This window comes from Terribacillus jepli, assembly GCF_047228925.1.
GTDB lineage: Bacteria > Bacillota > Bacilli > Bacillales > Amphibacillaceae > Terribacillus.
Map to the genome: position 1 here is coordinate 57,284 of NZ_JBFEGH010000009.1, position 56,881 is coordinate 114,164.

63 protein-coding genes (2 of these 63 cut by a window edge) are annotated in these 56,881 nt (G+C 44.7%); 45 read left to right on the top strand and 18 right to left on the bottom strand.

Going from position 1 to position 56,881, the window contains the following annotated elements; genetic code table 11:
- On the bottom strand, positions 1-47 hold the beginning of the coding sequence (locus AB1K91_RS11370) for an SDR family oxidoreductase (protein ID WP_413089955.1). 823 nt of this gene lie to the left of the window's left edge; the window shows 47 of its 870 coding nt (coding positions 1-47); the start codon lies at positions 45-47; its stop codon lies off the left edge, out of view.
- Between the two features lie 158 nt (positions 48-205).
- On the opposite strand from AB1K91_RS11370, the gene AB1K91_RS11375 reads away from it, so the two are divergent.
- The 10 genes from AB1K91_RS11375 to AB1K91_RS11420 all read left to right on the top strand — a co-directional run bounded on the left by AB1K91_RS11375 (position 206) and on the right by AB1K91_RS11420 (position 8,280).
- Entirely contained in the window at positions 206-361 is a 156-nt protein-coding gene (locus AB1K91_RS11375; protein WP_413089956.1) for a hypothetical protein, read from the top strand.
- 135 nt (positions 362-496) lie between these two features.
- Positions 497-1,321 carry an NAD(+) synthase gene (gene nadE / locus AB1K91_RS11380; RefSeq protein WP_413089957.1) on the top strand — a complete coding sequence of 275 codons (825 nt, stop codon included), beginning with the start codon at positions 497-499 and terminating at the stop codon, positions 1,319-1,321.
- A 108-nt stretch (positions 1,322-1,429) separates the two neighbouring features.
- On the top strand, positions 1,430-1,825 hold the full coding sequence (gene mscL / locus AB1K91_RS11385) for a large conductance mechanosensitive channel protein MscL (RefSeq protein ID WP_413090057.1): 396 nt from the start codon (positions 1,430-1,432) through the stop codon (positions 1,823-1,825).
- A gap of 98 nt (positions 1,826-1,923) precedes the next feature.
- Entirely contained in the window at positions 1,924-3,162 is a 1,239-nt protein-coding gene (locus AB1K91_RS11390; protein WP_413089958.1) for an MDR family MFS transporter, read from the top strand.
- Positions 3,159-3,746: a DNA-3-methyladenine glycosylase gene (locus AB1K91_RS11395; protein ID WP_413089959.1), complete on the top strand. Its 588-nt coding sequence runs from the start codon at positions 3,159-3,161 to the stop codon at positions 3,744-3,746. The genes AB1K91_RS11390 and AB1K91_RS11395 overlap by 4 nt, the downstream gene beginning before the upstream one ends.
- Positions 3,747-3,831: 85 nt before the next feature.
- A complete protein-coding gene (locus AB1K91_RS11400; RefSeq protein ID WP_413089960.1) occupies positions 3,832-4,761 on the top strand; it encodes a manganese-dependent inorganic pyrophosphatase in 930 nt (309 codons plus the stop codon).
- 225 nt (positions 4,762-4,986) lie between these two features.
- Positions 4,987-5,958 carry an aldo/keto reductase gene (locus AB1K91_RS11405; RefSeq protein ID WP_413089961.1) on the top strand — a complete coding sequence of 324 codons (972 nt, stop codon included), beginning with the start codon at positions 4,987-4,989 and terminating at the stop codon, positions 5,956-5,958.
- Between the two features lie 95 nt (positions 5,959-6,053).
- Complete coding sequence (locus AB1K91_RS11410; RefSeq protein WP_413090058.1) at positions 6,054-6,614, top strand: shikimate kinase; 561 nt, start codon at positions 6,054-6,056, stop codon at positions 6,612-6,614.
- A 180-nt stretch (positions 6,615-6,794) separates the two neighbouring features.
- Complete coding sequence (locus tag AB1K91_RS11415; RefSeq protein ID WP_413089962.1) at positions 6,795-7,667, top strand: glycosyltransferase family 8 protein; 873 nt, start codon at positions 6,795-6,797, stop codon at positions 7,665-7,667.
- A gap of 70 nt (positions 7,668-7,737) precedes the next feature.
- The gene (locus AB1K91_RS11420; protein WP_413089963.1) at positions 7,738-8,280 is read left to right on the top strand and encodes a transcription repressor NadR; all 543 of its coding nucleotides are present in this window, start codon (positions 7,738-7,740) and stop codon (positions 8,278-8,280) included.
- On the opposite strand, the gene AB1K91_RS11425 is transcribed toward AB1K91_RS11420, so the two are convergent.
- Genes AB1K91_RS11425 through AB1K91_RS11435 form a run of 3 tightly spaced genes read right to left on the bottom strand, consistent with a single transcriptional unit; the run spans position 8,281 to position 10,263 of the window.
- Positions 8,281-9,123, bottom strand: a complete 843-nt coding sequence (locus AB1K91_RS11425) for an SDR family oxidoreductase (RefSeq protein ID WP_413089964.1) — start codon at positions 9,121-9,123, stop codon at positions 8,281-8,283.
- A gap of 19 nt (positions 9,124-9,142) precedes the next feature.
- Positions 9,143-9,763, bottom strand: a complete 621-nt coding sequence (locus tag AB1K91_RS11430) for a flavin reductase family protein (RefSeq protein WP_413089965.1) — start codon at positions 9,761-9,763, stop codon at positions 9,143-9,145.
- 56 nt (positions 9,764-9,819) lie between these two features.
- Complete coding sequence (locus AB1K91_RS11435; protein WP_413089966.1) at positions 9,820-10,263, bottom strand: YueI family protein; 444 nt, start codon at positions 10,261-10,263, stop codon at positions 9,820-9,822.
- 127 nt (positions 10,264-10,390) lie between these two features.
- Between AB1K91_RS11435 and AB1K91_RS11440 the strand changes: the two genes are divergently transcribed.
- The 3 genes from AB1K91_RS11440 (at position 10,391) to AB1K91_RS11450 (ending at position 13,061) form a co-directional block, all read left to right on the top strand.
- Positions 10,391-11,359 (top strand): LytTR family transcriptional regulator DNA-binding domain-containing protein, encoded by a 969-nt coding sequence (locus AB1K91_RS11440; RefSeq protein WP_413090059.1) that lies wholly within the window; start codon positions 10,391-10,393, stop codon positions 11,357-11,359.
- Positions 11,360-11,514: 155 nt separating this feature from the next.
- Positions 11,515-12,360 (top strand): ABC transporter ATP-binding protein, encoded by an 846-nt coding sequence (locus tag AB1K91_RS11445; RefSeq protein ID WP_413089967.1) that lies wholly within the window; start codon positions 11,515-11,517, stop codon positions 12,358-12,360.
- On the top strand, positions 12,357-13,061 hold the full coding sequence (locus tag AB1K91_RS11450) for an ABC transporter permease (RefSeq protein WP_413089968.1): 705 nt from the start codon (positions 12,357-12,359) through the stop codon (positions 13,059-13,061). Before AB1K91_RS11445 ends, AB1K91_RS11450 begins: the two co-directional genes overlap by 4 nt.
- A 31-nt stretch (positions 13,062-13,092) precedes the next feature.
- Here AB1K91_RS11450 and AB1K91_RS11455 read toward each other — a convergent pair whose 3' ends face one another.
- Complete coding sequence (locus tag AB1K91_RS11455) at positions 13,093-14,433, bottom strand: sugar porter family MFS transporter (RefSeq protein ID WP_413089969.1); 1,341 nt, start codon at positions 14,431-14,433, stop codon at positions 13,093-13,095.
- A gap of 190 nt (positions 14,434-14,623) precedes the next feature.
- Here AB1K91_RS11455 and AB1K91_RS11460 point away from each other — a divergent pair, with 190 nt between their 5' ends.
- The 6 genes from AB1K91_RS11460 to AB1K91_RS11485 all read left to right on the top strand — a co-directional run bounded on the left by AB1K91_RS11460 (position 14,624) and on the right by AB1K91_RS11485 (position 21,664).
- Positions 14,624-15,508 carry a Cof-type HAD-IIB family hydrolase gene (locus AB1K91_RS11460; protein ID WP_413090060.1) on the top strand — a complete coding sequence of 295 codons (885 nt, stop codon included), beginning with the start codon at positions 14,624-14,626 and terminating at the stop codon, positions 15,506-15,508.
- Positions 15,509-15,630: 122 nt separating this feature from the next.
- A complete protein-coding gene (locus AB1K91_RS11465) occupies positions 15,631-17,346 on the top strand; it encodes an ABC transporter ATP-binding protein (protein ID WP_413089970.1) in 1,716 nt (571 codons plus the stop codon).
- 219 nt (positions 17,347-17,565) lie between these two features.
- Positions 17,566-19,005 carry a M20 family metallopeptidase gene (locus tag AB1K91_RS11470; RefSeq protein WP_413089971.1) on the top strand — a complete coding sequence of 480 codons (1,440 nt, stop codon included), beginning with the start codon at positions 17,566-17,568 and terminating at the stop codon, positions 19,003-19,005.
- Between the two features lie 22 nt (positions 19,006-19,027).
- Positions 19,028-20,590 carry an AbgT family transporter gene (locus AB1K91_RS11475; protein WP_413089972.1) on the top strand — a complete coding sequence of 521 codons (1,563 nt, stop codon included), beginning with the start codon at positions 19,028-19,030 and terminating at the stop codon, positions 20,588-20,590.
- 161 nt (positions 20,591-20,751) lie between these two features.
- Entirely contained in the window at positions 20,752-21,351 is a 600-nt protein-coding gene (locus AB1K91_RS11480) for a nitroreductase family protein (RefSeq protein WP_413089973.1), read from the top strand.
- Between the two features lie 166 nt (positions 21,352-21,517).
- Positions 21,518-21,664: a hypothetical protein gene (locus AB1K91_RS11485; RefSeq protein WP_158221569.1), complete on the top strand. Its 147-nt coding sequence runs from the start codon at positions 21,518-21,520 to the stop codon at positions 21,662-21,664.
- 40 nt (positions 21,665-21,704) lie between these two features.
- Here the strand turns inward: AB1K91_RS11485 and AB1K91_RS11490 are convergent, their stop codons facing one another.
- Positions 21,705-22,670 (bottom strand): AEC family transporter, encoded by a 966-nt coding sequence (locus AB1K91_RS11490; RefSeq protein ID WP_413089974.1) that lies wholly within the window; start codon positions 22,668-22,670, stop codon positions 21,705-21,707.
- Between the two features lie 106 nt (positions 22,671-22,776).
- Positions 22,777-24,468, bottom strand: coding sequence for an NAD-dependent malic enzyme (locus AB1K91_RS11495; RefSeq protein WP_413089975.1), 1,692 nt, complete (start codon positions 24,466-24,468; stop codon positions 22,777-22,779).
- 350 nt (positions 24,469-24,818) lie between these two features.
- Between AB1K91_RS11495 and AB1K91_RS11500 the strand changes: the two genes are divergently transcribed.
- Positions 24,819-26,180: an FAD-binding oxidoreductase gene (locus tag AB1K91_RS11500; RefSeq protein ID WP_413089976.1), complete on the top strand. Its 1,362-nt coding sequence runs from the start codon at positions 24,819-24,821 to the stop codon at positions 26,178-26,180.
- Between the two features lie 216 nt (positions 26,181-26,396).
- Here AB1K91_RS11500 and AB1K91_RS11505 read toward each other — a convergent pair whose 3' ends face one another.
- The gene (locus AB1K91_RS11505; protein ID WP_413089977.1) at positions 26,397-26,699 is read right to left on the bottom strand and encodes a hypothetical protein; all 303 of its coding nucleotides are present in this window, start codon (positions 26,697-26,699) and stop codon (positions 26,397-26,399) included.
- A gap of 150 nt (positions 26,700-26,849) precedes the next feature.
- Positions 26,850-27,185 (bottom strand): winged helix-turn-helix transcriptional regulator, encoded by a 336-nt coding sequence (locus AB1K91_RS11510; protein WP_413089978.1) that lies wholly within the window; start codon positions 27,183-27,185, stop codon positions 26,850-26,852.
- Between the two features lie 179 nt (positions 27,186-27,364).
- Between AB1K91_RS11510 and AB1K91_RS11515 the strand changes: the two genes are divergently transcribed.
- Positions 27,365-27,835, top strand: a complete 471-nt coding sequence (locus AB1K91_RS11515; RefSeq protein WP_413089979.1) for a nucleoside deaminase — start codon at positions 27,365-27,367, stop codon at positions 27,833-27,835.
- A 158-nt stretch (positions 27,836-27,993) separates the two neighbouring features.
- On the opposite strand, the gene AB1K91_RS11520 is transcribed toward AB1K91_RS11515, so the two are convergent.
- Positions 27,994-28,134 carry a hypothetical protein gene (locus AB1K91_RS11520; RefSeq protein WP_413089980.1) on the bottom strand — a complete coding sequence of 47 codons (141 nt, stop codon included), beginning with the start codon at positions 28,132-28,134 and terminating at the stop codon, positions 27,994-27,996.
- Positions 28,135-28,232: 98 nt separating this feature from the next.
- Between AB1K91_RS11520 and AB1K91_RS11525 the strand changes: the two genes are divergently transcribed.
- On the top strand, positions 28,233-29,234 hold the full coding sequence (locus tag AB1K91_RS11525; RefSeq protein WP_413089981.1) for an NAD(P)/FAD-dependent oxidoreductase: 1,002 nt from the start codon (positions 28,233-28,235) through the stop codon (positions 29,232-29,234).
- Between the two features lie 9 nt (positions 29,235-29,243).
- On the opposite strand, the gene AB1K91_RS11530 is transcribed toward AB1K91_RS11525, so the two are convergent.
- Positions 29,244-30,092, bottom strand: a complete 849-nt coding sequence (locus AB1K91_RS11530) for a Cof-type HAD-IIB family hydrolase (RefSeq protein ID WP_413089982.1) — start codon at positions 30,090-30,092, stop codon at positions 29,244-29,246.
- 157 nt (positions 30,093-30,249) lie between these two features.
- On the opposite strand from AB1K91_RS11530, the gene AB1K91_RS11535 reads away from it, so the two are divergent.
- From AB1K91_RS11535 to AB1K91_RS11550, 4 genes are read left to right on the top strand one after another with little or no spacing between them, the layout of a single operon-like run.
- A complete protein-coding gene (locus tag AB1K91_RS11535) occupies positions 30,250-31,212 on the top strand; it encodes a glycosyltransferase family 2 protein (RefSeq protein WP_413089983.1) in 963 nt (320 codons plus the stop codon).
- The gene (locus tag AB1K91_RS11540) at positions 31,190-31,594 is read left to right on the top strand and encodes a GtrA family protein (RefSeq protein WP_413089984.1); all 405 of its coding nucleotides are present in this window, start codon (positions 31,190-31,192) and stop codon (positions 31,592-31,594) included. Before AB1K91_RS11535 ends, AB1K91_RS11540 begins: the two co-directional genes overlap by 23 nt.
- Positions 31,584-34,199 carry a YfhO family protein gene (locus tag AB1K91_RS11545; protein WP_413089985.1) on the top strand — a complete coding sequence of 872 codons (2,616 nt, stop codon included), beginning with the start codon at positions 31,584-31,586 and terminating at the stop codon, positions 34,197-34,199. The genes AB1K91_RS11540 and AB1K91_RS11545 overlap by 11 nt, the downstream gene beginning before the upstream one ends.
- Positions 34,183-34,821, top strand: a complete 639-nt coding sequence (locus tag AB1K91_RS11550) for a lysozyme family protein (protein ID WP_413089986.1) — start codon at positions 34,183-34,185, stop codon at positions 34,819-34,821. The genes AB1K91_RS11545 and AB1K91_RS11550 overlap by 17 nt, the downstream gene beginning before the upstream one ends.
- A gap of 13 nt (positions 34,822-34,834) precedes the next feature.
- Here the strand turns inward: AB1K91_RS11550 and AB1K91_RS11555 are convergent, their stop codons facing one another.
- A complete protein-coding gene (locus AB1K91_RS11555; protein WP_413089987.1) occupies positions 34,835-35,701 on the bottom strand; it encodes a MurR/RpiR family transcriptional regulator in 867 nt (288 codons plus the stop codon).
- Positions 35,702-35,724: 23 nt separating this feature from the next.
- Entirely contained in the window at positions 35,725-36,648 is a 924-nt protein-coding gene (gene coaA, locus AB1K91_RS11560) for a type I pantothenate kinase (RefSeq protein WP_413089988.1), read from the bottom strand.
- Positions 36,649-36,837: 189 nt separating this feature from the next.
- Here coaA and treP point away from each other — a divergent pair, with 189 nt between their 5' ends.
- The 3 genes from treP to treR are packed head-to-tail and all read left to right on the top strand — an operon-like array spanning position 36,838 to position 40,686.
- Positions 36,838-38,268 (top strand): PTS system trehalose-specific EIIBC component, encoded by a 1,431-nt coding sequence (gene treP / locus AB1K91_RS11565; RefSeq protein ID WP_413089989.1) that lies wholly within the window; start codon positions 36,838-36,840, stop codon positions 38,266-38,268.
- Positions 38,269-38,286: 18 nt separating this feature from the next.
- Entirely contained in the window at positions 38,287-39,960 is a 1,674-nt protein-coding gene (gene treC / locus AB1K91_RS11570; RefSeq protein ID WP_413089990.1) for an alpha,alpha-phosphotrehalase, read from the top strand.
- A gap of 12 nt (positions 39,961-39,972) precedes the next feature.
- Positions 39,973-40,686, top strand: a complete 714-nt coding sequence (gene treR, locus AB1K91_RS11575) for a trehalose operon repressor (protein WP_413089991.1) — start codon at positions 39,973-39,975, stop codon at positions 40,684-40,686.
- Positions 40,687-40,859: 173 nt separating this feature from the next.
- On the opposite strand, the gene AB1K91_RS11580 is transcribed toward treR, so the two are convergent.
- The gene (locus AB1K91_RS11580) at positions 40,860-41,351 is read right to left on the bottom strand and encodes a GNAT family N-acetyltransferase (RefSeq protein ID WP_413089992.1); all 492 of its coding nucleotides are present in this window, start codon (positions 41,349-41,351) and stop codon (positions 40,860-40,862) included.
- Positions 41,352-41,469: 118 nt separating this feature from the next.
- Between AB1K91_RS11580 and AB1K91_RS11585 the strand changes: the two genes are divergently transcribed.
- From AB1K91_RS11585 to AB1K91_RS11600, 4 genes are all read left to right on the top strand, one after another.
- Positions 41,470-41,703, top strand: coding sequence for a hypothetical protein (locus tag AB1K91_RS11585; RefSeq protein WP_413089993.1), 234 nt, complete (start codon positions 41,470-41,472; stop codon positions 41,701-41,703).
- 115 nt (positions 41,704-41,818) lie between these two features.
- Positions 41,819-42,223 carry a MarR family winged helix-turn-helix transcriptional regulator gene (locus AB1K91_RS11590; protein ID WP_413089994.1) on the top strand — a complete coding sequence of 135 codons (405 nt, stop codon included), beginning with the start codon at positions 41,819-41,821 and terminating at the stop codon, positions 42,221-42,223.
- 18 nt (positions 42,224-42,241) lie between these two features.
- Positions 42,242-43,480, top strand: a complete 1,239-nt coding sequence (locus AB1K91_RS11595) for an MFS transporter (RefSeq protein WP_413089995.1) — start codon at positions 42,242-42,244, stop codon at positions 43,478-43,480.
- Between the two features lie 321 nt (positions 43,481-43,801).
- Entirely contained in the window at positions 43,802-43,993 is a 192-nt protein-coding gene (locus AB1K91_RS11600) for a hypothetical protein (protein WP_413089996.1), read from the top strand.
- A gap of 55 nt (positions 43,994-44,048) precedes the next feature.
- Here the strand turns inward: AB1K91_RS11600 and AB1K91_RS11605 are convergent, their stop codons facing one another.
- The gene (locus AB1K91_RS11605) at positions 44,049-44,471 is read right to left on the bottom strand and encodes a pyridoxamine 5'-phosphate oxidase family protein (RefSeq protein WP_413089997.1); all 423 of its coding nucleotides are present in this window, start codon (positions 44,469-44,471) and stop codon (positions 44,049-44,051) included.
- Positions 44,472-44,589: 118 nt separating this feature from the next.
- Between AB1K91_RS11605 and AB1K91_RS11610 the strand changes: the two genes are divergently transcribed.
- The gene (locus AB1K91_RS11610; RefSeq protein ID WP_413089998.1) at positions 44,590-45,447 is read left to right on the top strand and encodes a dimethylarginine dimethylaminohydrolase family protein; all 858 of its coding nucleotides are present in this window, start codon (positions 44,590-44,592) and stop codon (positions 45,445-45,447) included.
- Between the two features lie 97 nt (positions 45,448-45,544).
- Positions 45,545-46,711 (top strand): iron-containing alcohol dehydrogenase, encoded by a 1,167-nt coding sequence (locus AB1K91_RS11615; protein ID WP_413089999.1) that lies wholly within the window; start codon positions 45,545-45,547, stop codon positions 46,709-46,711.
- Positions 46,712-46,752: 41 nt separating this feature from the next.
- Here the strand turns inward: AB1K91_RS11615 and AB1K91_RS11620 are convergent, their stop codons facing one another.
- Positions 46,753-47,655: an SDR family oxidoreductase gene (locus tag AB1K91_RS11620; protein ID WP_413090000.1), complete on the bottom strand. Its 903-nt coding sequence runs from the start codon at positions 47,653-47,655 to the stop codon at positions 46,753-46,755.
- Between the two features lie 155 nt (positions 47,656-47,810).
- Between AB1K91_RS11620 and AB1K91_RS11625 the strand changes: the two genes are divergently transcribed.
- The 7 genes from AB1K91_RS11625 (at position 47,811) to AB1K91_RS11655 (ending at position 53,309) form a co-directional block, all read left to right on the top strand.
- Positions 47,811-48,920: a glycerol dehydrogenase gene (locus AB1K91_RS11625; RefSeq protein ID WP_413090001.1), complete on the top strand. Its 1,110-nt coding sequence runs from the start codon at positions 47,811-47,813 to the stop codon at positions 48,918-48,920.
- Between the two features lie 123 nt (positions 48,921-49,043).
- Positions 49,044-49,829 carry a hypothetical protein gene (locus AB1K91_RS11630; protein ID WP_413090002.1) on the top strand — a complete coding sequence of 262 codons (786 nt, stop codon included), beginning with the start codon at positions 49,044-49,046 and terminating at the stop codon, positions 49,827-49,829.
- Between the two features lie 3 nt (positions 49,830-49,832).
- Positions 49,833-50,210 (top strand): GntR family transcriptional regulator, encoded by a 378-nt coding sequence (locus tag AB1K91_RS11635; RefSeq protein WP_413090003.1) that lies wholly within the window; start codon positions 49,833-49,835, stop codon positions 50,208-50,210.
- The gene (locus AB1K91_RS11640; RefSeq protein WP_413090004.1) at positions 50,203-50,892 is read left to right on the top strand and encodes an ABC transporter ATP-binding protein; all 690 of its coding nucleotides are present in this window, start codon (positions 50,203-50,205) and stop codon (positions 50,890-50,892) included. Before AB1K91_RS11635 ends, AB1K91_RS11640 begins: the two co-directional genes overlap by 8 nt.
- A 43-nt stretch (positions 50,893-50,935) precedes the next feature.
- A complete protein-coding gene (locus AB1K91_RS11645; protein WP_413090005.1) occupies positions 50,936-51,856 on the top strand; it encodes an ABC transporter ATP-binding protein in 921 nt (306 codons plus the stop codon).
- On the top strand, positions 51,849-52,793 hold the full coding sequence (locus AB1K91_RS11650) for an ABC transporter permease (RefSeq protein ID WP_413090006.1): 945 nt from the start codon (positions 51,849-51,851) through the stop codon (positions 52,791-52,793). Before AB1K91_RS11645 ends, AB1K91_RS11650 begins: the two co-directional genes overlap by 8 nt.
- Before the next feature lie 99 nt (positions 52,794-52,892).
- On the top strand, positions 52,893-53,309 hold the full coding sequence (locus AB1K91_RS11655) for an organic hydroperoxide resistance protein (protein ID WP_413090007.1): 417 nt from the start codon (positions 52,893-52,895) through the stop codon (positions 53,307-53,309).
- A gap of 43 nt (positions 53,310-53,352) precedes the next feature.
- On the opposite strand, the gene yidC is transcribed toward AB1K91_RS11655, so the two are convergent.
- On the bottom strand, positions 53,353-54,135 hold the full coding sequence (yidC, locus tag AB1K91_RS11660) for a membrane protein insertase YidC (protein WP_413090008.1): 783 nt from the start codon (positions 54,133-54,135) through the stop codon (positions 53,353-53,355).
- Positions 54,084-54,464, bottom strand: coding sequence for a hypothetical protein (locus AB1K91_RS11665; RefSeq protein ID WP_413090009.1), 381 nt, complete (start codon positions 54,462-54,464; stop codon positions 54,084-54,086). The genes yidC and AB1K91_RS11665 overlap by 52 nt, the downstream gene beginning before the upstream one ends.
- A 160-nt stretch (positions 54,465-54,624) precedes the next feature.
- Here AB1K91_RS11665 and AB1K91_RS11670 point away from each other — a divergent pair, with 160 nt between their 5' ends.
- From AB1K91_RS11670 to AB1K91_RS11680, 3 genes are all read left to right on the top strand, one after another.
- Positions 54,625-55,131, top strand: coding sequence for a GNAT family N-acetyltransferase (locus AB1K91_RS11670; protein ID WP_413090010.1), 507 nt, complete (start codon positions 54,625-54,627; stop codon positions 55,129-55,131).
- A 151-nt stretch (positions 55,132-55,282) separates the two neighbouring features.
- The gene (locus AB1K91_RS11675) at positions 55,283-56,638 is read left to right on the top strand and encodes a processed acidic surface protein (RefSeq protein WP_413090011.1); all 1,356 of its coding nucleotides are present in this window, start codon (positions 55,283-55,285) and stop codon (positions 56,636-56,638) included.
- A 125-nt stretch (positions 56,639-56,763) separates the two neighbouring features.
- On the top strand, positions 56,764-56,881 hold the 5' portion of the coding sequence (locus AB1K91_RS11680) for an ABC transporter ATP-binding protein (protein ID WP_093727506.1). Its footprint extends 809 nt past the window's final position; only the first 118 of its 927 coding nucleotides appear in the window; its start codon is at positions 56,764-56,766; the stop codon falls past the right edge of the window.

The following is a 56,881-nucleotide window of genomic DNA, read 5'->3' on the forward strand; positions in this document are numbered from 1 at the left end:
TGTTGTCTCCCGGGATTGCCCTCTTTCATGAATTCATATAAATCCATCTTTTCTCTGCCTCCTTCTGTTCCATAAATGAAGTTATTGACAAAAACGGGATGTTCTAAAACGCATGGTGAGTGAATAAGTTCCTTTGAATGGGTTTTTTTCGGCAGGGAATTGAGCTAGAATAGACGAAAGAAGAAATGGAAAGGAGATGTTTGCGATGCGAGCTTATGAAGACTACATTGCAGAGCTTTTCGCTTTTGACGATCCATTCTTTCGTTCAACAGATCTTGATTTTGATATAGATGTCCAGCGTATGGAAAAGACGATGGAGGATATGAAAGCATATCTGAATACGAAGCCCGCGGAGAACTGATTCGCGGGTTTTATTTTTCGGCTTTTATCAGGCGATTGGTTTATACTAGAGAAAGAGAGCATGATACATAAATAGATTACGTTCCAGCTTGAGAGGGAAAAGAGTACTATCATCATTCATCGAGGAGGCAAAATCATGTCCAATCAAACAAGAATCATCAAAGAGCTGCAAGTAAAACCAACAATTGACGCTAAGCAGGAAATCCGCAGCCGAATCGACTTCCTGAAGGAATATTTGCTTAAGACCGGTGCTAAAGGTTTCGTTCTCGGTATCAGCGGAGGGCAGGATTCCACATTGGCAGGACGCCTTGCGCAGCTGGCAATTGAAGAATTGAAAAACGAAGGCAAGGATGTGACCTTTGCTGCAGTGCGCTTGCCATATGGGGAGCAAGCGGATGAAGAAGATGCACAGCTGGCATTGAAATTCATCGATCCGGCCGAGTCTTATGTATACAATATCAAGGAGCCTGTAATCAAAGCTGCTGATGCTTACGAAGATGCTGCAGGCGAAAAGCTTGCTGATTACCATAAAGGCAATATCAAAGCAAGGATGCGTATGATTGCCCAATACGCAATCGGGGGTCAGAAGGGTTTACTTGTCATCGGTACAGACCATGCAGCGGAAGCAATCACTGGCTTCTTCACGAAATACGGAGATGGCGGAGCAGATGTTCTGCCGCTCAGCGGTCTGAACAAACGTCAAGGCAAGCTGCTGCTGATAGAACTCGGTGCCCCGGAACGTTTATATGAGAAATTACCAACTGCCGACTTGCTCGATGAAAAGCCAGGACAAGCAGATGAAGCGGAGCTTGGGTTGAAATACGAGGATATCGATGATTATCTCGAAGGGAAAATCATCGACGAGGATACAGCAAAAATGCTTGAAGATCGTTATTTCAAAACAACACATAAACGTCAGCAGCCAGCATCCATACATGATGACTGGTGGAAAGAACTGTAATGATGAACGAGACTCCATGCGGGGTCTCGTTTTGTTTTAGGATGACCATACTTGAAAAAGATAGATGGATGCGCAAAAATGGTACTAGCCAAAGGAGGGATACATACGATGCTCAAGGAATTCAAAGAGTTTGCGTTACGCGGAAACGTCGTGGACTTGGCTGTAGCCGTAGTGATCGGAGCTGCGTTCAGTGCCATCACGACTTCGCTCGTCAACGATATCATCATGCCGCTTATCGGTATCATCACAGGCGGGCACGATTTTAGCGGGCTTCAGTTCACTGTTGGCAATGCTGTAGTGAAGTATGGTGCATTCATTCAAACTGTGATCAATTTCTTTTTGATTGCTGCAGCGTTGTTCATGGTCGTCAAAGTAATGAATAAGCTGAAGCGTAAGCAGCCGGAGACAGAAGAAATAGTCGAGGAACTGACCGTGGAACAGGAGCTGCTCACGGAAATTCGCGATTTATTGAAAAAAGAAGAGAAATTGAAGGATCAGATATGAGTCTGATCCTTTTTGATTATTTTCTGAGCGGTTCGGGAATGCAAGGAACAGCTCCCTCGTAATCTGCTATAATCTGGATTATGAGGAGATGAGACAGCATGTCAGTTTTACGTTCATTGCATCCTTTTAGCTGGACGATCATCATCGGAACGGTGTTCGGCAGGATGGCCACTAGTATGAGTATTCCTTTTTTAGCAATTTATTTAACGCAGGAGAAGGGAGCGTCTGCTGGATTTACAGGATTGATCATTGCCATCAGTTCTTTGGTCGGCATTCTATCCAGCTTTTACGGCGGGTACTTTTCTGATCGATTCGGCAGAAAGAAAATCATCGCTATCAGTATATTTGGCTGGTGTGGCGTTTTCGTAGGATTTGCACTGGCGGATGCCATCTGGGTATTCTTCGTTATGAATGCGCTGAATGGATTATGCCGTTCATTATTCGAACCTACATCCAAAGCTCTTTTGTCGGATGTGACTGATCAAAAAAATCGATTGCTCGTTTTCAATCTGCGCTATACGGCAATTAATATAGGAGTCGTATTCGGACCGCTCCTAGGTTTGTACTTCGGTTCTGCTTCTTCGACAGCGCCATTCTTGATAGCTGCTTTCGTGTATTTTGTATATGGACTTGTTTTGATCTTTCAATTCTTACGTGTCAAAGTGGAAGAAACAGCTGCCGCCGCAAACAGGATCAGCGTCCGCGAAGCATTTCATGTAACGCGAAAGGATACTTTATTTATGTTCCTGCTGATCGGGGTCACGATCAGTGTGTTCGGGTATTCACACTTCAGTGCCACTTTGCCGCAATTTTTCGCAGCTACGCCTACGATAGAAGATGGGGCTAAAGTTTTCAGCATGATGCTCACGTTGAATGCTCTAACAGTCCTGGTTGTGCAATATCCGATAGTGGCTGTGGCGAAACGGTATTCGCTTGTTTTGTCCTTGATGCTTGGGAACGTACTGATTGCCATCAGTTTGCTGAGTATGGCATTCTTGCATAATATCATCTGGATTGCAGCTGCCGTCATATTGTTCACGATCGGTGAAGTGCTGTTATTCTCGATGTCGGATATGTTCATCGATGAGATTGCCAATCCTGATATGAAGGGGACATATTTTGGGGCAATGGGATTCACAGGTTTTGGAAGTTTGGCAGGTCCGCTGATTGGAGGCATGCTGCTGGATCATTTCGGTGCTTTCCATCCGATTCCGATATTTTCCATCATAGCCCTTCTCGTCATCATCGGTGCCCCATTCTTATTCCAAGTTTGGGTAATGCTAAAAGGGAAGGAGCAAAAACCGAAACCTCTTTTGAAAAAGGAGCATGTTAAATGACAAGTTATCCACCGCTGCCACAGTCATTCTTTGAGCAGCCCACATTGGAGCTGGCTCCAAGTTTGCTGGGTTGTCTGCTCGTACATGAAACGCCGGAAGGGATCACCTCCGGATATATTGTAGAGACCGAAGCATACCGGGGAGCACTCGACCGTGCTGCGCATAGCTTCAATAATCGCCGAACGAAACGGACGGAGATCATGTTCCATGCCCCGGGTCATATCTATACCTACACGATGCATCGGCAAGTGCTGCTCAATGTCGTCAGTGCTGATTCCGAGATACCGGAAGCGGTTCTCATCCGGGCACTTGAACCGAAGGAAGGCATTGGACTCATGGAAACACGCAGACCTGGACGAAAGCAGAGGGAATTGACGAATGGTCCAGGTAAGCTGTGTCAGGCGATGGGGATCATGCAATCGCATTACGGCGGTCATTTCACCAACCCGCCATTATATATCACACAAGGTTACACACCGGAGCAAGTGGAGATAGGACCAAGAATCGGAATCCCGAATGCACAGGAAGCCCGGGATTTTCCTTGGCGTTTCTGGGTGCACGGAAATAGGTATGTTTCCAAGTGAGTCCCTTTTTAAAACGGCTCGAATCATGTAAAATGAAAACATCATGTCCGGTATTAGCCGGCAATGCAAAAAGGAGAGATAGGCAGTGGGTAAAGTACTCGTCTTCGGACATAAAAACCCGGATACAGATGCGGTTACATCCGCAATTGCATACGCACATTTGAAAAATAAACTAGGTATGGAAGCAGAAGCAGTCCGCCTTGGGGAATTGAATGAAGAAACGGAATTTGCTTTGAGCGCTTTCGGTTTGGAAGCTCCCCGGATGATCGAGGCAATCGATGGAGATGCAGAGCAAGTCATCCTAGTCGATCATAATGAAAAACAGCAAAGTGTATCAGATATCGATACTGTCTCTGTCATTGAAGTGGTCGACCACCATCGTATCGCGAACTTCGAAACGGCGGATCCGCTTTACTATCGTGCAGAGCCAGTCGGCTGTACAGCTACCATCATCAAAAAAATCTATAAAGAACATGATGTGGAGATTCCGAAAGAAATCGCAGGTGCTATGCTGAGTGCGATCATCTCTGACTCCTTATTGTTCAAATCTCCTACTTGCACGGAACAGGATGTCAAGGCGGCGAAGGAACTTGCAGAGATTGCTGGTGTCGATGTAAATACATACGGCTTGGATATGCTGAAAGCAGGTGCCGATGTCAGCAAGAAAACAGCAGACGAATTGATCACACTTGATGCAAAAGAATTCCAGATGGGAGATGCAACAGTGGAAATCGCCCAGGTCAATGTCGTCGATGAACAGGATGTTCTTGTCCGCCAAGCTGAAGTGGAAGCAGCAATGAAGCAGAAGATCACGGATAAAGGGTTGAAGCTGTATCTGTTCGCCATCACGAATATCCTGACTAATGATTCCACAGCAATTGCAATCGGAGCGGATACACAAGCTGTCGAAAAAGCGTTCAACGTGACACTATCCAACAATACGGCAACACTTAAAGGTGTCGTATCCCGTAAGAAACAAATCGTACCAGTTCTGACTGAAGTCATGAATGGCTAATAATATCCGAGCAGGCGTCCAAAGGCCTGCTCATTTTATTTGCTGTCAGCCTGTACAAAATGCTAAAGTGGATATACACCCGCATAGGAAACAACCTCGCATCATCTTCTTCCAATCAAGAACTCTGTTTTTTCTGCAGTGGCAAAGGATGCTTTTTCTCTGAATGAGGGAATAGGTATGCAACCCGCTGACTTATTTTTCAGAATAAAAGGGAGGCTTTTCGGGATGAAATATACAGCTATACCAGGAATTGAGCGCCCGCTCTCAAAATTGATCCTGGGAACGACAAAATTCTTCGAAGAAAAAAGACAAGATGTATTCGCTGTTCTGGACGCCTTCTTGAAGGCAGGTGGCAATACGATAGATACCGGTCCGAAATACGCAAAATACCAGGCGGAAAAATTAATCGGACAATGGATGCAGGAGCGCGATACCCGCAAAGACGTCATCCTCATTTCAAAAGGCGGCCATTATCATATTGATCGGGATGGGACACATCATCCAGAGATGAAGCGTGTAGATCCGGTCGAGATCACAAAGGATCTTCATGACAGCTTGGAGAACTTGCAGACTGATTTTATTGATATTTATCTCATACATCGAGATGATCGGAGTGTACCTGTTCAAGTACTGATGGATATGCTGCATGAGCATCAAAAGGACGGCAAAATAGGCGTATATGGAGTGTCCAACTGGGAGCCTGATCGTATCGAGGAAGCCAATGCCTATGCCGATAGCAAAGGATATGACAGGCTGATGGTGAACAGCCCGAATCTTAGCCTTGCACAGCTGAATGAAGTACGGTGGGCAGAGACGGTGGCGCTGGATGATGAATACCTTGCTTGGCATCGCCGTACGGGGATGCCGGTCATTTCCTGGGCTGCTCAGGCAGGAGGATTCTTCACTGGTACATATGACCGAAACCATGTGACGGATGAAGAAGTTGCTCGCGTCTATTACAATGATGACAACTGGGAACGATTTGATCGTGCTGCCGAAATAGCCAATAAAAAGGGCGTGACAGCGAACCAGATTGCGGTCGCTTATGTCCTGCATCAAGCCTTTCCGACATGCGCCATTGTTGGCTGTAAAAATGTACAGCGGCTTGAGGAAGCACTCCCGGCAATCGATATCGAATTGACTGTCGAGGAAGTGAAGTGGCTGAATCTGGAGCTGGAGGATGCCAAAGTTGAATAGGGTATTTCTCTCTTACGATTTTTTGACTTATCGTATACAATAGAACATATTACAAAGTATACGGTATGAAAGAGAGGAGTCTTAGTGTGCGGACAATGAGCAGGCAGCATATACCCGTGCGGGCGAAAAACATCGTCCTGATCGGATTCATGGGTGTCGGGAAAACGACAATCGGCAAGCTGGTGGCCGATAAACTATATAGGGACTTCATCGATATCGATATTGAAATCGAACGCCGTCAAGGCATGACGATACCGGATATATTCGCTCAGCATGGAGAAGGATATTTCCGGGAGATTGAACGGGATACAGTCCTCGATATTTGTGATAATAAACAATGTAACATCGTTTCCCTCGGCGGCGGTGCGTTCAAACAGGAAGCCATCAGGGAGAAATGTCTCGACAGCTGTCTTGTGCTATTTCTGGATTTAAGCTGGGACCGATGGAAGGAACGTATGGATCTGCTGATCGAAAATCGTCCTGTACTGCATAATAAGACGGTGGACGAAGTGCAGCAGATTTTCGATGAACGGCAGGCGATTTATGCAGAACATAATGCGCGCGTTACAACTGATAATCTGAATCCGGAAGAAGTTGCGGATTACATCGTAGAAATATTGAAACTTGGATGGGAACTTCATCAGCCGCTATCCTGATCAATGCCTTGATCAAAGAGCTATTGCAATAATACTTGTTGTAATAGCTCTTTTTAACCGGAATAATTGTCCTAATTATCAAATAATTATAGGTCCTATCTGCTTATTTCCGCGGCTTCATGTTTTCAAAAATAGAAAGCAGGGTAGAGAAACTTACGATTTCAAAGGAGGATGAACGTCTTGCATCACAAAGATACAATCCATGTTGTTTCCAGTGCGGATGATAATTATGCTCACCATCTTGGTGTGATGCTGGCATCACTGCTTACAAATGTCAATCGAAACAGACGAATCATGCTATATGTAATCGACGGAGGAATTACCAAGCCGAACAAGCGGATGCTGATGAAGACGACGATGCAATTCGGTGTTCCGATTCGTTTCCTCACCATAGATACCGAATCATATAAGAATGCAACAGAAAGCAGATATATCAATAAAACGGCTTACTACCGCATTTCGATTCCAGAAGTCATTACAGATCCAAAGGTAGATCGGGTCATTTATATCGACTGCGATACATTAATACTGAAAGATATCGCTGAGCTGCATGATATGGATTTGGATGGCGAATTGATGGCGGCGGTAGAAGATGCTGGCCAGCTGCAGCGACTGGAGAAGATGAATATTACAGCGGAAGGTAAGTACTTCAATTCCGGCATGATGGTCATTGACATGGAGGGCTGGCGTAAACGGAACATCTCGAAAAAGGTGCTTGAATTCATTGATGAAAACAATGATCCAGACTTCCTTTACTTACATGATCAAGATGCATTGAATGCAATCCTTTGGGATAAGTGGAAGCCAATCCATCCACGATGGAATGCGCAATCCTTCATCATACTCAAGACCAAGACGCCGACGGAGCTGGCAGAACGGAAACGCTACAAGGAAGCGCGTCAATCACCGGCCATCGTTCATTTCACCGGTGCAAATAAACCATGGAATTCTGATGTCGGACATCCATTTGCGCCGCTTTATTTCGAATTCCTGCAGCAGACACCGTGGAAAGTACTTCCGGGACAAAAGGAACAGGAAGTATATGCAGACTAAGACACAGCTGGGATGGCTGTGTCTTTTTTATTTGCTATAATACAGGAAACAGCAAAAAGGGCGGATCAGAATGGTTCAAGAGAAAAAGAAGCTATTGGGGAAAACACGCAGAAAATGGCTGCTGGAAAAGCTGCAGAAAGCAGAAGGTCCACTCAAGGGGAGTGAATTGGCCAAAGAAGCAAATGTCAGCAGGCAAGTGATCGTAGGCGATGTTACACTGCTGAAAGCTGAGCAGCATCCGATCATTGCTACGAGTGAGGGATATATACTGCAGCAGCAGCTTGTTTATTCAGTGGAAAGAATCGTAGCATGTCAGCATGCACCAGAACGGACAGAAGAGGAGCTGGAATTGCTCGTGGATTTAGGTGTGACAGTGAAGGATGTCCGGGTGGAGCATCCGGTTTACGGGCAGATAACGGCTTCCATCATGGTTTCCAGCCGCAGGGAAGTCAAAAAGTTCATTGAAAGGATAACAAACAGCAGAGCGGGTTATTTATCAGAATTGACGGAGGGCATTCATCTTCATACATTAGCGGCAGACGATGAATCGATAATGGAAGAAGCAATCGAATTGCTGAGGGAGCGCGAATTTCTTGTGCCAGAATGGGATTGACTAAACAGTCAATCCCACCTTTCTTTCACTCATTGCCCATAGCTGTTTGGCTAATTCATCATTATCCGCCTGCCCCTTTACTTCCTGTATCCGTCGTTTATAAAAATATCCGCCGGATACATGCTGCACCTCGGGACTTTCGGCTAAATATAAAGCAGTATCTGCCCCTTCGGCAGGTGATTGGAAAAATGGACGGAGCAGCTGATGGACTTTTTTTCCGAAACCGGACTGTCTGTCCACCCCGAGACTCGTGCTGACCGCTCCTGGATGTACAGCATTCACCGTGGTGTTTGAATGATGCAGCCGCAAGGAGAGCTCCTTTGTGAACAAAAGGTTAGCAAGCTTGCTGTGCCCGTAATTTTGCCATGGCGTAAAAGATTCTGTTCCTCCTAAATCATCAAGGTTGATTTTTCCGATTTTATAGGCACCAGAGGATACAACGACAATGCGTCCCTGGATTGCTGATTTGATCAGTTCCAACAGCAAATTGGTCAGCAGGAAGTGTCCGAAGTGATTCACTCCCATCATCATCTCCAAGCCATCAGCAGTGTATTGTTTTTTTGTTGTGACGACGCCGGCATTGTTGATGAGAATATCGATAACAGGATACTGTGTTTTCAATGCTTCTGCACAGGCACGAATACTGGAGAATGACGCGAGATCGCATACGTACAGATGGATATTGTCTGTACCACTGCGTTCTTTTGCCTCTTCCAATGCTTGCAAACCACGCTCTTCAGAACGACAGAGCATGCATACTGTATGACCTCTCCTGGCTAAAGATACCGTTGTGGCAAAACCCATGCCGGAATTCGCTCCGGTAATCACGACTGTTTTCTGCATGTGTACACCACTCTCCTTATTATTCTGGACGTTTCAAAGTAAATTGATCACCCAGCTTACTATAATCATTGCCTGCCAAGCGGCTGATCGGCTGGATTGCTTTTGCATCCAGGTAGCCGGTACTTTCATCGTAAACCTCCGGTGAAAGATGGTAGCCTGCCACCTTTGCGAGTAATAAGTCGGCTGTAATAGCTCCTTCTTCATCTTTTATTTCGATATGATCATATAACGTGCATTCCATACGAATGGACGCTTCTTTAATGCCGGGAACCGAGATATAGGTGCTCGTTGCAAGCGTCAAATTGGTGTGAACAAGCTCACTTTCTTCAGCGGGTAAGGTAGCTGCTGTTTTGTTCAAGTCCTCGACAATCGGCTCGGTGCTGATATGGACGACAAGTTCCTTGGAGCGAATGGCATGACGTGCTGTGTCCTTCTGTCTGCCATCTGTACGCTGTATCGAAATACTGATCAGCGGCGGTGTTGCACTAACGATCGAAAAATAGCTGAAAGGAGCAGCATTCACGATATCTGATTCCGCTGACTGGGTTGTGACGAAAGCTACCGGTCTTGGAATGATGCTGCCTGTGAGTAGTTTATAATGTGTCTTGGCTGAGAGATCATTTGCATGGAATGTATACAAGTTTTTTTCCCCTTTCTGTCAGGCTATCATATGAATTTTACATGCATTTAACAGTTCTATTGCCTTTTAAAAATATTCTTAAGCATGGAAGAAAAAGAATGATCTGTTTTTTCGGTGTTTTCCGGTGGAGCTTCTTCTTCCTCCAAGAAGATTTCTTGCTTATCTATCGCATGGTCGACATGCAGAACGAGCGCAATATCCACATCAATTCCCTGATTGGTAACGGATGTGTATGGGATGCGGTAGGATGACGCGAGTGCTTTATATGGCTTGAAAAAACGTATATTCACTTCTCCCGATAAGCGCAAGGACGCATCCGGATAACTTTTCATTGCCGTTTCCAGCTGTTTCAGACCTTTTTGCTGAACGACCTCACCCTCAGTCATTGCCAGGATGGTCCGCTCCCGGAGGGTTCCCAGGTACTCTTTCCTCTCACTTGCTTTTGTTTCTTTAATTCCATATATACCCTCATTGAGGTAATCATCTATATTCTTTTTCAAGACACTTCATCTCCAATTCGGTATTTCCAATTCATGGCGTTAGCTTTACAATAAAAGTAAAACAGGGGGCGAGCCATTAGTGACGACATTGCAACTCGATAATCTCAGCAAGACTTCCCATAATACAATGATCCTGCCACCAATCGATATAGAGCTGAAAGCAGGGGAGTGTTATGTGATTCGCTGTAATAAAGTGATTGGGAGTCAGCTGCTTAAAATAATTAACAAAATAGAAAACCCTTCTACCGGTAGTGTACTACTATTCGGTGAAAATATCGAAAACCTGCGTTCCGTGAATGATCGGATTGGCTTTCTTTATCTTGACGATGCAACGTATACGAGGATGAAAGTAAGGGATTATCTCGCTTTCTTTCGAAAACTATATGGCAGTAAGATCGATTTAGAAGAAGTGATTCAGCAAATCGGCTTGCGTGAGCGGCAAAGTACAAAAATCAGCAAATTGACATTTTCGCAGGTACGCCGCCTGCAAATCGGCAGACTGCTTGTGCAGGATCAGCCGATTTTGATTATGGAAGAACCCGAACAGAATGTTGATCTGGAAACCAGCTTGATCATTCATCGTATTATTGAAGAGCTGAGAAAGAAAGGTAAAACGATGCTCATTACTACTATAGACTTGGAAAATGCGTTAGCGCTGACCAATCATGTCTATTCTTTGACAGATAAGAGCTGTAAACGGATAGCTGTTGAGGAAGAAAATGAAGAAGATGCTGAGAGCGAAGAAGTGGTTCAGCCAGTCAAATTAGAAAAGATACCGGCGAAAATCGATGATAAGATCATTTTATTCAACCCGTTTGATATTAACTTTATCGAGAGCAGTGAAGGAGTGGCGCAGCTTCATCTTCAAGATGGAGTCTATCCATGTACATATACGCTTCAGGAATTAGAGGAGCGGTTGAGGGCTTTTGGCTTCTTCCGCTGTCACCGTTCCTATCTTGTGAATCTGCAGCAGGTGAAGGAAGTGGTGACCTGGACGCGGAATAGCTTCAGTTTGATCTTGGATGACCATTCGCGCAGCTCAGTCCCATTATCAAAGAACCGCTTCGAGGAATTGAAGGGAATGCTCGGCTTGTAACCTGCTCCATTCACATGGAAATTTGCATTATTCAGGGCCCCAATTGCTCCATTCAACCTTTTTAGGTGCTATTAAGCCTGATTTTACAGCGTTTTTTCGCGAATGACAGTAAGCTAGGGTTATCAACCGTTACGCACGGAAAGGAGCAGCACAATATGGAATACGCATTGCAGGTAAAGGATTTGTCCAAGATATTCGGACAGCAGCGTGCGCTGCAGCAAGTCTCATTCAATGTAAAAAAAGGAGAAATCTTTGGTTTTCTGGGACCGAGTGGCTCAGGGAAGACAACTACTGTCAAGATCCTCACTGGTCAACTTCTGCAAACTGCTGGCGAAGTTAATATACTGGGAAAACCAGCTTCTAAAATGAAAGATGTTGATTTGGGAAGAATAGGTATCTTGACGGATAACAGTGGGTTGTATGAACGGATGACTGTACAGCAAAATCTAGATTTCTATGCAAAGTTATATGGTGTTGCTGCAGGAAGAGTGGAAGAGGTACTGCAGATGGTAGGTTTGGCAGAAGATAAGAAGAAGCCGGTGAAAAAACTGTCAAAGGGTATGAAGCAGCGCGTACTTCTTGCTAGAGCAGTATTGCACAAGCCTGAAGTCCTCTTTCTTGATGAACCAACCTCAGCCTTGGATCCGGGAAATGTTCAGAAAATGCATGATCTTCTGCGGAATCTGAATCAGGAAGGAACAACGATTTTCCTGACAACGCACAATATGGAGGAAGCCTCGCAGCTTTGTGATCGGGTGGCATTCCTGCATGAAGGCCAAATCCGGGAAATGGATGCACCGAAGCAGCTCCAGCGCAAGTATGCAAAGAATACAATACATCTAGTACTGAAAGATGGACGTGAAGAGACAATTGGGAATGACGCAGTTGGTGCTGATCGCCTTTATCGGTACATGCAGGCAGAGGAAGTTTTGGTTATACACTCCGATCAGCCGACTCTGGGAGATATTTTCATTGAAGTGACAGGGAGGAAATTAGCATGAATACGGCTCGTTTATCCGCAATGCTTGTAAAAGAATACCATGATTTGAAATCAAATGTTTCGATACTTTCCATTTTGGTATTGCCGATATTTTTGGCTGTCCTGTATAGTCGGATGGATGGATCGCAGGACTTTTCGATTGCTTTCATTTTTGTAATCAATGTTGCGTTTATCACGATGTATGTACAGTCGATATTGCTGGCGGAGGAGAAAGAAAAGAACACCCTGCAGGTTTTATTACTTTCACCAGCAAGCACTACAGAAATCATGGCTGGTAAGAGTATTATCTCTGTTATCTTGACTATTATCATGTTCGTTGTATCCATATTGATTATGGGCGTAAGTATTGAAAGTCCGTTGATGTTGTCTATCGTACTGCTCATCGGTACAATTCTTTTCGCTGCTTTAGGCACTTTGGTAGGCTTGCTTAGTGAAAATATGGTTCAGATTACAGTATATATACTACCGCTCAGTTTCTTATTTGGTTTCAGTCCTATGATTGAGATGTTTTTCCCAGATGGTGTAATAGCAGATATCTTAAGCTATACGCCTGGCAGTTATATGATGGAAGCGTGTCTCGGAGCAATAAATGGCGATGCATTTTCCTCTTATCAGGAAGCTGTCATCTGGCTTGCAGGATGGATGATAGTCGCATTGGCAGTAACTTTGATCGTCTTCAAAAAGAAAAGCTTATCCAAATAAATAAGCCGCCCGATATGGGCGGCATTTTCATTTAACTGCTGCGTGTACGCAAATCCTCTTCGATTTGTTCCAAGCTCTTCCCGCGTGTCTCGGTCGTGAAGAACTTCACGAACAGGAAGGCAAGGATGCCGATCACGGCGAAAATATAGAATAGGTAACTGATACCGATTGCTCTTAACAAAATCGGGAATAGCAGGGATACAATCAAGTTGGCGCCATGCAGCGCGAATGTAGCTACACCTGTTCCGATTCCGCGGACACTTGTCGGGAATAGTTCTGGAAGCATGATCCAGACGACAGGTCCCCAAGTTGTCGAGAAAGAGATGATGAAAGTGCCGAGGCAAACGATGATTGCCCATGTAGCAGCTGTTGAATCAGGTGCAAGCAAGTTTATGGTGGAAAGGACGATCAAGCTGGCAACCATACCGATATTACCTGCCATAAGCAAAGTCTTACGGTTGATTTTGTCGACAAATCGGATGGCGATTATCGTCATCAATACGTTCACTGCCCCGATACCGACAGTACCAAGAATGGCAGCGGTATCTGCAAATCCGGCATTCTCCAGTGTTATAGGCGTGTAATAGATGATTGTATTGATACCGATGAATTGCTGGAAGAAGGCAATTCCCACTCCGGCAATCAATGCAGGACGAACCCAGCTGGAAAGCAGTTCCTTCATACCCCCTTCCTCTTCTTTTGCTGCTTTATTAACTTCGGAGATTTCTTCATTGATAGAAGCATCTTCGCCCCGCACACGTCTCAGGATAGCACGGGCTTGTTCTTCTTTTCCTACTGTCAGGAGCCAACGCGGGCTTTCAGGCATGAAAATCATTCCGATGATCAAGATGACTGCTGGAATGACAGCTAGTCCAAGCATCCAGCGCCATGCGCCTGCATCGGACAGAGCATAGTTCACAAGGTACGAAGATAGAATACCGATTGTAATGAGCAGTTGATTCAATGAAGCGAGAGAGCCGCGCTTTTCTTTTGGAGCAAGTTCGGATAAGTATAGTGGTACAATGGTAGTGGAACATCCGACGGCTAACCCAAGAATGACACGAGCAATAACCATCATCGTTACATTGACAGCCAGTCCGGCAGCAAGTGCACCGATAAGGAATAGGATACCAGCACTGATTATCGTCTTTTTACGTCCGATTTTATCTGTGACTCTTCCTGTGATTGCGGCACTGATGATGGCGCCGACTAGAAGGGAACTGACGACCAAGCCTTCTGTAAAGGAAGTGAGGCCAAGATCTTCATCGATGTACAGCAACGCACCAGAAATGACTCCAGTATCATAGCCATAAAGCAAGCCGCCTAATGCACCAAAAAAATACAATAAACTGCTTGATTGCTTTTTCTGCATATTTTGCTACCTCCTAAGTTGTGCGATAATTATGTTATAATATGTAAGCCTTTTCCTCTTTCGTTATAAGATGAAACCTTTTCACCTGCTCTCGATTGAAAAGTCCCACAATAAACCATTATAATTTAATAATGGCAGAAATGACTACATAAAAATATTATTATTAGGAGGATTTTACTTGGCTAAAAATATGATTGCGATCGATTTGGATGGAACATTACTGAATACCGAGAGTCAAATCCCCGAAGAAAATAAAGCCGCAATCAAGCGTGCCATCGATGCTGATATGCTGGTTGCCATCAGTACCGGCCGTGCGACATTCGATGTGAAATCCCTTGTAGGTGATGATTTGGATATCCCGATCATCGCATCCAATGGCGGCACGATTCACGATGTAGGTTATAAATTACTTAATAAGATTACCTTTGAAAAAGAATTGGCAAAGGAAATTGCGAATTTTCTTGTAGAGCAGGATATCTATTTTGAAGTGTATACAGAAACGGAGCTGCTTTCCCCATATAATGGGGAGGAGAAGCTGAAAGCGGAATTGGATAAGGTGGTATCTGCCAACACGGATGAAAGTCTGGAGCAGTTATGGGTCGGTGCCATGTCTCAATTCAAACAATCCGGCATTCGCTTTGTTCCGAATATCGATCATATTTTCACTGATGAAAATACAATCTTCAAGATTCTTTGCTTCAGTTTTGATCTGCAAAGTCTGGCTGGAGTATATAAGGCAATCAGTCAGAACTCCAGAATCACAGTGACCTCTTCCGGGGAGCATATTTTGGAGATTCTGCCGGAGAATTCAGGTAAAGGATATGCAGTTACCATGCTTGCTGAAAAGTACGGAATCCAAAGGGAAGATATCTATGCGGTGGGGGATAGTCCGAATGATATCAGCATGTTCGAGGTTGCTGGTAACGGTGTAGCCATGAAAAATGCGATGACAGAGCTTATGGAAATTGCTACGCATGTGACAAAATCCAATGATGAATTTGGCGTTGCTTACTTCCTGGATAAATTGATTGCAGGGGAGCAGGATGAGCTTCGACGAGTCGAGGAAGGAGTATGAGGGGAAACCGGTGCAGGCATGCGCCGGTTTTTTTGTGTACTAAATTCTGATAAAGAGATGCGTTGTCGGGCTATTTTATGTAAAATAGAGTGATAATCATTCTCAGAAAGAAGTGTTGGTTCTTGTTAAAGGATTTTTTCGCTTTTTATAAACCGTATAAACGGCTGTTCATGCTGGATTTCGGCAGTGCAGTCTTTGTAGCTATACTGGAACTGGCTTTTCCGATCGGCGTAAATATGATGGTGGACCGCTTGCTTCCGACGGAGAACTGGAGCTGGATCGTTACTGCATGCATTTTGCTGTTCATCGTCTATGGTTTGAGTACAGTCATGCAATACATCGTAACCTATTGGGGACACAAGCTTGGCATCAATATAGAACGCGACATGCGTAAACAGCTGTTTACGCATATGCAGAAGCTGAGTTTCCGTTTCTTCGATAACACGAAAGTAGGCAATTTGATTTCCCGCCTGACCAATGATTTATTCATGATCGGGGAAATGGCCCACCATGGACCGGAAGATTTGTTCATAGCAGTGATGACGATTGCTGGTGCGCTGTTGATCATGTTCTTCATCAATTGGCCGCTTGCGCTGATGACAATGCTGGTCGTGCCGATTTTATTTTGGATTGTCCTTTATTGTAATAAGAAAATGACAGAAGCCTCCAGGAGGATGAATGAAGATACTGCGGACTTCAGTTCCCGTATCGAGAACACTGTCGGCGGTATCCGGGTCGTTCAGGCTTTTACCAATGAAGCGCATGAAGAAGAGCGGTTCAAGGTCAATAATGAACGCTACCGTCTGACAAAATTGCTATCTTATAAAATCATGGCTTTGAATTTATCCGTTACGTATATGCTGATGCGATTCATCGCGGTGTTCCAGTTAGTTGCCGGGGCATGGTTCATCATCCAGGATAGGATGTCATACGGCGATTTGGTAGCCTTCATCCTCCTGACAAACGTATTCTTCCAGCCGATTCAGAAAATCGGTGCCATCATTGAGCTGTATCCGAAAGGAATTGCGGGTTTCCAGCGTTATATGGATATCATGCGGCTGGACCCGGATATAAAAGATGCTCCGAATGCAAAGCGTGTGGAAGCTTTGTCTGGGGATATCCGGTATGATAATGTTTCCTTCGGGTATAAAGAAGGCAGCTCGATCCTTAAAAATATCAGTTTCTCCATCAATGCCGGGCAGACGGTCGCTTTTGTCGGTCCGTCAGGGGCTGGTAAATCCACGATTTGCAGCTTGCTGCCGCGTTTCTATGAACGGAATGAAGGAGAGATAACCATCGATGGTATACCAATCAATGAGATGACGCTCGCATCTCTGCGCAGTCAAATTGGGATTGTGCAGCAGGATGTATATTTGTTCGGTGGCACGATCAGAGAGAATATCGCCTATGGTAAGCTGGGTGCAACGGATGAAGAGATCGAGGAAGCGGCACGAAGAGCGCAGCTGACTGATTTTCTTGCAGAACTTCCGGATGGATTGGATACAGTCATCGGCGAGAGAGGTGTAATGATTTCCGGTGGTCAGAAACAGCGTATATCCATTGCGCGTGTTTTCTTGAAAAACCCGCCGATTTTGATTCTGGATGAAGCGACATCTGCACTGGATACTGAAACGGAAGTGAAGATACAGGAAGCGTTGGATGAGTTGTCAGCGGGACGGACTACCTTGGTGATTGCGCATCGCCTGGCTACAATCAAACATGCTGATAAAATAATTATGGTCACCAAGCAAGGCATCACAGAAGAAGGGAAACATAGCGAGTTATTGGAAAAAGAAGGGGCATACCGTCGCCTTTATGACGCGCAATTTACTCATTGATGTATAAAACAGGAAGTTTTCTTCCAAAAAGGGAGAAAAGACTTCCTGTTTTTTTGTCAAATATGTAAGCGTTTTCTCAGGGTTGTGGTAGAATAGTTTACAACAAAAATAGAATTATTGGACTTTTTTGACGATATGCTATTGCGGATTTTTATTTCTTTATGTAACATCACAGGTGAAGAAAGCTAACATCAAATCTCGTGCCAAGGGGGAGAGCCAATGGAAACAATCTCGGTGGATGGCCTTTTAAAAGATAAAGCAGAGAAACTATGCGTGGTGAGTGAACGGATTTGGGAGTTCGCGGAATTGCGCTTTCAAGAAAAGCAATCCGCTGCTCTGCTTGCAAATGTACTGGAAGAGGAAGGTTTTGAAGTAGAGCGCGGGATAGCGGGGATTGAGACAGCTTTTGTAGCAAATTACGGTCAAGGCAAGCCGGTCATTTCCTTTTTGGGAGAATTCGATGCTCTATCGGATTTAAGCCAAGAGGCGGGAGCCATTGAACAGAAGGCAATCATACCTGGAGGTACAGGTCATGGATGCGGACATAATCTGCTTGGCACAAGTGCGCTTGGTGCAGCGTTGGCAGTCAAGGAATATATGGAGGAAAACGAATGGAGCGGTACAGTCCGTTATTACGGCTGCCCGGGAGAAGAGGGTGGATCGGGAAAGACGTTCATGGCAAAAGAGGGTGTCTTCGATGATGCGGATGCAGCCATTACATGGCACCCGTTTACGCACAGCGGGGTGCAAAGAGCCGAGACTCTTGCCAACTATCAAGTGTATTTCAAATTCAAAGGGAAAAGTGCACACGCAGCAGCCGGGCCTCATTTAGGAAGAAGTGCGCTGGATGCAGTTGAATTGATGAATATCGGTACGAACTTCCTGCGCGAGCATGTTATACAGGATGCGCGTCTGCATTATGCGATTACGAACGCTGGCGGGGTGTCTCCAAACGTTGTCCAACCGGAAGCTGAAGTACTTTACTTAGTCAGGGCTCCAGAGACAGAACAGGTGGAAAGCATTTATCAGCGAGTCGTAAAGATTGCCCAAGGTGCGGCATTGATGACGGAAACGGAGCTGGAGATAACATTTGATAAAGCTTGTTCCGGATTCATCCGTAATACGGTCCTTGAACAAATCATGCAAGAACAAGTGGAACGCATCAAAGTCCCTGATTATACAGCAGATGAGCTTGATTTTGCCAAAGGTATTCAGACGACATTGAGTGAAGAGGATATTTCCTCTGATAAACGATCCATTTTGCAGCTGATTGGAAAGGATGCGGTACTGTGGGAAAAAGAAATGGATGCATCACCTATCCTAGCAACACCAATTCCATATCATGATTCCGATAATTTCCAGTATGGCTCGACTGATGTGGGGGATGTGAGCAGAATCACACCTACTGTTCAATTCCACGCAGCCTGCTTCGCTGTCGGGACGCCATTACATACATGGCAAGTAGTATCACAAGGCAAAACATCCCTTGCCCAAAAAGGGATGTTGTATGCAAGTGAAGTGATGGCAGCCACGGCACTATCTCTATTCGATAAACCGGAGCAGCTGGAAGCTGCGAAGCTCGAAATGCAAAAACGTCTGGGGGCAGGTGGATATACAAGCCCTATTCCGGATGGCGTGAAGCCAACTATATTAGCTTGACAAACAGATTGGGGGTAAAGAGATGAAAAATCAGGTTCAAAACGGCGGCTCACAGAAGCCTGCAAAGGAAGAAGGAAAAGTTCTAAGATTCCTTTCCGCAATAGAGCGGGCTGGTAACAAGTTGCCTGACCCATTCATGTTGTTCATTTACCTGGCAGTATTCATTGCCATCGTTTCCTGGGTCATGAGTATGCTTGGCGTATCCGTCACCACACCGGAAAATGAGGTTGTGGAAGTAAACAACATGATATCAACAGAAGGTTTGACATTTGCTTTATCCTCTATGCTTGAGAACTTCACTGGGTTTGCGCCGCTAGGTCTTGTGTTGGTCATGATGTTCGGTATCGGGCTCGCGCAGCATGTCGGATTCTTTGAAGTGGTCATGCGAGGGATGGTGATGAATATCCCGAAGAGTCTTGTAACATATATGATCATCTTTACTGGTGTTCTAGGAAACATTGCTTCGGATGCTGCAATGGTAATCATACCGCCGCTTGCCGCAATGATTTATTATTCTATCGGGAAGCATCCGATTGCAGGTCTGCTGACATCGTTCGTAGCTGTATCGGCTGGTTTTACAGCGAATTTTTTGATTGCAGGAACAGATGTCCTGCTATCGGGTATTTCCACAGAAGTCATCCAAGGGCAGTATAGTGATGCGCGGGCGGTTACGCCGCTTGATAACTGGTACTTCATGGCTGCTTCCACCATCATGCTCGTTTTTGTCGTATCTTTCGTTTCCAAAAAATTGATTGAACCCCGTCTCGGTGATTATGATCCCGCTTTTGCGGACAAGGGTATCCTTAATGAACAGATTGAAAAATTGCGACCGGAGCAGAAACGTGGCGTTAGGAATGCATTGATTGCTGCGGGGATTTATATCATTCTTGTTTCGCTGCTTATCGTTCCTTCCAATGGTATCCTGCGCGGAGAAGAGGGAACAGTCATCCCATCACCCTTTTTAAGCAATATCGTTCCTTTGATTTTAATCCTCTTCATCATCTTGGCAGTATCCTATGGATTTACTGCTGGTACATTAAAGAAGGTTTCGGACATTCCGGAAAAGATGGGCATTGCAATGAAGGAGATGTCCGGATTCATTGTACTTGTATTTGCAGCTGCCCAATTCATTGCATATTTTGAATGGACAAATATCAGTACGATTATTGCTGTAAATGGCAGTATCGCTTTGGAGAATATGAATGTAACAGGTATAGGGGCTATGGTGGGCTTCACACTGATCAGTGCCATCGTCAATCTGTTCATCACAAGTGGTTCGGCACTTTGGGCACTACTTGCGCCGGTATTCATACCGATGTTTTACCAGTTGGGATATGACCCTGCTTACACGCAGGTAGCCTTCCGTATCGGGGACTCTGCTTTCAATATTTTATCTCCGATGAGTCCTTATGTAGTCATGCTGCTTGGTTTCATGAAACGATACGATAAACGAGCTGGTTTAGGGACGCTGATGTCTCTCATGCTGCCATTTGCAGTCATCATCTTGATTGCTTGGATCATTATGTTTGTCATATGGAGTTTGCTCGGATTGCAAGTTGGTCCAGGTGTCGATATTCACTTATAAAAAATGGGACGCTCATATACAGCGTCCTTTTTTATTGACGTTTTCTTTTGAATGCGATAAATTAATTACTGAAAGTAACTCGATTACCTTATGTAACTAATAGAGGCTTGCCTATTCGGGTATGCTATCAAGCGGCACTACATTTTTTGGAGGGATAATAAATGACACAAGACTTTTTCAAAGCATTGGAAAACAGAAGGTCAATCTATGGACTAGCAAAAGAATCTCCGGTTTCTGATGAGCGTATTCAGGAAATCGTGGAATTTGCAGTAAAATACACACCATCTTCATTCAACTCTCAAAGCACAAGGGTTATCGTGCTTCTTGGGGACAAGCATGACCGTTTCTGGGATATCACGGAAGATCAGCTTCGTGCGATTGTCCCAGCTGATAACTTTGCGCCGACTGAAGAAAAAATCGCATCTTTCCGTAATGGATATGGTACGGTGCTATTCTTTGAAGATGAAACAGTTGTAAAAGGTCTTCAAGAGCAGTTCGCGCTATATGCGGATAACTTCCCGATCTGGTCTGAGCAGACTTCCGGTATGCATCAGCTTGTTGTATGGACTGCATTGGAAATGGAAGGACTCGGTGCAAGCTTACAGCATTATAATCCATTAGTGGATGAAGCAATTCAAAAAGAATGGGATATCCCATCCAACTGGAAGCTTCGTGCGCAGATGCCTTTCGGTAAACCGACAATGCCAGCTGGCGATAAAGAGTTCAAACCGCTAAAAGAGCGTGTAAGAATCATTAAATAAGGCAAAAAAGAGCTATTGGCCAATCTGGACAATAGCTCTTTTTATAGATATAATCGTTTGAAAATTCTGTTACAAGTGTATTACATATGTTTCTTGCCCTGGGGGCTGGGGTATATAGTAGCTACCAACATAATCAATTACATTAAAATGAAAGGAAGGAAGTAAAGTGAGTGCATATCCATATAAGAAGTTGCAGCATGCTGGTGACTTGTCGGATGACGAACGAGATGAAATTCTAACCACTTTGGAACGATACATGGATTACTTGCGAGACGAAATGTCGAAATCAGATGACCTTCCTGCCGTCAAATAGAAAAAGGGAGTATCCCCGAAAAAGGGATACTCCTTTTGTTTTACATTATGGCCGTTATTAAGAATGGCAATGTAATGATAGAGAGGATTGCGCTGATTACAAAAGCAGATGCAACCTCTGTTTCCAAGCTTCTGAATCGAATTGCGATCATAGATGCAACCGCAGAACCTGGGAAGGATACAAGCAATACAGCCATTACGAAATCATCGTGTTTCAAACCAAGTGCAAGCGCGATGGCAACCATAGCAAGCGGCTGAACGATAGCTTTCAGGATTGCGATCGAGAATGCAGAGAAGCTTAGTTTGATTCTGTTGATACCGATTGTAACACCGACTGCGAACAAGGCAACACCGGATACTACATCACCGATTTGATCGAGTGATTTCTCGCCTAGTTCAGGCAGGTGGAAATTAAAGATAAGCACAAGAAGCAAACCGACAATTGGGACACAAGCAAGCGGCTCGCTAAGACCATGCAGGATGGACTTCATTGTCACTTTGAACAAGCTTTCTTGTTTCTCATCTGAGCCTGTACCACGATTACGTTCGCCCACTGTACCAAGGATGGTAGACAGTGGATCAAGTACTGCGTTTACGATGATACCCATCAAGGCAATTGGAATTGCGATTGCATCGGCGCCAAATAGACTTCCCATAACCGGGATACCCATGAAGGCGAAAGTCGGCTGAGTAGAGTTCAAGGAGAACATCGTTGATTGTACGAAATCGTATTTAGAAGTCCATTTAGTGACAAGAAGTACAACGATGAAGAATCCGATAACTCCGATCAGCAAACTCCCAAGGAAAGATGCTTTATCAAAAATCGTTTCACGGGAAGTAGTTGTGATCCCGACGAATAAGTGTGCTGGCAGTGCAATTTTTGTTACAAGTGTGTTGATCCCTTTAGATGTTTCTTTGTTGAATATGCCTCGATTTCCTGCGATGAATCCAAGAAGGATTACGAAGAAGATCGGTATTAGAATGATGAAAATTTCACCAAAACTCATGTTCATTCCACTCCCTCAGTAGTAATGTTGCTCAAGTTGTCAAAATTAATACAGGTGCCTCCTTATTGGAAGGAGTCACCTGCACCATGAGAAATTCTTTAAAATCTTAGCCTCTGATGGTTTTGTATTCTGGTTTCCATACAGAATTAGCGATAAGGTCTTTGATTTCTTCAGGTTTTGCATCAGATACGCCGTCTTCGATTGCAGCTTTGGCAACTGCTTCTGCAACAGCGGTTGAAACAGGTTGAAGTTCGTCGATTGCCGGAAGCAAAGAGCCACCTTGTGTGTTGCTTTCAACCATGTCCGCGATTGCGTTGGCTGCAGCAGCAAACATGGAATCAGTGATGCGGCTAGCTTTTACAGCGATGGAACCAAGTCCAAGACCAGGGAAAGCAAAGGCGTTGTTCGCTTGACCAATGTGGTAAGTTGTACCTTTGTATTCAACAGGATCAAATGGGCTGCCTGTTGCAATCAATGCTTTTCCGTCAGTCCACTCAAGCAAGTCTTTTGGAATTGCTTCAGCAAGCGGTGTTGGGTTGGACATAGGCATGATAACTGGATATTCCACATGTTTTGCCATTTCTTTGATGATTTCGGCACTGAATGCACCAGCTTGTCCGGAAGTACCGATCAAGATAGTCGGTTTCACTTGGCGGATAACTTCAGCAAGTCCGATGATGCCATCTTCTTTATTCCAGTCTTTTACTTCATCTGCAGGACGAAGGTATGGTTGCTGGAAGTCAGCGATGCCGTCCATGTCATCAGTCAAAAGACCGCGTTGGTCGATCGCCCAGAAGTTTTTCAATGCGTCTTCTTTGGAGATGCCATCAAGTACCATGGCAGCTGCGATTTGGTCGGCATTACCGATACCTGCAGAACCAGGACCGAATACAACGACGCGCTGCTCGCTGATTGGTGTACCAGCTACTTTGGAAGCACTCATGACAGCTGCAAGTGTGATGGCACCAGTTCCTTGAATATCATCGTTGAAAGTAAGGATCTTGTCGCCGTACTTATCAATGATGTTACGAGCGTTACGGTTACCGAAGTCTTCCCAGTGAAGAAGTACGTTAGGGAATTTCGCTACTGTTTTGCTGATGAATGCATCGATGAACTGATCATACTGCTCACCGCGAACACGTTTGTGGCGGTTACCAACATAAAGTGGGTCGTTAAGCAATGATTCATTATCTGTACCAGCATCGATTACTACTGGAAGTACACGGTTAGGGTCGATACCTGCAGCAGCTGTGTAAACAGCCAATTTACCGATGGAGATATTCAAACCGCCAACACCCCAGTCACCGATTCCAAGGATACTTTCAGAGTCAGTTACTACGATCAAGTCGATTTCATCAGTGTTAAGCAATGTGTTTTCGTATGCTTGTTCGATGCCGTCCGGGTTGTTGATATCAAGATAAACACCGCCTGGACGTGTGTACTCATGGCTGTATTCCTGGATAGCTTGTCCAACAGTCGGAGTATAAACGACAGGAAGCATTTCGCTTAGATGATCTGTCAAAAGACGATAGTAAAGAACGACGTTACGGTTGTAAAGCTGGTTCAATGTATTGTTTTTCAACAAGTTGTTAGGCTGTGCATTGAACTGTTCGTAAGCACGCTTCACCTGCTCATCCAATGTCAAAACTGTCGCTGGCAAAACGCCTTCAAGACCAAGCTCTGCGCGTTCTTCTTTTGTAAAAGCGACACCTTTATTTAGAAAAGGATTTGAAATTAAGTTCTTGCCTCTTAGAGAAGTGGAAATGGATCCATCTTCATTATTACGATATGTGTTCATATCTGATTCCACCTTTTCGAATGATTACTTACCTTTTGTAACTGCCACAGACAATTCTATCACTAATCAATTGTTAATCAATTTTAACAAAGTATTTAAAATAACTATTGCATTTGTTGAGTTTGTGTGATATTTCACATACTGGTTGACGATCCAGAAAACCGCGGTATCAGAGTATTTAACAGATGTGAAATAAATTAGATATTTACTTTATTATTGTTTTTTTTACTTAGAAAAATATACATACTGCGGGTTATCTTATCGTGTTTGTTTATTCTAATTATTCTGCTTTTTAATTTACAACCATCATGTTAAGCTTATTTATATATAGAAAGAAGGTGCAGTAAGGCATGGACATTGTGAAAGAACTGAGTAAGATTGTAAATCCAGGGAGAATATCAACAGCAGATGCAGTCATCAGCCAGCATAACCATGATGCATCCTATCACCCTGAGGCAGACCCGGATGTGGTAGTCTTTCCGGAGAATACGAAGGAAGTCAGCGCAATCCTTGCATTTGCCAGCGAACACGGGGTGCCTGTCACTCCCTTTGGGAAAGGTTCCAGCTTGGAAGGGCATGCTATTCCTTATGATGGAGGAATATCACTGGATCTTGGATTGATGAATGATCTGAAGGCAGTTGGAGATAGAGATGGTTATGTTGTTGTCGGAGCAGGGCTGACTCAGTTCCAGTTGAATGATGCCCTAAAGAAGCATGGATTATTCTTCAGTGTAGATCCTGGTGCTGAAGCAACACTTGGAGGGATGGCGGGTACGAATGCAAGCGGCTCGTATACAGTGAAATACGGCACGATGCGGGATAATATACTTGATATGGAAGTAGTATTGCCGAACGGTGAAATCATCCACACAGGTTCAAAGGCAGTGAAATCATCTTCCGGATTGCATCTTTCGGGTATATTTGCTGGTTCGGAAGGTACCCTTGGTATCATTACGGAACTTACACTCCGTGTATACCCGATACCTGAGGCGACAGTGGCTGCACGTGCTGTCTTCCATGATTTCGAAGAAGCCGTTACGGCTGTCGTAACACTTCGTACTGCCGGACTGGATTTGGCGCGGATTGAATTCGTGGATGCTGATTCGGTAGCACATGTCAATCATTTCGCCAAAACAGCTTATATCGAACAGCCTACCATCTTTTTTGAATTGAACGGGGAGGTCGAGCATCTCCAGCATCAGCTCAAACGGATGGAGGAATTATTAAAACCTTTCGAGGTAGTCGAATTCCTGGCAGAGACAGATCAGGCCGCTCAAGAGCGATTGTGGGATGCAAGGCATAATCTGGCTTATTACTACATACAAGGGGCTCCGACTAAACAAATGCTTGTAACAGATGTATGTCTGCCTATATCCGAGCTTTCCGCGGCGATTCTGCATGCAAGACGGGCAGTGGATGAAAGCGGCTTGGAAGCTGGAATTGTAGGACATGTGGGAGATGGGAACTTTCATATCATTGCGATGGCGGATTTCGCGGATGAAAGGGAAGTGGCTGCAGCCAAACAGATTCATGAAGCGATTGTGGACTATGCGCTTGCACATGATGGTACTTGCACAGGTGAACATGGGGTAGGGGTAGGTAAGAAAAGATATCAATCGAGGGAACATGGTGCAGCCTATGATTTGATGCGCACGATCAAACGTGCAATCGATCCGCATGGCATCATGAATCCTGGCAAATTAATCGATTAAATAAAAAGAGCGTATTCCCCCTCAAGAATACGCTCTTTTCCATTTATCCTTTTTTGCTGAATAGGTCTGAAATCGCATGCACCACTTCAATGCCTTGATATGCAAAGATGGATAGTGCGCTGATTGAAAGTGCTATGACCATGATCGCTCTTGCCACAAACATTTTCGTCCCCTCCTTTGGATTGCTAAAACAACCTAAAGCAAAAGGAGTCCTATTCAGCGGTAACTCGATTGATAGAAGACGGCCAGCAGGAAATGCCGGACCGCCTGCTTGGTCTGCAACATACGTGCTTGTATCATACTTGTGGCAAGCAGCAATGGCAGAAAAGTCAGGACTGCTGTTTGTGCTATAATCGGAAGCCAATGTTTTTCATCATCCGGTAAATCGGCCTTATGGATGACGACATGCTGTGGTTGGATATCATCCGTTCCCAGATGATAAATTGGATGTAGCACCATTACTTGCAGTGTAATCGACATCACGAGACCGATGAACAAAAGAGCAGCTTTGCGTTGCATTTCCTCCCCACCTCCTATCCGTCATGATTTCTTAACTATATACCCGTTCCGGGAAAATGTAAATGGTTTTTTAATAATATTTTCATAATTCAGAATTGTGTTTATGCAAAAAAACCTGTCCTATGGCTAGGGCAGGCCGTTTTTAAAATTCTATTGTTTTGTTGGGGCTGGTTCATCCGGTGTAACCCATTTCTCCGCCCATTCTCTTATGGAAGTAATCACAGGGCGCAATGCATGCCCTTTTTCAGTCAGTTCATATTCAATACGGACAGGCGTGTCCGGATATACTGTTCTTGTTGCGATACCCGCTGCTTCCAGCTCTTTGAGGCGTTCGGAGAGCAAGCGGCCGCTGATCGGCAGGGAAGATTCCAATTCAGAGAATCGCTGTGATCCTTCTAAGAGGCGGAAAATGATAAGGCCAGTCCAACGTTTGCTCAAAAGCTCCATGCCGGACTCAAAGCGTGGACATAATTGTACGGATTTCATCTATCATCACCTCTTCAAAAGCACTGTTTACTTAATCTTTTATGTTTCATTATATATGAGGTTACGAAAAGTAACAAGTGTATTGTTCCTGATAACAGCGTATTCTATGCAGTTCTTCTGGCTAAAAATTATGAAAAATCCTATAATTGGATGGTGAGTATGATACAGGAGGAGATGGAATGGATCATCATCATTATATGGAATACGCATGTAAACTGGCAGTTGAAAATGTAACCAGTGGCAAGGGTGGTCCCTTCGGAGCTGTGATCGTGCGGGATGGAGAAATTGTCGGTCAAGGAACGAATCTAGTGACAAGCTTGCATGATCCAACCGCGCATGCGGAAATACAGGCTATCCGGGACGCAACAAGGAATCTGGGGCATTTCGAACTGGAGGAATGCATCATTTACTCCAGTTGTGAACCGTGCCCGATGTGTTTAGGAGCAATTTACTGGGCTCGTCCAAAGGCACTGTATTTTGCCTATACAAAAAAGGATGCCGCAGCAATCGGTTTTGATGATGACTTCATTTATCAGGAAATTGGGAAACCATATGACAAGCGGAAGATTCATACGGTACAGCTTCGTGATAAGGAGACATCTGATCCGATGAAAGCTTGGATGGAAAAGGAAGATAGAGCGGAATATTGAAGAAGGCGCTCCTGTTATGCAGGAGCCGCCTTCTTTTTTGTGCTGCTTGAATGTATGGTCATAAATTCCGATACTTGCCTTGCATTGGCTTACTGAACTATATCCTTGTAATAGTCGTGCTCAAAGATTTTTCACCCACGTCAGCAGGGTGACTAACATCATACGCTGGCAAGATTGATATTACTCGGAATGAATACTGGTTTCAGCAAAATCGAGCTGTTCACCTGGACGACGGAGGTTGTATAATACACGCCGCAAATGACAGCGCTCATTGTTAAGGTGCGGACGCATTTCAGCAAGTACGTTTTGATCCATTTGATTTTGATAGTAATGGAATATTAATAGTGCAATACAAGATGCTATAATAGCAATAATGAGCAGCAGGGAGGATTTTACATTGCGGAATGATCTGATATACGATGTGATCATCATAGGAGGAGGGACGACCGGCCTCTATACGTCCTTTTATACAAAGCTGCGGAGAATGACGACATTATTGATCGAAGCTTCAACGGATTTTGGCGGCAAAGTGGCGCAGTTCTATCCGGAAAAGCAAATTTATGATGTGGGTGCATATCCCGTCGCCACAGGGGAGGAGATGGTCGGCAGGCTGCTTGAGCAAAGCAGGGCAGCAGAACCTGATATCGTAACCGGAGAATTCGTCGAACAGGTGAGAAAACGGGAAAACGGAGTATTTGAAGTGGTAACCACTTCCGGCAAGCTGTATATGACTCGTACAATCATTCTTGCCTGCGGAATGGGAACTTATCAGATGAAACCATTGCGGCTTGCAGAGGCGCCGCTTTATGAAGGGAAAAATCTCCATTATTATTTGAAGTCGGCAGAGAGATTCCGTGATATGAGCGTCACTGTCTATGCGATGAACAGGACTGGTATTGATTGGGCGATGGCACTTGAGAAGACAGCAAAGGAAGTGACATTGCTTAATCAGCAGGATTATTTTTTATATACGCCTCCGCATGTAATTGAAGCACTGGAGGAAACTTCGATTAAGGTCAAGTACAATCATAAAGTGACTAAACTAATAGGGAACAGTCAAGGATTGCATACATTATTAGTAGATCAGGAAGGTTTACAGAGTATGCATGAGACCGATGCGCTGCTATATTATGAAAACGTCAATTTGACACAAACACCTTTTGCCGGTTGGGGAATCGAGACAGACAAGAATAAAGTCATCGTAGATCATACGATGTCGACCAGCGTACCGGGCATCTATGCTGCAGGTGATGCTGTACATTATCCCAATAAGAATATGCTGATTGCGACAGGTTTCGCTGAGGCAATCACTGCGGTCAATAGTGCGAAGCTGTATCTGGATCCTTCAGCAAGTGCTCAAGTATATAGCACAATCGAATATCAAAAAAATAGAGGCTGATGGAAGCCTCTATTTTTTTAGTATTTCACGTTCCAGCGTTCTGGCGACGCCACCGTTCTCATTGGTCTCGGTCGTGTAGTCGCAATACTGTTTCACTTCTTCTGTTGCATTGCCCATAGCGACCTTCGTCCCTGCTTCTTCAAGCATTGGCAAATCATTCATGCTGTCACCGATAGCAATGATATCCTCTTTTTTAAAGTCCAATTTCTTTGCGAGTTTTTTCAGCGCATGTCCTTTCGATGCTTTGCCATCAACGATTTCCAAATTGAAGTCGGAGGAAGAAAATAGATTCAGCCCTTTCTTGCTCAGTGTATCGGCTGCGACGCGCTGTCTTTCCTCATCAAAACTTACAATGGTTATTTTGTAAATTTCTTTCTCGGACTGAAAGACTTCGATATAATCCTCAATCTCCTGCAAATTAGTCTGTCCGAGCTGGCGCTTGCAGACCCTCTCCATCTCGCTTCTGTCCACATTCTGTACTACGTCCATTTCATCCAGCAGCAGTTGCTTCGCCTTGCTCGTAATGAATATTTCCTTATCTGTGACAATTTCATAATAATAATTCTCTTCATTCAGCCATGTGACAATCTCTTTGGCATAGATAGTTTCCAACGGCAGGGAAACTGTCAAATTCCCTGCCGGATCGTAGGTGGTAGCGCCATTTGCTCCAATCACCCATGTTGAAAGCTGCTGATCTCGGAAGAGTCGGTGAACATCGAAGTTTGCCCTTCCTGTTGCGATGATGATTTCGGCGCCTTTTTGCTGCGCTTTTTTTACGGCAGCGGCATGCAGCGGAGTGATAGTATAATCTTGATTAAGAAAAGTTCCATCCAGGTCTATTGCTGCTAATTTGCGCATCTTCTCTAGCTCCTTTACTCATTTTTAACACATATTCCCTCTTTTAAATAGGATGTAAACTGACGAATTAAGGGTAGTAAAGTATAATAAGGAGTCAAGCCGCTCACAATTTTAACAATACATAGAGAATGGTATATGCCTAAATGGAGGGAAAAGAATGGCTGGGAGATTACTATCCGTAATTGTGCCTTCGTTTAATGAAGCGGAAAATGTAAAGCTTTTTTATGAAGAACTTGCCAAGGAATTACAATACTCATCCTATGATTATGAAGTGATTTATGTGGATGATGGCAGTTCAGACACCACGCTATTGGAACTGAAAGAGTTAGCAGATATGCATTATAATGTGAGATATTTGTCATTCACAAGGAATTTCGGCAAGGAGGCAGCAATATTGGCCGGTTTCCAACATGCCAAGGGAGATTGCGCGGTCGTAATCGATGCGGATTTGCAGCACCCGGTTTCCCTGCTGCATGAACTATTGGCCGGCTTCGAAGAGGGATATGATCAAGTTATCGCCCGGAGAAACAGAAAAGGAGAAAGTGTCCTGCGTAAAGTTATTTCGACGATGTACTATAAAATCATCAACCGTTTCATTGATGTACGCATCCAAAATGGGGTCGGGGATTTTCGTTTGCTCAGCCGCCGGGCTATCGACGCCTTATTGATTCTGAGTGAGGGCAATCGGTTTTCGAAAGGATTATTTTCCTGGATCGGATTCGAGCAGAAAACGGTCTATTATGATAATGTCTCCCGTCAAAACGGGGAATCAAAATGGTCATTTGGAAAACTGTTCGATTATGGTGTGGATGGTATTGTATCTTTCAACACAAAGCCATTGCGTGCCTGCTTGTATGCCGGTTTCATCGTATTATTCCTTTCACTGGCATATATCCTTTACACATTCGTGGAAGTGCTGGTCCGCGGAGTCGTAACGCCGGGTTATTTCACATTGATCACGGCCATATTATTCCTGGGCGGAGTGCAATTAGTCAGCTTGGGTGTGATCGGGGAATATATCGGTCGTATTTACAACGAAACAAAACGCAGACCGCATTACTTAGTAAAAGACACAAATATCGAGGCAAGGAAACGTTATGAAAAAAATATGGAAGCTTGAATTCACTCGTTTTATCATTGTCGGTGTGCTGAACACTATCTGTTATTACCTGGTGTACTTGCTCTTTTATCAGCTGGCAGATGTGCATTATCTTGTATCCCATTGGATTGGGATCATCATCAGCATGATTTTTTCATTTTTCTTGAACAGTTACTTCACATATGGAGTGAGACCGACTTGGCGGAAGTTTTTCCAGTTTCCGTTGACGCAGGTTGTCAATATCACAGTATCTTCAGTCCTGGTATACATTTTCATCGAGGGCTTCGGCTGGAATGGTACAGTGGCACCTGTAGCGGCAGTCTTCTTCACTGTGCCGATCACGTTTGTCATTACTAGTAAAATCATGAAAAATGGGCGTGGGGATGTGACAAATGAAGCGTAGATGGAAGCTGGTGCTGCTCATTTCGGCAGCACTTGCATTTGCTATTTTAGTACATATACATTTCATTCGGGAATACTTGGATGGTCGCCTCATGCTCGGCCCGAATGATGGAATGGCGCAGATGCTGCCATTTAAGCAGCACTTGTATGAGCAATATGCGCAGGGGAATTTCTTCTATTCGTTCTCTTTCGGGCTTGGAGGCGGCATATACAGTCAGCTGGCCTACTATTTCTCTACAAGTATCGTTTACTTGCTGACAATGCTTGCGATAAAGGTTCTCGATATTACCAATGTGATCGGAACCCCGGATGTCATCACCTGGGCGAAAGCTATTCTGCCTGTCAGTATCATCCGTCTTACCACGGCGCTTTTGCTTGCGGTCGGTGTATTCCGGTATATGCGTATACCCTTTATACCTGCATTTGTTGGGGCCTGTTTTTATGCCGGCAGTGCAATCTATTTCAGGCATGTCGTATATTGGGAGTTTTTCGCCAATGCTTTTCTTTGGCTGCCGCTGCTAGTGCTTGGAGTGGAGAAAATCATTCGGGAGCGGAAACCATACTGGTTCATTGCCGCTGTGGCGATATCCGTTTTCGATAATTTCTATTTTGCGTACATAAGCTTTGTTTTTATCGGAATCTATGTCATCGCTCGGTGGTTTATCAAATTGTCAGAGGATGAACTGCCAATCAAATTCCAGCTGCTTTACTTTATTCCGGCTGTATTGCTTGGTTTTGGAATCGGTTCGATTTCATTCATTCCGTCTGTATATGCGTTTCTGAATAATTACAGGCCGGCTTTTGATGACCCGATACCGTTTTATGGAAATGACGATAATATCCTGTTCACGAGCAGAACGTTGCTGCTGCCTGTCTTATTTGTCATCTTTGTATGTGTAGCAGGGTTTTATAAGAACAAGTTGTTCCGATTGTTTGCATTGTTGAGCATCTTGTTCATTTTCTTCCAGGGCAGTCCTCGTATCGCTAGCATTTTCAATGGTTTCTCAGCTCCGCAATATCGTTTTGAGTATTTATCGATGTTCGTTGTTGCGGGTACCATCGCTGTGGGGATCACATTATTGCCAAAGGTGAAAAAACTGCATCTGCTGTTGGCGTTTGGGCTTGCGGTGCTATTGTACTGCCTCTATCTGCACCATGATTTGAGGCTGGATTGGGAGGATGACTGGGCAAAATACGTTTGGAATGGCGTTGCGCTGGTACTGTTTGTTTTCCTCTTTTATACTTTCAAAAGGAAAGTATGGATGTTGGGTCTTTGTCTTATAGTTGTCTTTGCGACCTATATACCGCTGATCAATGCACATCAGGAAAGGCAGCTGTCCGATGCGGGGAATGTAGAGGATTCCACACTCCAATTCCTGACAAGTGATAAGTATGCAAGCGATGAACAGCAGGAATTGATACAGGACGTCCTTGATTCGGATGGGAGCTTTACCAGACTCGAATGGAAGACGGACAATCGGAATAATACGAATTTGGTTCAAAGTTTTCCCGGCGTCAGCATCTATTCGAGCATTTTGAATAAGGAACTGCTGTTTTTCTATTACTATGATCTGAATATCGATATGAAACGGGAAAGTGTGAGCCGCTATTCAGGCTTTGGAAACAGAGCGAACCTGTACAGTTTGCTCAATGGGAAATACATCATGTACGATAAAAAGGAGCCGATTGCTGCACCGTATGGCTTTGAGCCGTACATGGAAAGCAGCAATTATATCGTTTATCGGAACGACAATTTGCTTCCGTTCGCAAAGGTTTCCACGGAAGTTTTCCAGGAGGGAAATCTGGAAAGTCATACGCCGCTTGAACGGGAACATGCAATGCTTGAGGGCATAATCCTTGCAGATGGTGAAACGACCGGAACTATCGAATCACTTCCGGATCTGATGGATCAGGTAACAGTAGAGGCTGCAGGGGGTACTTACCGGGATGGACAGCTCCAGGTAGATCAAGAGGAAGGCGGACTCGATCTGCAGTTGGGTGATGAATTACCACAAACAGGTGATTATTACATCAGTTTCTATCTGAAGAATAATGATGCCAGCGCTCCATTATATGATTTGACAGTCAATGAGTTTGAAACAAACAGGAAATCCCAGCAGTCGATTTATCGTACGAAAGTCGACGAATTGACCATCCGCGTCAAGGCGGCTGATACAATTCGGATAAGGCTGCCCGAGGGGAGTTATACGATCGAAGATTTTCAGCTGCAGCATGAAAACTACCAAAAACTTAAGGAGACTATAGCGAAAGCGGAGGACATACCGTTTTCGATCAGTGACAGTCAAGTGACGGTGGACTACGATAATCAGCAAAACGGTGAAAGCTATTTGAAAATACCTGTGCCATACGAAAAAGGTTGGCAAGTATCAGTGAATGGCAAGGAGCAGGAACTCTTGAAAGCTGATTATGCGTTTGTAGGTGTCAAGCTTCAGGATGGGGAAAATCATATTGTCTTCAAATACAGACCGCCGTTTTGGAATATGCTGCTCGTTCTCTGTCTGGGAAGCATCCTCCTGTCACTAGGATGGGGATGGCTTCTGCGAAAACGTCATATGGCGGGTGAGAAAGGTGAAAAAGAAGCGTAACAGGAAGAAACAATCTCTTTTGTTTGCTTTTGGTACAGTGCTCTTTTTCGGTTTGGGTCTATTCTTTCTTCTGTTCTTGCTGTCTGTTGTGGTAAACGAGAGCGACAATGAGCAGAATGAAGGAAGGACGCTTTCCAAGGATGCATTGGCTTATCGGGATATGGTGGAGCAAGAATTAGCCAAAACGGGTCAGGAATCGCTGGCGCCACTCGTTCTCTCTGTCATGATGCAGGAGTCCGGTGGCAGGGGAAATGACCCGATGCAAGCTTCCGAAAGCAAATGTGGAGAGCCGGGCTGTATACAAGATGCAAAAGAGTCCATTGTCTATGGCATCGCCCATTTTCTCCGTATGCTGGAAGAAGCGAATGGAGAGAAAGATGTTGCAATCCAGGCTTATAATTTCGGTGCGGGATTTATTGGTTTTGTCAATGAAAACGGCGGGGTATTCAGTGAAGATCTGGCAGTCCGATTTGCTCAGGAACAATATGCAAAGGTTGACAATCCGGAAGATTATCGCTGTATACGTCCGGAATCGGAAGAATTGGATGCGTGTTACGGAGATATTCATTATGTGGAAGCTGTCTATAGTTATTTGCCGGCAGCCAAAGCTGCCTATAAATAAAAATGACCCCCGATTAAGCCGTCGGGGGTTTAAAATTGGAAAATACCTTGAAATCACGCCACGCTTGCTCAATTGTGCGGAGGCGTTTTTTTACGTCATCGGCCTTTTCTTTTCCAATCAAAGCGATGAACGCATGAATCAGACTGATCGGGGCAGTCAAAGAATGTGTCAGCGATGGCGATATGCTTGAAGCCATGAATGAATAATCTGCCGCTGTAAGCAGAGGAGATGATAATCCATCGGTAATGGCGATAGCTTTAGCACCGCGATCCTTGGCCATCTGGAATAACCTTAGCGTGTGATTCGAATAACGGACGAAGCTTAAGGCAATCAGTGCATCTTCCTCCCTGATGGTGGAGATCTGGTCTATTGCTCTGTCAGAAGGTTCGACGATCTCGACATTTTCGAAGATGAAAGATAGGTGATAATGCAAAAGATCTGCTACACTGATTGCACTTCGATTCGCCAGGATGAAAATCCGTTTGGAATTGATCACGGTATCAGCAGCTGCATGGAATGCCTGCATATCGATTCCTTCCATCGTTTCCTGGATATTCGCTTGATCGCGAAGGAAGATGGCATATAAATCCTGATCTTCCGTCTCGGTGTCTTCTGTAGGATGCTTGAATCGTTCAGTTGCATTCAGCTGTTCCTGCATGGCGTTCTGCAAAGCAAGCTGCATCTCGGGAAAACCGCGGTATCCCATAAAAGCGGCAAAGCGTACGATCGTCGCATCACTCACACCTGCTGCATTCGCCAACCCTTCCACATTGAGAAAGGGTGCTTGATTCGGATGTTCGATGATGAAATTAGCAATTTTCTTTTGGGACTTTGACATCTGCTCCCGCTGACTGGAAATACGGTGGTATATATCCGGCATGACGGAAAAAGACCCCTTTCGCTTCAGAGTTTACGTAAATATACGTCTTCGACTTCATGATTGTTTCCCTTGCGGAGGATGAGATCGGAACGGCCCTTGGTGGGCAGTATGTTCTCATGCAAATTCTTTGCATTGATCTCCTCCCATATCGTATCGGCTGATTTTAATGCTTCTTCAAGTGAAACTTCTGCATAGTGGCGGAAATAGGATTTTGGATCCTGAAACGCTGTTGCACGCAGCATTAGGAAGCGTTCCTTATACCATTTTTCGATGTTAGGTTCTTCGGCATCGATATATATGGAGAAATCGAAGAAGTCACTGACGAAGAATTGATATTCTTTCTTCACCTGCAGCACATTCACTCCTTCAACAATCAGGATATCCGGATCAGATACCAGCTCTGCCTGCTCTGGCAGGACATCATAAGTAAGATGGGAGTATTGCGGCCCCATGATATTCGTAGTGCCTGCCTTCACCTGTCCCATAAAATCGATCAATGCTTTGATATCATAGCTTTCCGGGAAACCTTTCCGTTTCATCAGCTGCTTTTCCTGCAGTACAGCATTCGGATAAAGAAAGCCGTCAGTCGTTACAAGTTCGGTTTTCTTATGAGGCAGAACCCGGGAAAGCAGCAATTGGAGCAATCGCGCGATTGTACTCTTGCCGACTGCTACACTTCCGGCAATACCAATTATGAAAGGTACTTTTTTCTCACTTGTGCCAAGGAAAGCACCTGCTTTAGCATGAAGCGTTTCTGCCGCTTCAAGATAAAAGGAAATCAGTTTCGTGAGCGGCATATACGCGGTTTCCACCTCGGATAAGGAAATACGAGTATTGATGCCACGAATTTCTTCCAGCTCTGTTTGCGTCAGGGGCGGTGTTTCAGTTTCCGAAAGAGCAGCCCACGCTTCCCGGGAAAAATGATAGTAAGGTTTGTATGTATGCATGATTACCCTCAACTTTTGTCTGCGAATTTGAGAATTAGTGCCAAGTAAAAACGTTTACAAATACTTTTCCATTTTACTACGACAAAATTTAATAATCCAGAGTGGAATCTTGGGGTATAGATGAGTAGTAATCGTTTGCGTAACTTGTATATACAAGTTATGATGGATATGTATTCGCTTACATTTTGAATGGAAGATGAGGTGGCCGAAGTGGATCTAAAGCAGCAGGCAGAAGAAATACTGGCAGCTCTTGGCGGTAAGGAGAACGTCCAGGCTGCGACACATTGTGTCACGCGACTGCGGTTGGCGTTGGTGGATGAAAGAAAAGTGGACAAAGAAGCATTGCAGAATATCGATGTTGTTAAAGGTTCTTTTTCAGCGAATAACCAGTATCAGGTTGTCATCGGACAAGGCACAGTCGATAAAGTATATAAGGAATTCATTCAAGTTGCTGATATCGGGGAATCCAGTAAGGAGGAAGTTAAAGAGACTGTAAGCGGTAAAGGAAATCCGCTGCAGCGGGCGTTAAAGACACTCGGTGATATTTTCATCCCGATTTTGCCAGCCATCGTCACAGCAGGACTGTTACTGGGAATTCATAACATACTGAATAATGAAGGCATCTTCTTTGATGGCGCATCGATCATACAGGTTTATCCACAGTGGGCCGGTATTGCCGATATGATTTATGTAATCGCTAACACGGCGTTTGCCTTCCTGCCAGCACTGATCGGCTGGTCAGCCGTCAAGAAGTTCGGCGGCAGCCCGCTGCTTGGTATGGTGCTCGGGTTGGCTCTGATTCATCCATCCCTATTGAATCCGACTGATTACGCCAGCGCTGCCTTGGAAGGGAATGCACCGGTGTGGAATCTGTTCGGAATGGAAATCCAGCGTGTCGGGTATCAAGGACAAGTGCTGCCAGTATTATTTGCGGCTTGGGTTTTGGCAAAGATAGAAATATTCCTGCGCCGGAAAGTGGCTGACAGTTTCCAGCTCCTCTTGGTAGCTCCTGTGGCGCTCTTACTTACTGGTATAGTGAGTTTCGTCGTGATCGGGCCGATCATGTTCACCGTCGGAAATGCCATTACTGATGGATTCGTTGCTGTCTTTGATACAGTCGCTCCGCTGGGTGGTTTGCTGTATGGGGCATTATACGGGGCTTTGGTCGTTACCGGACTGCACCATACGTTCCTCGCGCTCGATTTACAGCTGATTGCCAATACAGGTGCCACTTTCCTATGGCCGATATTGGCTTTGTCCAATATATCTCAAGGATCAGCCACACTTGGTGTAATGCTGGCAACCAAGGATGAAAAGCTGCGCGGATTGTCGCTGACGTCCTGGATCAGCGCTTGGCTCGGTGTCACGGAACCAGCTGTTTTCGGGGTCAATTTGCGTTTTCGCTATCCTTTCTTCCTTGCTCTTGGAGCGTCGGCCATCGCTGGAATGGTCATTGCCTGGAGGGGTGTAGAAGCAAGCTCAGTGGGAATCGGCGGCGTACCAGGTATCTTCTCGATCCTTCCCGGCAGTTGGGGAGCATTTGCTATCGGAATGGTGATTGTCATCGTTATACCATTCGTAACGACATATTTAGTGGCTAAAAAGAAAAGGAATGTGTAAACGGGAGGGAAAATGATAATGCAAGAAGCCTGGTGGAAAAGAAGTACGGTTTATCAAATTTATCCGAAAAGCTTCCATGATACGAAAGGCACAGGCATGGGAGATATACAAGGAATCATCGAGAAGCTTGATTATCTGAAGGAGCTTGGTGTGGATATGGTGTGGCTGACGCCTATCTATCAATCACCTCAAAAAGATAATGGGTATGATATCAGTGACTATTATAGGGTAGAGCCAGCTTATGGCACGATGGAGGATTTAGAGCGATTAATCGGTGAATTGCATGAACGTGATATGAAACTGATGATGGATATAGTCATCAACCATACGTCAACCGATCATGAATGGTTCCGCCGGGCTAGTTCTTCAATCGATAATCCATACCGTGACTATTATATCTGGCGTGATTCCCAAGATGGATCTGAGCCGAATAACTGGGTGTCCAAGTTCGGTGGCAGCGCCTGGTCATTGGAGGAACATACGAATCAGTATTACTTGCACTTATTCGACAAAACCCAAGCCGATCTTAACTGGGAAAACGAATTGGTACGGGAAGATTTATTTAAAATGATGAATTTCTGGGCTGAAAAGGGTCTGGATGGGTTCCGGCTGGATGTCATCAATCTCGTATCGAAAGTCCAGGGCTTTCCTGATGACCAAGATGCCCCGGATGGTCAATATGGAAAGGAGTATTACACAGATGGACCCCGGATCCATGAATTTATGCATGAGATGAATCAAGCGGTATTTGCTCCGCATGACTTGGTGACAGTCGGCGAGATGTCATCCACGAGTTTGGCCGCTTGCCAGCAGTATACGAAACCAGATGCCGAGGAACTGGATATGACATTCAACTTTCATCATCTGAAAGTGGATTATGAAAACGGGAAGAAATGGACGGATGGCAGACTTGAATTTATCAAACTGAAACAAATCCTGTCAGATTGGCAAGTTGGTATGCAGGAAGTGGGCGGCTGGAATGCCCTTTTCTGGTGCAACCACGATCAGCCTCGCATTGTGAGCAGATTCGGGAATGAAGGTCCTTATTGGAAAGAGTCAGCAAAGATGCTGGCCACTGTTTTGCACATGATGCAGGGAACGCCTTATATCTATCAGGGAGAAGAGATAGGGATGACAGATCCGAAATTCTCCAAGCTGGAAGATTATAAGGATGTTGAAACGCATAATGCTTATATGGCTTTAAGAGAAACGGGAATGGCAGAAGAGGAAGTGATGCGAATCATCCAGCTCCGCTCCAGGGATAATTCGAGGACCCCGATGCAATGGAATGACTCAGAAAATGCCGGATTCACAAACGGCAAGCCATGGATTAAAGTAGCATCGAATTATCAAGACATCAATGTGGAAAAAGCACTCCGGGATAAGAATTCCATCTACTATCATTATCAAAAGCTGATTCGCTTACGGAAGGAGTATGCTATCATTACTCATGGAGATTATGAACCGTTATGTATGGATGATGAGCGCATCTTCTGTTATGAGCGAAGGTGGAATGGTGAAAAATTGCTTGTCGTAGTGAATTTCTTCGGAGAGGAAGCGGAATTTTCCCATCCGAACAAACAAACGGCAAAAGCTGAAATCCTGCTTTCCAATTATCAAGACAGTCCGTCGGAATACAGACAGATTAAGCTTCGCCCATACGAAGCGGTCATTTACCACAGCAAAGCGTAAAGGCCTGATGGGATGGAGAAGAAATTTCAAGCAATCTATGATGTATTGGCTAAAGAAATTCAGACAGAGAAAATCAGGGCGGGACAATTACTGCCTTCTGAAAATGAGTTGACGGAGAGATTTGCGACATCTCGGGAAACGGTTCGTAAAGCTTTGCAGCTATTATCCCAAAATGGATATATCCAGAAGCTGCAAGGAAAAGGCTCTGTTGTGCTTGAACAGGACAAGCTGCCTTTGCCTGTCAGTGGTTTGACGAGCTTTAAAGAGCTGGCACGTTCGATGTCCCAAAAAGTGGAAACAAGTGTCATCGAACTCTCAAGCAAGGAAGCGCATGGATTTAACCGGCAGGTGCTGCAATGCGAGGAAGGCACTCCGTTGTGGGAGTTGCAGCGATTGCGCAAGCTTGATGGGGAAGCGGTCATTTATGATAAGGACCTGCTATTGAAGAAGCTTGCCCCGGGTCTTACGAAAGAAATTGCCGCTGATACGATTTATGGTTATCTGGAACAGGAACTGGGCTTGTCAATCAGTTATGCGAGGAAGGAAGTTGTCGTCGAAGAAGCAGATGCAAAAGATAAAGAGATATTGGATATGGGAAGTTATCAACAGCTGGTAGTCGTTCGCAGTGCTGTTTATCTGGAGGATACAACTTTATTCCAGTATACGGAGTCGAAACACCGCCCCGACAAGTTCCGCTTTGTCGATTTTGCTCGAAGGACGAAATGAGAAATACATAAAATGTGCATAGTTCAGAGGCTATGCACATTTTTTTGTGAGTAAAGAGAAGTTTGTACACAGAAAGATTCTGTTTGTTCACATAATTTGTGTGTAACATCAGTTATACACAGAAAAATTTGACGAATGATGGTGTGATGCATTTATCCACAAGTGGATAGCTGTTATGGACGAATCCGCTTGCCTAAAATTACTAAATCGCGCTCCATGCCATCCAGTTCGGCCACTTTCGGCATATTGGCCCAACGCTCAAATCCAAAGCACTCAAAAAGCTTGATGCTCGGTACGTTATGTCCGAAAACAAAACCTAAAACGGTCTTGAAATCCAATGTTTCGGACTGATCAAGAACGAACTGCAGCATATTTCTTCCCAGTCCTTTGCCTCGGGCATCCTCATGAAGATAGATACTGACTTCCACAGTCTTATGATAAGCAGCCCGGCCATAAAACGGCTCCAGGCTGATCCAGCCCAATATATTCCCATCTTCCTCCACGACCCAAAGCGGTCTCAAGTCAGTATGACGCTGGAACCATTCCAATCTGCTTTCGACTGTTATCTCTTCCAGATCCGCTGTGACCATCCTGCCGGCAATCGTTGAATTATAAATGGAAACAATTGCGGGAAGATCATGAATTTCTGCGATACGGTATTGCATGTCCATTTCCCCCAGTGTTTTTGGCTTATTATACTAAACGATCGGATGGAAGAATAGTCTCATTCAGTTTGGGGTACAAGAAAAATAAGTGAAAAGGCAGATGAGAGGATGTGGATAGATGTATTCAGTAACATTCGGTAAAATACTCCAATTCACTGCTATCGGCTTAGTGATCGGATTTATCATCGGTGTGGTCGCTATGCTCGGTTTTGATTTAGACTTCATGGCAATGATCGTAAGTGTGCTGCTCAGTATCATTGGGGTGTTTGCAGCAGGTATGTATGCCGAACTGTACCATATTAGACAAGCTGTGAATGAACAGACGGAAAAGACAATGAAAAGAAGAGGATAAAGAGGAGTTTCAGCTGCTGATGATGGCGGTTGAAACTTTTTTGATGAAATTTATTTCACATGTATGAAATAATAATGTATACTAATACTAGTAGAAAGCAATTGGGGGTTTGTCTGTGGAAAGCAGAGATATGGTAGATTTTATCGAATTAGTGCGCAATGTCAATAAAGCGTTGCGGAAGGAATGGGATTTTCAGATTTCCGGGCCGCAGCTCGTGTTGCTGAGGCTTTTGAAAAATAATGGTCCGATGCGCATGTCTGATTTAGCCGAAGAAGTAGGTATCAGCTACAGCGGGGCGACGAATTTAGGGAACCGCATGATCAAGGAAGGTTACCTAGAGCGCATCCATTCAGAGAAAGACCGTCGGGTGGTCATGCTTACAATTACCCAAAAAGGGTCTGATTTCTATGAGAGCTTCTCAGGTGCCAGAGATAAAGCGTTTGGTTCTTTTTTGGATAAATTGACGGAAGAAGAAAAGAATGAGTTCATAAGGCTGAGCCGTAAGATGCTCGCTGAATAAAAGAAAGGAGATGAGTGTATGTCGGACATTCGTAATGAAACGATACCCGATGGACACGAAATCGAACAAGCGGAAAAAGAATTACAAGAAGACGCACATAGCATAAAACGTATTTTTGAGCAACCGAAAGCGGCATGGGCGGTTGCTTTTGCATGTGTGGTAGCATTCATGGGGATCGGGCTGGTCGACCCGATCCTGCCTTCCATCGCAGCCCAAATGGATGCGACACCAAGTCAGGTTGAATTATTATTTACGAGCTATTTGCTCGTTACCGGGATCATGATGCTGATCACAGGCTGGTTATCGAGCCGGATCGGTCCGAAAATGACGTTGCTGACTGGATTGGTCATCATCATCTTGTTCTCGACCCTAGGGGGACTTGCGGGCAGTGTGGATGAATTGGTCGGACTTCGTGCCGGCTGGGGACTAGGCAATGCATTATTCATCTCCACTGCACTTGCTGTGATCGTCAGCGTGGCCAGCGGCGGTTCGGCAGTTGCCATCATGCTCTATGAAGCGGCTCTTGGTTTAGGGATGTCAGTTGGACCGCTTTTGGGTGGCCTGCTGGGATCTATTCACTGGCGTGCACCTTTCTTCGGGGTGGCTGTGCTGATGCTGATTGGATTGCTGGCGGTATGGATGTTGCTGACCGATGTACCGAAACCGGCAAAGAAAATTTCACTTTCGGCACCATTTCAGGCGCTTCGGCATCCAGGACTCCTGACGATTGGTTTGACAGCTTTATTCTATAACTTCGGGTTCTTTACTTTACTGACTTATTCACCATTTGTTTTGAACCTTGGTGAATTCGGTATTGGGTTCGTATTCTTTGTCTGGGGTATTATGCTGGCGATTGGTTCAATCTTCATCGCTCCGTCTTTTGAAGCAAAACTGGGCACGAAGAAGTCGCTTAGTCTGATAATGGTCGGTATCATCATTACGTTGGCTTTGATGGGCATCGGCGCACATTGGCCGGTATTCCTGATTGTCATGATAGCATTGATGGGGTTATTACTTGGTATCAACAATACTGTCATGACAACAGCTGTTATGGAAGTATCGCCAGTTGAGCGTTCCACTGCATCAGCTGCATATAGTTTCCTTCGCTTCACGGGTGGTTCGATATCACCGTGGCTTGCAGGGAAAGTGTCGGAGCATATTTCAATCGGGGCTCCATATTATGTCGCTGCAGCGGCAGTGCTTGTCGGATTGCTGTTATTCACAGCCAGAAGAAACGCAATGGATCGATTGAATTAGAGGAAAAGCCATGATCATTTGATCATGGCTTTTTGTATGTGGATAAATGAAATGCTATTTAGGATAATCTAATTTTGCGGGATTCCATGTATATTATCACTCGATTTTCGATGTATCTGCTGAAAGGGCAGAGGAAGTCATTGCTATTTATCAAAACCGAATCGAAACTGGTGGGTCAAGCTCTTGGTTTTCGCCGATTTCAGCTGGCGAAGACGGAAAAGCGGACATCGAAGTCGGGGACTTCCAAACAGTCTCGAAGCAGGAATCGAGGCATTGCTTGCAGAAAATAAAAAAGATCGAAACAACCGAGGGTGATACGTGATGACAAAAGCATGGCAGCGTTGCTTGCGGGAGATGAGCAGCAGGTCATTACGGAGGAAAAAGGTCGAGTATAGTGTACTAGGAAATCATCACACAGGCGTGAAATCGGGGAAAAATGGCTATGGCTCCATCGCAAGTCAGGGAATTCAAATCGAAAGGGACACTGCGGAAAGCTGCGATGGCCCGTTTTAACAGGCTTTTTTCCCAATTTATAAAAAGCAGAACCGAAAGTAGTTCTGCTTTTTCCTTATAGATCGACGGTATATACGTCGCTTTTACTCACGTTCTTCAAGTAGATTTTGTCGGGATTGATCTCCAATACGACATAATCCGGGTCATCGGGTCCGTCCAGCCATGCACTGAAGCTGTCTTTCCAAAGCTGTTGTTTCAGTTCGGGAGACTCACTTACTTTGGCATCGGCCTCGATTTCCACGTAATCGTCACCGACGCCATCACCATTATATCCGAGCAAGATATGAACATTGTGATTGCTCTCGATATCGTCCACTTTGTGTGAGCTGCCGCTAGTTGCGCAATATAAGGTATATCCTTCGTTGAAGAAAGCCATATATCGAGTGTAAGGCTTGCCGCCTTGAACGGTGGCAAGTGTGCCGATTTTTTGATTTTCGAGAATTTGTTCAACGTGTTTTCTGACTTCTGATTGTTCCATCGTGCTCTCCTCCTTCTGATTTCTACAGGTAGTATCCCTTTTTTGGTAGCTTATTAAACCCGAAAACAGGGAATGATATGGAGAGTGTTGTCCAAAAGCCAACAATGGAGGGAAGCATATGACTAAGATGCAGGAAGAGAAAAAACCTCAAATCAAGTGCCAGACGGAATTTGGCCAGCTTAAGTATGTTGTCGTCTGTCCGCCAACATTTATGGAAATACGGAAAGTGATCAATGAAACACAAAAGCACTATTTGAATCATAATATCGATCAGCATACAGCCATGAAGCAGCACACTGACTTTGTAAATGCACTAAGGGACCATGGGGTGGATGTCATGTCATTACCGGCACAGGAACCATTCAATGAGCAAGTCTATACCCGGGATATCGGTTTTTGTATAGGAGATACGTTATTTGCGTCGAATATGGAAGATGACATACGCAAAGGGGAAACCAAAGTATTGCGTGAATGGCTTGAGGAACAGGAACTTACATACAAGGATATCACGGAGGGTACGATTGAAGGTGGGGATGTTGTAATTGATCATCAACGAGTATGGGTCGGTCTGAGTAAACGGACAGACAAGAATGCTGTACAGCAATTACAGCAGCTGCTGCCGGAATATGAAGTGATTCCAGTGAAGATTCGTGAGGATATCCTGCATTTGGACTGCGTTTTCAATCTGGTCCGGGATGATTTGGCAATCCTTTATCCAGGTGCTTTTGTGCAGGAAGATCTGGATAGGTTCCGCAAGCTATACAAGACGATCGAGATTTCTGAAGAAGAACAATTCTATATGGGTACCAATATCCTTTCGTTTGCACCAAATAAGCTGGTTAGCCTGCCTTCCAATAAGCGCGTGAATGAAGCGCTGCGTAAAGAAGGTGTGACGGTAGTCGAAGTGACCTTCTCGGAAATCATCAAATCAGGCGGCTCATTCCGCTGCTGTTCTCTGCCGTTGCAGCGTCAATGATTGAATGAAATGGATTATTATAAGTTTCGATAGGCTGAGCGGATTGCTTTACTTCTATCCCGGGCCTTAAGCATAATAAAATGTGGAGGCGATTAGATTGGATAATTTTACGTTTTATAACCCGACGAAATTGATTTTCGGTAAAGATCAATTAGATAAATTGAGAGAAGAAATTCCTGCTTATGGCAAGAAAGTATTGCTTGTATATGGCGGCGGCAGCATCAAACGCAGCGGCTTGTACGATAAAGTATGGAAAGAACTGAAAGAGATCGGCGCAGAAGTATTCGAGCTTTCTGGTGTGGAGCCGAATCCTCGTGTCTCTACTGCACGCAAAGGTGTGGAAATCTGTAAAACAGAAGGAATCGATGTCCTGCTCGCTGTTGGTGGCGGTAGTGTGATTGACTGTACAAAGGCGATTGCAGCGGGTGCGAAATATGATGGTGATGTATGGGATATCGTGACGAAGAAAGCCTTCGCAGAAGATGCTCTGCCATTCGGGACAGTGCTGACCCTTGCGGCGACAGGTTCCGAAATGAACTCTGGTTCCGTTATCACGAACTGGGAAACAAATGAGAAATATGGCTGGGGAAGCCCACATACATTCCCGAAATTCTCTATCCTGGATCCCCAGAATACGTTCACGGTACCGCGTGATCAAACAATCTATGGCATCGTTGACATGATGTCCCACACATTGGAGCATTACTTCCATACAACAACAAACACGGAATTACAGGATCGATTCTGTGAATCCTTGTTGCGCACTGTGATGGAAATAGGACCGAAGCTTCTTGAGGATCTGGAGAATTACGACAATCGCGCTGCTATCCTTTACAGTGGAACGATGGCATTGAATGGCGTGCTGAATATGGGCTATCGTGGCGACTGGGCGACACATAACTTGGAGCATGCTGTTTCTGCTGTCCATGACATTCCGCATGGCGGCGGTCTGGCGATCATCTTCCCTAATTGGATGAAGCATGTACTTGATGAGGAGACTGCACCTCGTTTCAAGCAGCTTGCAGTCCGTGTCTTTGGTATTGATCCGACAGGCAAAACGGATAAAGAAGCTGCGCTGGAAGGAATCGATGCATTACGAGCATTCTGGAACAGCATCGATGCTCCGGCTACGCTTCGTGACTACGACATTTCCGAGGACAGCTTGGAATTGATGGCTGAAAAAGCTTACGCGAACGGTGAATTCGGCGGGTATCGCAAACTGAATAAAGAAGATTCACTTGAGATCTACAAAGCATCTTATTGATACCAAAAGCCTGCGCATATGAATTGCGCAGGCTTTTTCTTTTAGGAACTTACCATTGTACCGCCGTTTACGTGAATGATTTGTCCGGTTACGTAGGAGGAGTCTTCACTAGCCAGGTATACATAGGCCGGAGCCAGTTCATATGGCTGGCCAGCACGTTTCATTGGTACATCCTGACCGAAAGTGGCAACATCTTCAGCAGAGAAACTGGAAGGGATGAGTGGCGTCCAGATCGGTCCTGGTGCCACACCATTCACTCGTATCCCTTTTGTTGCAAGGTTCTGTGATAGAGCTCTAGTGAAGCCGACGATCGCTCCTTTCGTGCATACATAATCAATCAAATCAGGCTTCCCCTCATAAGCGGTCACTGACGTTGTATTCACAATGGTGCTTCCCCTTTTCAAATGAGGGAGTGCAGCCTTGGTCAAATAGAAGAAAGCAAAGATATTTGTATGGAATGTTGCATCCCATTGCGCAGTGGAGATATCCGTCAAAGAATCTTGAGGGAATTGGACCCCGTGATTGTTCACTAGGATATCCAGTTTCCCGTAAGTCTGGATGGTATGCTCGATGACAGCCCGGCAATGCGCTTCGCTGCGCAGGTCGCCTACAATCAATGTACAGCGCTGGCCAAGCTGCTCGATTCTGTTCTTTGTACGGCTGGCGTCTTCGTTTTCGTACTCATAATAGTAGGGGATGACAACATCTGCACCTTCTTTTGCAAAAGCAATGGCTGCTGCTGCACCGATGCCGCTGTCACCTCCAGTGATGATAGCTACCTTTCCGGTAAGTTTTCCTGCTCCTTTATACGCGTCTGTCTCAATGATCGGCCTCGGTTGCATCAGCCCCTCTATCCCAGGCTGCTGGTCTTGGTGCTGGGGTGGGAAATAGAAGTTCGTGCCGGGCTGGGCCGGCCGGTATTTGTTATTGGAATGCTGCGTCAATTCTAGCCCTCCTCTACATTCATGGCTCCAGATGAAATATATGCACAAAGCGCCATTAATTTGCCAAGAAAGAGGAATTTTACGTTAGCAAACAGAACAAAGAGGGAAGAGGATTTGGAGTGTGATTATTCAAAAGTTGGAGAGGGGTCTTATTCATGGAAAAAGTATTTATCAGTCCAAGCCGCTATGTTCAAGGAAAGGACGTGCTCCAGAAAGCTGGCGAGCATGTGAAAAAAATCGGAGATAGTGCGCTAGCACTTGCTGATGATTTTGTGTGGGACTTGGCAGGTAATACAGTGCTTGAGAATTTGGAGCAAAACGGTATCCAGACGAAAAGAATCGTATTCGGCGGAGAAGCTTCGACGGAAGAGATCAAAAGAATTGCGGGTGAAGGCAAGGAAAGTAATGTTGTCATCGGTATCGGAGGCGGGAAAACACTGGATACAGCCAAAGCAGTCGCGGACGAGCTGCAGGTCGGGGTTGTCATCATGCCGACGACAGCATCGACTGATGCACCGACGAGCGGCTTGAGCGTTATTTACTCTGAGGAAGGAACATTCGAGAGCTACAAGTTTTATGACAAGAATCCGGACCTTGTCCTAGTCGATACAAAAATCATCTCCCAAGCACCTCCGCGTTTTTTAGCTTCCGGAATTGCGGATGCAATGGCCACTTGGGTGGAAGCACGTGCCTCCATTGAAGGACGGGGCACTAACATGGCTGGCGGTCTGGCGACGATTGCCGGCCAAGCGATTGCGGAGAAAGCGGAAGAGGTATTGTTTGAGTATGGTTTGCTTGCATATGAAGCAAATAAGCGTCAGATCGTCACGCCTGCATTGGAAGCTGTAGTCGAAGCCAATACACTGCTCAGCGGACTCGGCTTTGAAAGCGGCGGACTTGGAGCGGCACATGCCATCCACAATGGTTTCACCGCCCTGCATGGCGAAATCCACAACCTTACCCACGGGGAAAAGGTTGCATTCGGTACACTGACACAGCTGGCCTTGGAGGATCGCACATTGGATGAAATCAACACATACATTGATTTCTATCTCGCTCTGGGACTCCCGGTTACGCTGGAAGATATCAAACTGAAAGATGTCTCGGATGAAGACTTGCTCAAGGTTGCCGAACTAGCAGTACAAGAAGGGGAATCCATTCACAATCTGCCTGGTACGATCACAGCAGACCAGGTCGTGGATGCTATCAAAGCAGCCGATCAATACGCGAAAGCCTACAAGGAATCCATCGGATACGAAGGCTGAAACGAAAAGAAAAAGCTGGAACAGGAAAAAATGTTCCAGCTTTTTTTCTTTGCCTATTGACGTGTATTTATGTATTAGTGTACTATTTGATTAATACAGTGATACATCAGGAGGGTTTATTTCATGAAAGCTTGGCTAGCGTTAGTAAAGAAGGAATTCCGTGTGGGATTGCCGATCTTGCTATTGGCAGTTGTACTATTCCTTGTCGGCTTAGTTATAGTCGCCGCTACTACCTATAGATTTGGACATGTGTGGGATGCTGTCGGTATCATCGGTTTAGTCTGGGGCAGTGGACACTTCTTTTTCCTGGCTATTTACATGCTTTATAGTCTCGGAGTAGAAAGGAAAAAATTGCATCTCTGGCTCCATAATCCGATGCACGCTTCAGGTCTTCTCGCAGCAAAACTGGTGACAGGAACGGTTTACATGATAATTTCTTTGCTCATCGTAAGTATTGCGGCATATTTAGGTGGTTTGCACTTTGTCGAGTTTTCAAATGACACATGGTTTAAGATCGGTATAATTGCATTCCTGCACGTAGTTTCCTTTTCAATAGACTTTTCTGTTTACGTCATTCTTGCATACGTTGTTTTTCTACTATTGGAAAGATACATGCCATCATTTCTAAGTGGAACAGTTGTCTTCATAGGCTGGTGGGTGTTTGCCTATCTTTCATACGGACTTATAGTCGATACCAAATTCTACACTGCGATTACAGAATGGGGAAGAATCGATTTAGGCTTTATCGCAAATTCTCTTCAATTCGATATTAGTGTCAAAGAAGCCATAGTCAATTTTCAAGGTGAGAACACTTTCATCTATGCTGGTAATTATGTTATTGAATTGATTACTATTCTCATCATCTTTTTCATTGCATCTTGGTTATTAGACAAAAAAGTAGAGGTGTAGAGTATGACCGATACATTTCAATCTTCCCAGCCGATTTATCTGCAGCTGGCAGATCGGCTGAATAGACAGATTGTCAGCGGCGAATTGAAGCCTGGGGATAAACTGCCTTCTGTACGGGAAATGGCAGTTTCATCGAAAGTAAATCCGAATACGGTACAGCGGACGTACCGCGAACTGGAGGCATCGGGAATCGTGGAATCACGCAGAGGGCAAGGAACATTCGTGACGGAAAATGAAGATATTCTTCTTTCGATACGTGAGAAGCTGAAACAAGAACAAATCGAGAATTTCATTCAAGTCATGCACGACATGGGTTATCAAAATGAGGAAATAACCGAAGGGCTCCAAACTTATTTGGAAGGAGGCGCGCGTCATGATTGAATTCAAAGATGTGACAAAGCGTTATATGACGAAGACGGCACTGAGAGACGTGAATTTGAAGCTCGATAAAGGCAAAATCATCGGTCTTGTCGGATTGAATGGAGCGGGTAAATCAACGACGATGAAGCTCATTGCTGGTCTGATCAGCCCGACCAAAGGGTCTGTGGAACTGGACGGAAAGAAAGTGACACGCCGGATGGCTTCGAAAGTGAGTTATCTGTCGGAGCTTGATGAGTATTATTCTTTCTACACCGTTCAGCAGACGATCGATTTCTTTGCGACGCAATTCCCCGATTTCAATAAAGAAAAAGCCGAAGAAATCCGAGCTTATATGAACCTGGATGCCAATACAAAAGTGAAGCATTTGTCCAAGGGGAATCGAGGCAGGTTGAAAATCATCCTGACGCTGTCAAGGGAAGTACCAGTCCTGCTGATGGATGAGCCGCTATCCGGCCTGGATCCGCTTGTCCGGGATTCCATTGTGAAAGGCCTGATCACATTCGTGGACACGGAGAAGCAGCTTGTTCTCCTTTCCACGCATCAGATCATGGAAGTGGAGATGATCCTCGATGAGGTGATCGCTATCAAAGATGGTGTATTGGTGGATCACCGGAATGTGGAAGAACTTCGCTATGATGAGCAGAAGGGCATATTGGAATGGATGAGCTCGATCTATGAGTAAAGAAGCATTGCAACTCTTATTACAAGCAAAGGAGCGAAAAAACATGCATAAGCAGCCAGCAGTCGAAATAAAGCAAGTAACCAAAGTAATACGCGGTCGGAAAATTATCGATCGCATCAATTTCTCCATTTATCCAGGTGAGGTGTTCGGCTTCCTAGGGCCGAATGGTGCAGGGAAGACTACTACGATCCGGATGATTGTCGGATTGATGGGGATAACGGATGGAGATATCCTGATTAAAGGCAATAGTATCAAAACATCTCATGGAGCAGCGATGAAACATATCGGTGCGATTGTCGAGAACCCGGAAATGTATAAGTATCTGTCAGGTTATCTGAATCTTGTGCATTTTGCGAGAATGAATGATGGCGTTGATAAAAAACGGATTGATGAAGTCATCGAGCTGGTTGGCTTGAAGAAACGGATACATGACAAGGTAAAAACCTATTCCCTTGGGATGAGACAGCGTCTCGGTATTGCACAAGCATTGCTGCATCGTCCGGATGTCCTCATTCTTGATGAACCGACAAATGGCTTGGATCCAGCCGGGATTCGCGAAATGCGTGAATATATCCGCAACCTGGCAGAAACAGAGGGGCTTGCAGTTATCGTATCCAGCCACTTATTGAGCGAAATGGAATTGATGTGTGACCGAATCGGAGTTTTGCAGCATGGCAAGATGCTAGGGGTGCAGCAAGTACATGAAATATCGAGTGAACAAACCCAAATGGTCAGCTTCCAGGTCGAACCGGTGGATCAGGCAGCAATCGTTCTCCGGGATATGGGAAGCAAAAAACCGCAGATCAAGGATAAACATGTCATCATTGAGCTGACGCGTGATGAGATTCCGGCAGCGGCAGCCAAATTGACGAAGGAAGCAATCAACATCTACGGCATCCAAGCCGAAACGAAAACATTGGAAGATACATTCCTGGAATTGACTGGAGGGAAGGAAATTGTCTAAATTCATTAATCTGGTAAGAAATGAACATATGAAAACTTTCCGTCGTCTGTCGACGTGGATCATGCTGGGGATTGCGGCGGCATTACTCATTACAATCGCTGCATTTACGGCATATTACGCAGAGGACAGTAATGGTGACTGGCGAGCAAACACAGAACAGCAGATACAGGACTTACAAAAACAAGTCGAGGCTGGAGAGTTGGACGCCGCGGACTTCCAGCAAGATTTGGCCACCATGCAATATCAGCTGGATCACGACATCGCGCCGGTCCAAAGTGATTCACTTGCTTCTTATATGGAAAGCATCATGTATTACTGTGCGCCATTTCTTATCTTGTTCATCGCTATAATTGCAGGGGGGCTTGTCTCTTCCGAATTCGGTACGGGTACAATCAAATTATTGCTTACCAAGACACCTTCTCGTTTCAGTGTGTTAACTTCCAAGTATGTAAGCATGCTTGTCACGACAGTTATTTTCTTTATATTCTTCATCGGATTTTCCTTTATTATCGGTGGAATATTCTTCGGATTCAATGGATTTGATGCGAAGAGTGTTGTCTTTGATAATGGGGAAGCTGTGACAAATAATATACTAGCTTCCACTATGAGGGATTACGGGCTGAATTTTGTCCAGACGTTAATCTATGCGACAATTGCATTTGCTTTATCTGCCATTTTCCGTAATACGGCCTTGGCAATCGGATTTTCCATCTTCATCTCGATGTTCTTCCCGACCATTAGTTTCATACTATCAAGATATGATTGGTCGAAGTATATCTTATTCAATAATGTGGATCTGACAGTATACAACCCGGGAAATGTTCCGCCTGTGGATGGTATGACATTAGGTTTCTCCGTGGCAGTGATGGCAATTTATTTTGTTATCATCACTGGTATCACCTGGTTCAGCTTCATGAAACGAGACGTCACAGCTTAAGCAATTCGTTTGCTTTATGTTTAAAATAACGGTAAAAAGGTATTAGTAATACTGTATGCAGTTTTTTCAAACTAATAAACGAAACAGGAGTGAATTAACATGAGTGATGTATTGTTCACATCTCACGCAAAAGCAACTGGCGGTCGTGAAGGCCATGTAAAATCTGATGATGGTTTGATCGATCTTGACCTTGTCCAACCGGGCAGCAAGAAAGATCGTGAAGGTTCCAATCCAGAGCAATTATTCGCAGCAGGCTATTCTGCATGCTTCGACGGTGCTTTCAACCACGTGGCAAGACTTGAGCGCAAGCGTGTTGAAACAGAAACTTCTGTTGATGTAAGCCTTTTGAAAGATGGCGATGGGTTTAAAATCGCTGCTGCTATCACTGTAGACGTAAAAGGTGTTTCCCAGGAAGAAGCAGAGGACCTATTGGAAAAGACACATCAGTTCTGCCCTTACTCCAAAGCGACTCGCGGCAACATCGATGTTGATTTGAAAGTGAATGTTGTAGAATAATAAGCAAAAACCACTTCCGATCTTGGAAGTGGTTTTTCTATGCTCATTTTTTACGTTGGAATAAAAACTTTGCCAGCAATGTCTGACAGATGACGAATAGTCCACCGACTGCCCAGTATAGCGGTAGTACCGCTGGTGAACTGAAGGAGATAAACCCGATCATAAGCGGTGAGATGATACCGATCATACGGGCTTGCTGCCTTCTTGCCGGATCCACCCCAATCTGGGAGACGCGGTATTGCAGCCAGTAGACTGCCATCGCAATCACTGTCAATGTAATATCCGGTGTGCCAAGATTGAACCAAAGGAAATCATGCGTTGCAATCTCTGGTGTGTTACGGATGGCTGAATAGAAACCGATCAGAAACGGCATCTGGATCAACAGCGGGAGACATCCCATCGCAGAGAAAGGATTCATTCCATGCTTCCGATAAAGCTCCATCATTTCCTGCTGCTGCTTCTGGCGAGACTCAGCATCCGTTTTGTTTTTGTATTTAGCCTGCAAGGCATCCAGCTCTGGCTTGAACAGTTTCATCTTTTCCTGTGTTTCATAGCCTTTTTTCAGCTGCATCAGCATCAAAGGCATCAAAATGAGACGTACTGCCAAGGTGATCAAAATGATGCTGATACCGTAATCGTCGTTGAAGTAACTGGCAATCAGCTTGATCAAGTAAGAGAACGGACTGATGAAATAATGGTTGAACCATCCCTCGCCAGATGTCCCTCCGCTGGTGCCCTGGCATCCTGCCAATACTGCGAGCAGACCAATGAAACTTAAAATAATACCGTACTTTTTGAAGAAAGTGGATACAGATGTGCGTTGCAAATCGTTTTTCCTCCTTGTTGTATCGATTGATTCTTATATGGATACAAACAAGAAGCTGCCTCGCCATCATCGTCCGGACCGTCCTTGCGCATCGTAGTGCGAGCGAGCCAATGAACGATCGGCCTGCTGTAAGAAATAGTGGTAGGAGTATGCGATTGCCAGTTGTCTAATGAATAGACATACTGCCATTGCATCACATCACTGGTACGAAAACGACTCGTGACTTTCGTTGTTGTCCGATGCGCCAAGATGAGGGTCATCGTCAGACCGATATAGAATACCAACGATGTAAAATCATCCGCGAACATATTCCAAAAAGCGTACAGCATCTGTATACACCTCCTTTCGTTCCTTCTATTTTCCTATAGATCTAGAAACTTGTCAAAGTTACGCAGGGATTCCCGATTCGTTTGGAGAAATGGCTAGAAGAAGCGTTTTCTCTGCTGACGGCAGTTTATTTGAACAGTTTTATGACGGAGGGGGACGAACATGATAAACTGGTTAACAAGACTACAAGCTGCAGAGGTGAAGCCGATGTTCAAGATACGCGAAGCCAAGGTCTCTGATTACGACCAAGTCGCTGTTCTGTACAAGGAATTATACAATACACATTATCAAAATCAGCCGGAGTATTTCGTCAAAAAGACGGAACCGCTTGATCAGCATGTGTTCGAAAGCAATATTTATCTAGATAATAAAAAAGTTTTCTTGGTGGAAAAAGCAAAGGAAGTCATGGCTTTTGCTACAATACGGATAACAAATGAAACGGTTTCACATCGTGCACATATCTTCATCGAGGAATTCTGTGTCCGATCCGATATGCGCGGCAAAGGAATCGGCGGCCATCTGTTTGAGAAAGTCAAACGACATGGCAAAAAAATCGGGGCTACAGAGATAGAATTGAATGTATGGAATTTCAACTCCAGGGCAGAAGATTTCTACGTCAAAATGGGCATGCAAACCCGCTCAAAACGAATGGGATTATCATTGAAATAAGTAGATTATTGTCGAAAAACCCCTTGATCAAGGAGTTTTTCGATGTCAAGTAAAAAAGTTTAAATTTTGTAAATAATTATCTAGCCAAGCCTTCATGTTGCGTTTATAATAATCTGGAATTACATAAATATATTTCCAGGAGGAAACATACGTGACAAAGAAGCTAGTGATTGGAATGATCATGGTTTTGCTTTGCCTGCAAGCGGTGGCTCCGCAGACTGCGTTTGCTGCCATTGACGAGAAAGAACTGGAAGCCTACGCGGCTGAGCTTGGTACAGATGTGGAAGGTTTGAAACGTTATTTGGTTGATTTTGACTGGGGAACTCTTGAGGAAATCGATGCGGGCTCCGTGGAAGAATTACGTGAATTTCTCGGTGAACCGGTAACGAGTGAAAACTTCCAAGCATTTTTGGATGAAAATAATTATACTGCGGAACAATTCGATCAAAGGCTAAAGGATCAAGGATATGCAGAGAAAGGCTATACGGCTAAGGATGTTTTACTTGTTACCGACTTGTACTATGTTATGGGTGAACCAGTGAATGCCGAGAATCTCCAAATGCTGGCTGACGATCTTGAAATGACAGAGAAGGAATTAGCCGATCTCTTTGCTGAAAATGGATTAGACCTTTACAGTTATGCATATATGGATGATCTATATGATGTGATCTACAACGATATCAACGGCGTGTCCTTACATTTCCTGTTGCTGGAAGTGGGCATGAGTAAGGAAGAGTTGGATCAACTTTTGAACGATAATGGAATGACATTGGATGACTTTGCTAGCTACGATGAATTAGCAACATTCATCTATACCGAAAGCGGCTATGATTTCGAAATGGAATGGGAATCCATGAGTCCGTTCCTTCAAGCGATCGGGATCAGTAAAGACGAATACCTTAATTTCTATGACCATCTAAATACAGTCCTGGGCGGCATGGATGATGCGTTCTTTGAGAGACTATTGGCATTGTATGATCGTTTGGAAGTATTCGGTGACTTTGAAACCGTCAATGAATTGGATGATAGTCAGCGTGATGAAATCGTGTCCATCTGGCAAGAAGCAATGGATTTGTTCCAGTTAAAAGCCAAGTTTTATTTAGTGGATGGGGAAACGAAGCAGGAAGTCACAATCGAGGAGTTATCTCGTATAACAGACATCGGCAATCAAATCCTGTTTGTCGAGCTGTATGATGCAGATGGTAACCTGCTGATGGATTTCTCTTTGACTGGAGATCTGGTGAACCATGAAATCTTTGAAATTCCGGCTGCTGTCGAACAACCAAAGCCGGCAGTTGAGCAGGCAGCTCCAAAACACAAAGCGCCTGTAAAAGAAAAGGTAACAGTCACACCAACGAAGACTGCTAGTGAGACAGTGAAAGAAGAAGGAAAACGCCTGCCGGATACAGCGTCTCCGGTTGGTAATGTCCTCTTAACCGGTGCGGTATTGATGGCTGCCGGAGCGGTACTTTATGCATGGAACCGTCGTAAAAAACATAGTAATTAATAACTAATGCACCATGAATCACGTGATTCATGGTGTTTTTCTATTAAAAAATGAAACAATCTGACAAGGTGATGCGTACATATTATGGAAAGTGACAAATATGTTACAAGGAAAGGGTGAACCAAATGGCAGAACCGGCAATGCAGCTGATCGGGCTGAAGAAACAGATCGGCTCTAAACTGATTGTGAAGGGATTGGACTTCGACATTCAGCCGGGTGAGGTATTCGGATTCCTAGGACCGA

What these genes read in the sequence shown, in the direction of transcription:
- AB1K91_RS11375 (WP_413089956.1), top strand. Translation starts at nt 206, where the DNA reads ATGCGAGCTTATGAAGACTACATTGCAGAGCTTTTCGCTTTTGACGAT.
- nadE (WP_413089957.1), top strand. Translation starts at nt 497, where the DNA reads ATGTCCAATCAAACAAGAATCATCAAAGAGCTGCAAGTAAAACCAACA.
- mscL (WP_413090057.1), top strand. Translation starts at nt 1,430, where the DNA reads ATGCTCAAGGAATTCAAAGAGTTTGCGTTACGCGGAAACGTCGTGGAC.
- AB1K91_RS11390 (WP_413089958.1), top strand. Translation starts at nt 1,924, where the DNA reads ATGTCAGTTTTACGTTCATTGCATCCTTTTAGCTGGACGATCATCATC.
- AB1K91_RS11395 (WP_413089959.1), top strand. Translation starts at nt 3,159, where the DNA reads ATGACAAGTTATCCACCGCTGCCACAGTCATTCTTTGAGCAGCCCACA.
- AB1K91_RS11405 (WP_413089961.1), top strand. Translation starts at nt 4,987, where the DNA reads ATGAAATATACAGCTATACCAGGAATTGAGCGCCCGCTCTCAAAATTG.
- AB1K91_RS11410 (WP_413090058.1), top strand. Translation starts at nt 6,054, where the DNA reads ATGAGCAGGCAGCATATACCCGTGCGGGCGAAAAACATCGTCCTGATC.
- AB1K91_RS11420 (WP_413089963.1), top strand. Translation starts at nt 7,738, where the DNA reads ATGGTTCAAGAGAAAAAGAAGCTATTGGGGAAAACACGCAGAAAATGG.
- AB1K91_RS11425 (WP_413089964.1), bottom strand. Translation starts at nt 9,123, where the DNA reads ATGCAGAAAACAGTCGTGATTACCGGAGCGAATTCCGGCATGGGTTTT.
- AB1K91_RS11440 (WP_413090059.1), top strand. Translation starts at nt 10,391, where the DNA reads ATGATCCTGCCACCAATCGATATAGAGCTGAAAGCAGGGGAGTGTTAT.
- AB1K91_RS11445 (WP_413089967.1), top strand. Translation starts at nt 11,515, where the DNA reads ATGGAATACGCATTGCAGGTAAAGGATTTGTCCAAGATATTCGGACAG.
- AB1K91_RS11450 (WP_413089968.1), top strand. Translation starts at nt 12,357, where the DNA reads ATGAATACGGCTCGTTTATCCGCAATGCTTGTAAAAGAATACCATGAT.
- AB1K91_RS11455 (WP_413089969.1), bottom strand. Translation starts at nt 14,433, where the DNA reads ATGCAGAAAAAGCAATCAAGCAGTTTATTGTATTTTTTTGGTGCATTA.
- AB1K91_RS11460 (WP_413090060.1), top strand. Translation starts at nt 14,624, where the DNA reads ATGATTGCGATCGATTTGGATGGAACATTACTGAATACCGAGAGTCAA.
- AB1K91_RS11470 (WP_413089971.1), top strand. Translation starts at nt 17,566, where the DNA reads ATGGAAACAATCTCGGTGGATGGCCTTTTAAAAGATAAAGCAGAGAAA.
- AB1K91_RS11475 (WP_413089972.1), top strand. Translation starts at nt 19,028, where the DNA reads ATGAAAAATCAGGTTCAAAACGGCGGCTCACAGAAGCCTGCAAAGGAA.
- AB1K91_RS11480 (WP_413089973.1), top strand. Translation starts at nt 20,752, where the DNA reads ATGACACAAGACTTTTTCAAAGCATTGGAAAACAGAAGGTCAATCTAT.
- AB1K91_RS11490 (WP_413089974.1), bottom strand. Translation starts at nt 22,670, where the DNA reads ATGAGTTTTGGTGAAATTTTCATCATTCTAATACCGATCTTCTTCGTA.
- AB1K91_RS11495 (WP_413089975.1), bottom strand. Translation starts at nt 24,468, where the DNA reads ATGAACACATATCGTAATAATGAAGATGGATCCATTTCCACTTCTCTA.
- AB1K91_RS11500 (WP_413089976.1), top strand. Translation starts at nt 24,819, where the DNA reads ATGGACATTGTGAAAGAACTGAGTAAGATTGTAAATCCAGGGAGAATA.
- AB1K91_RS11505 (WP_413089977.1), bottom strand. Translation starts at nt 26,699, where the DNA reads ATGCAACGCAAAGCTGCTCTTTTGTTCATCGGTCTCGTGATGTCGATT.
- AB1K91_RS11510 (WP_413089978.1), bottom strand. Translation starts at nt 27,185, where the DNA reads ATGAAATCCGTACAATTATGTCCACGCTTTGAGTCCGGCATGGAGCTT.
- AB1K91_RS11515 (WP_413089979.1), top strand. Translation starts at nt 27,365, where the DNA reads ATGGATCATCATCATTATATGGAATACGCATGTAAACTGGCAGTTGAA.
- AB1K91_RS11530 (WP_413089982.1), bottom strand. Translation starts at nt 30,092, where the DNA reads ATGCGCAAATTAGCAGCAATAGACCTGGATGGAACTTTTCTTAATCAA.
- AB1K91_RS11535 (WP_413089983.1), top strand. Translation starts at nt 30,250, where the DNA reads ATGGCTGGGAGATTACTATCCGTAATTGTGCCTTCGTTTAATGAAGCG.
- AB1K91_RS11540 (WP_413089984.1), top strand. Translation starts at nt 31,190, where the DNA reads ATGAAAAAAATATGGAAGCTTGAATTCACTCGTTTTATCATTGTCGGT.
- AB1K91_RS11545 (WP_413089985.1), top strand. Translation starts at nt 31,584, where the DNA reads ATGAAGCGTAGATGGAAGCTGGTGCTGCTCATTTCGGCAGCACTTGCA.
- AB1K91_RS11555 (WP_413089987.1), bottom strand. Translation starts at nt 35,701, where the DNA reads ATGCCGGATATATACCACCGTATTTCCAGTCAGCGGGAGCAGATGTCA.
- coaA (WP_413089988.1), bottom strand. Translation starts at nt 36,648, where the DNA reads ATGCATACATACAAACCTTACTATCATTTTTCCCGGGAAGCGTGGGCT.
- treP (WP_413089989.1), top strand. Translation starts at nt 36,838, where the DNA reads ATGGAAGATGAGGTGGCCGAAGTGGATCTAAAGCAGCAGGCAGAAGAA.
- treC (WP_413089990.1), top strand. Translation starts at nt 38,287, where the DNA reads ATGCAAGAAGCCTGGTGGAAAAGAAGTACGGTTTATCAAATTTATCCG.
- treR (WP_413089991.1), top strand. Translation starts at nt 39,973, where the DNA reads ATGGAGAAGAAATTTCAAGCAATCTATGATGTATTGGCTAAAGAAATT.
- AB1K91_RS11580 (WP_413089992.1), bottom strand. Translation starts at nt 41,351, where the DNA reads ATGCAATACCGTATCGCAGAAATTCATGATCTTCCCGCAATTGTTTCC.
- AB1K91_RS11585 (WP_413089993.1), top strand. Translation starts at nt 41,470, where the DNA reads ATGTATTCAGTAACATTCGGTAAAATACTCCAATTCACTGCTATCGGC.
- AB1K91_RS11595 (WP_413089995.1), top strand. Translation starts at nt 42,242, where the DNA reads ATGTCGGACATTCGTAATGAAACGATACCCGATGGACACGAAATCGAA.
- AB1K91_RS11600 (WP_413089996.1), top strand. Translation starts at nt 43,802, where the DNA reads ATGACAAAAGCATGGCAGCGTTGCTTGCGGGAGATGAGCAGCAGGTCA.
- AB1K91_RS11605 (WP_413089997.1), bottom strand. Translation starts at nt 44,471, where the DNA reads ATGGAACAATCAGAAGTCAGAAAACACGTTGAACAAATTCTCGAAAAT.
- AB1K91_RS11610 (WP_413089998.1), top strand. Translation starts at nt 44,590, where the DNA reads ATGACTAAGATGCAGGAAGAGAAAAAACCTCAAATCAAGTGCCAGACG.
- AB1K91_RS11625 (WP_413090001.1), top strand. Translation starts at nt 47,811, where the DNA reads ATGGAAAAAGTATTTATCAGTCCAAGCCGCTATGTTCAAGGAAAGGAC.
- AB1K91_RS11630 (WP_413090002.1), top strand. Translation starts at nt 49,044, where the DNA reads ATGAAAGCTTGGCTAGCGTTAGTAAAGAAGGAATTCCGTGTGGGATTG.
- AB1K91_RS11635 (WP_413090003.1), top strand. Translation starts at nt 49,833, where the DNA reads ATGACCGATACATTTCAATCTTCCCAGCCGATTTATCTGCAGCTGGCA.
- AB1K91_RS11640 (WP_413090004.1), top strand. Translation starts at nt 50,203, where the DNA reads ATGATTGAATTCAAAGATGTGACAAAGCGTTATATGACGAAGACGGCA.
- AB1K91_RS11645 (WP_413090005.1), top strand. Translation starts at nt 50,936, where the DNA reads ATGCATAAGCAGCCAGCAGTCGAAATAAAGCAAGTAACCAAAGTAATA.
- AB1K91_RS11655 (WP_413090007.1), top strand. Translation starts at nt 52,893, where the DNA reads ATGAGTGATGTATTGTTCACATCTCACGCAAAAGCAACTGGCGGTCGT.
- AB1K91_RS11665 (WP_413090009.1), bottom strand. Translation starts at nt 54,464, where the DNA reads ATGCTGTACGCTTTTTGGAATATGTTCGCGGATGATTTTACATCGTTG.
- AB1K91_RS11670 (WP_413090010.1), top strand. Translation starts at nt 54,625, where the DNA reads ATGATAAACTGGTTAACAAGACTACAAGCTGCAGAGGTGAAGCCGATG.